The sequence below is a fragment of the Thiomonas sp. DCM-2 genome (assembly GCF_056820905.1).
Genome location: NZ_CM165962.1, coordinates 1,963,100 through 2,018,884, shown reverse-complemented (window position 1 = coordinate 2,018,884; position 55,785 = coordinate 1,963,100). Strand labels below are relative to the sequence as shown.

The following is a 55,785-nucleotide window of genomic DNA, read 5'->3' as shown; positions in this document are numbered from 1 at the left end:
AGGGTCTGCCGGGTTCGCAGGTGTGCTTCATTGCAGTGGGCACGCCGTCGCTGCCCAGCGGGCAGGCCGATCTGTCGCAGGTGGAGGGCGCTGCCGCCGAGATCGGTCGCGCGATGACCGGGCCGCTGGTGGTGGTGCAGAAATCCACCGCGCCGGTGGGCACCATCCCCAAGGTGCGCGCACTGGCCGAGGCCGAGCTTGCCAGGCGCGGCGTGGACCATCGTCTGGGCGTGGTGAGCAATCCGGAATTTCTCAAGGAAGGCTCGGCCATCGAGGACTTCACCCGCGGCGATCGCATCGTGCTCGGCAGCGACGATCCGCAGGCAATCGCCACCATGCGCGAGCTGTACCGCCCGTTCAACCGCAATCACGAAAAGATCATGGTGATGGACGCGGCCAGCGCCGAGCTGACCAAATATGCCGCCAACGCCATGCTGGCCACGCGCATCTCGTTCATGAACGAACTGGCGCGCATCGCCGAAGCCGTGGGGGCGGACATCGAACAGATCCGCAAGGGCATCGGCGTCGATCACCGCATCGGCAGCCACTTTCTCTACGCCGGCGCCGGGTATGGCGGCTCGTGCTTTCCCAAGGATGTGAAGGCGCTGGCGCACACGGCGCGCGAACTCGGGCTGCACGCCGAGCTGGTGGAAGCGGTGGACGCGGTCAACCAGCGGCAGAAGCTGCGGCTGTTCGAGAAGATTCACGACCATTACCAGGGCGCGCTGGCTGGCAAGACCTTCGCGGTCTGGGGCTTGGCGTTCAAGCCGAACACCGACGACATGCGCGACGCGCCCAGTCTGGACCTCATCACCGCGCTGCTGCAGGCGGGCGCGACAGTGCAGGCCTGGGACCCGGTGGCGGTGGACATGGCGCGGCGTCTGCTGCCCGCGCAGCCCGCGCTGGTGTTTTCCAAGGACGCGACTGCGGCGCTGCAGGGCGCCGATGCGCTGGCAGTGATTACCGAATGGCACGCCTTCCGCTCGCCCGATTTCGGCGCGCTGGCCGCCACGCTCAAGGACCAGGTGGTGTTCGACGGCCGCAATATCTGGGACCCGGAATTCGTCCGTGCCGCCGGGCTGCGGTACTACGGCATCGGCAGAGGCTGAAGCGCTGCCAGGCCGACCCCCTCCCAGCCTCCCCCCCAGTAAGGGAGGAGAGAACAGCGCTTCGCGCCTGCTTCGGATGCCCTCCCAGCCTCCCCCACGCGTGGGGGAGGTGGAAAGCGTTGAAGCCCTAAGGTGTGATCGGCACGATCTCTTTGCCGTAGGGAAAAAACGCCAGTCCGGCCAGCTTGATGTGCTGCAGGGCGAACGGAATGCCGATGATGGTGATGGCGCACAGCAGCGCCGACACCAGATGCCCCAAGGCCAGCCACCAGCCGAACAGAATCGCCCAGATCAGATTGCCCAGCGCACTGAACCCACTGCCCACCGCGCCACTGGGCTTGTCGGCCACCATGCGGCCGAATGGCCAGAAGCTGAACGCGCCGATGCGAAACGCCGCGATCGCCCACGGAATGCCGATGATGGTGATGGCGCACAGCAGCGCGGTGAACCACCACGCCAGCCCCATGACGAAGCCGCCGAGGATGAACCACAGGATGTTGCCGATCAGTCGCATGGGGTCTCCAGGTTGAAAGGGTCGAAACCGCATTCTGCGTGAAAGCGCAGGCTGGCCTGCGGATTGCAAAGACAGGGCAGGAGTCCTGCCGGAACCGGCTGAGGCGCTGATGCGAGAGCGGGTTTTGCCGTTCTTTGCGTCAAGCACCCGACGGCGGGACGCACAAACGTCAGGAAACCGTCGCCATCATGTCGCCCTCTGCCTTGCCCGATCCGCTCGCCTGGACCGAACTGCTGCGCGTGTTTGGCGGACTGGTTGCGGTGATCGCGGTGTTCGTTGCCGCGCTGTGGCTGCTCAAGCGCGTCCAGCCCGGCATGCGCGCCGCCAGCGGCCCGATGCGGGTGCTCGCCACGCTGCATCTGGCGCCGCGCGAAAAGCTGCTGCTGGTGCAGGTGGGTGGGCAGCAATTACTGCTCGCGTCGAGCGCGCAGGGGCTGACCTGTCTGCACGTGCTGGCCACGCCGGTCGATCTGCAGCCGCCCACCGCGGCGCCCGGGGTTGCTGCGGTCTTGCCCGCCAGCTTTTCCGACTGGTTGCGGCGCGCCGTGGAGCAACGCGCAAAGGCCAGGCCATGAGTCGTTCGACGTCACGCCTGCTCGTGCGCGCGCTGACCGCAGCGGCGCTGTGCATGCCGCTGTGGGCGAGCGCGCAGGCGCTGCCCGCGTTCACCGCCACACCGGCAGCCGGGGGCGGCACCGAATACAGCTTGAGCGTGCAAACGCTGCTGTTCATGACCGCGCTGGTGTTCCTGCCGGCGATGCTGCTGATGATGACCGCGTTCACCCGCATCGTCATCGTGCTGTCGCTGCTCAAGCAGGCGCTGGGCACGACCACGGTGCCGCCCAGCCAGGTGATCGTCGGGCTGTCGCTGTTTCTCACGTTTTTTGTCATGAGCCCGGTGCTGAACCAGGTCAACGACGTCGCGGTCAAGCCGCTGATGGACAACCAGATGTCGATGCAGCAGGCGCTGCAGGCAGGGGCGGCGCCGTTGCGCGATTTCATGCTGCGGCAGACGCGGCAGGAAGACCTTGCGCTGTTCGTCAAGCTCTCCGGCCACAAGGCGCTGGACAAGCCAGCGGACACGCCGATGACCCTGTTGATCCCGGCGTTCGTCACGTCCGAACTCAAGACCGCGTTCCAGATCGGCTTCGTGATCTTCATCCCGTTTCTGATCATCGACATGGTGGTCGCCGCGGTGCTGATGTCGATGGGGATGATGATGCTCTCACCGGTGACTGTGTCGTTTCCGCTCAAGCTCATGCTGTTCGTGCTGGTCGGCGGCTGGGACCTAGTGATCGGTTCGCTGGTGCAAAGCTTCGTGCACTGAGGAAAGGTAGACCCCATGACACCTGAATCCATCACCACCATCGCGCAGCAGGCGCTGTGGGTGACCTTCCTGGTGGCGCTGCCGCTGCTCGGCGTGGCGCTGGTCGTCGGTCTGCTGGTCAGCCTGATCCAGGCGGCCACGCAACTCAATGAAATGACCCTGAGCTTCGTGCCCAAGGTGCTCGCGATGGGGCTGGCCGCGGTGCTCGCCGGGCCGTGGATGCTGCATGTGATGATGGACTTCACCATCCGGCTGTTCGAGAGCATCCCGCATCTGATCAACGGCGGCTGAAGGCAGTGAGGCCATGATCCATTTCACCAGCACGCAGATCGAGACCTGGATCGGCGCGTTGTTCTGGCCCTTCCTGCGGGTGCTGGCCATGTTGTCGGCAGCTCCCGTGTTCGGCATGGGCAGTGTGCCGGTGTTGCTGCGCGTGGGGCTTGCGGTGCTGGTGGCCGTGGCCATCGCCCCGGCACTGCCTGCCATGCCTCCGGTGCAGTTCGGCACGGCTGCGGCATGGATGCTGGTGGTGCAGCAGCTGCTGGTGGGCGGGGCGATCGGCTTGTCGATGACCCTGATTCTCAGCGCGGTGCAGCTTGCCGGCGGGGTGATCGGGCTGCAGATGGGCATGGGTTTCGCCACCCTGTTCGACCCGGTGCAGGGCGTGCAGGTCACGAGCCTGGCGAGCTTTCTCAACATCCTCACACTGCTGCTGTTTCTTGCGGTCAACGGCCATCTGGTGCTGCTGGCGGTGATTGCGCGCAGCTTCAGCCTGCTGCCGGTCGCGCCCAATCTGGGGCTGGCAGCGCAGACCTGGCAGCTTCTCGCGCAGGCGGGGACGGCGATTTTCAGCTTGGGACTTGCGCTGTCCGCGCCGGTGCTGGGCGTGCTGCTGATCGCCAACCTCGGCCTGGGGGTGCTGACCAAGCTCGCGCCGCAGCTCAACCTGTTTGCCATCGGCTTTCCGATGTTTTTCATTCTGGGTTTTGTCGCGCTGTATCTGGTGATGCCAGTGATGCAGAACGTGGTGCAGCATCTGGTCGATGTCGGGCTGAATCTTTCCGGCCAGGTGTTGCAGCAGGGCGCAGCGCGCTAGGAGCAGGCAGATGGCCGAAGACAGCGCACAGGAAAAGGAATTACCCGCCTCGCAAAAGCGCAAGCAGCTGGCGCGTGAAAAGGGGCAGGTGGCGCGATCGCGTGACCTCACCTCCGCGCTGTTGCTGCTGGGCGTGGCGGTGCTGGTCACCAGCCTGGGCGGCTGGTTCTACGACACCGCCCGGTCGCTGCTGCACACCGGACTCACCTCCGCAGCGCTGGCTGCGCAGGACCCGACCGCGATGCTGCAGGCCGCAGGCAAGGTGGCGCTGATCGGCGTGCTGCTGGCTGCGCCGGTGCTGGCGCTGACCTTTGTCGCCGGTGCAGCAGGCGGGGTGGTGATGGGCGGCTGGGTGTTCAGCACTCAGGCGCTGGCGCCGGATTTCAGCCGCCTCGACCCGATCACCGGCATCAAGCGCATGTTCTCCATCACCGGTCTGGGCGAACTCGGCAAGGCGCTGCTCAAGGCCATCGTGATTGGCGTGATCGCGGGCCTGGTGCTGCTGAGCCAGCGCGGCGCGTTGCTCGGGCTGTTGCAGGTGGAGCCGAACCTCGCGCAGACCCAGCTCGGGTTGATCGCGGCCAAGGCGTTTTTGTGGATGGCTGCGGGCACGCTGCTGGTGGCTGCGGTGGATGTGCCGTGGCAGTTGTTCCAGATGAACAAGCAGCTCAAGATGAGCCGTCAGGACATGCAGGATGAAATGCGCGAAAGCGAGGGCAATCCGCAGATCAAGCAGAAGCTGCGCGCGCTGCAGCGTGAGCGCGCGCGCAAGCGCATGATGGCCGCCGTGCCCAGGGCGGACGTGGTGGTGACCAATCCGACGCATTACGCCGTGGCGCTGGCCTACAAGGAAGGCAAGAACCGCGCCCCGGTGGTGCTGGCGCTCGGGGCCGACCGGGTGGCAGCGCGCATCCGCGAGATTGCCGCCGAGCATGGCGTGCCGGTGATCGAGGCGCCGCCGCTGGCGCGCGCGCTGTTTCATCACGCCGAACTGGAGCAGGAAATTCCGGTGGCGCTCTACAACGCCGTGGCCCTGCTGCTGGCCTATGTCTTCCAGTTGCGCGCCGCACCGCAGATCGCCCAGGCGCCGGATGACTGGGCCATTCCTCCAGACTTTGCAGTGAACGCGTAAACCACCATGGCGACTTCCCCGACTTCGAGTTCCATCACCGTGCCGGCCTGGCGCACGCTGCTGCGGCGCGTGGACTGGCGCATGCTCACCGCGCCGGTTCTTGTGGTGCTCATCCTGATGATGCTGGTGGTGCCGCTGCCCACCGTGCTGCTCGACATGCTGTTCACCTTCAACATCGTGCTGTCGCTGATCATCATGCTGGTCACCCTGTACCTCACCCGGCCACTGGATTTCTCGGCATTTCCCACCGCGCTGCTGTTCACCACCCTGCTGCGGCTGTCGCTCAATGTGGCGGCGGCGCGGGTCATCCTGCTGCACGGGCAGAACGGGGAAGGCGCCGCAGGGGCCGTGATCGAGTCCTTCGGCAAGTTCGTGGTCGGGGGCAATTACGCGGTGGGCATCATCGTGTTTGCCATTCTGGTGGTGATCAACTTCGTGGTGATCACCAAGGGCGCGGGGCGCATCGCCGAGGTCAGCGCGCGCTTCACCCTGGACGCCATGCCGGGCAAGCAGATGGCGATCGACGCCGATCTCAACGCCGGGCTGATCGACCAGGAAGAGGCCCGCAAGCGCCGCGCCGAGGTGGCGCAGGAGGCCGACTTCTACGGCGCGATGGACGGCGCGAGCAAGTTCGTGCGCGGCGACGCGGTGGCCGCCATTCTCATTCTGTTCATCAACCTGATCGGCGGACTGGTGATCGGCGTGTTCATGCACGGCCTGAGCCTGCGCGACGCGGCGCAGAACTACACCCTGCTGTCCATCGGCGACGCGCTGGTGTCGCAGATCCCCGCGCTGGTCATCTCGATGGCTGCGGGCATCGTGATCAGCAATGTGTCCACCGGGCAGGACGTGGGGCGGCAACTGGTCAGCCAGTTGTTCACCCATCCGCGGGTGCTGGCGATCACGGCGGGCATCCTCGGACTGATCGGGCTGGTGCCGGGCATGCCGCACCTGGCCTTCCTCGGCGCTGCGGCGGTGCTGGGCGGCGTGCTGTGGTGGCAGCTCAAAAAACAGAAGCAGGCCGCAGCCCAGGCGCAGGCCGCCCCCGAAGCGGTGCCGCCCGCCGAGCCGGAGGAGGTGAGCTGGGAACAGATCGAGCCGGTGGACACCCTCTCGCTGGACGTGGGCTACCGGCTGATTCCGCTGGTGGACCGCAATCAGGGCGGCGAGCTGCTCGGGCGCATTCGCGGGGTGCGCAAGAAGTTCGCGCAGGAGATGGGCTTTCTGGTCGCCTCGGTGCACATCCGCGACAACCTGGAGCTGCGTCCCGGCGGCTATCGCATCGCCCTCAAGGGTGTGGATGTGGGCAGCGGCGACATCTTCCCCGACCTGCTCATGGCCATCAACCCGGGGCAGGTGATGGGCGAGGTGCAGGGCACCCCGACCAAGGACCCCGCGTTTGGCCTGCCTGCGGTGTGGATCAACAAGGAACAGCGCGACCGTGCGCAGGCGCTGGGCTACACCGTGGTCGATCCCAGCACCGTGCTCGCCACCCATCTGCACCACCTGCTGCAGACCCATGCGGCCGACCTGCTCGGGCGCGAGGAGGTCGAAGGTTTGCTGGCGCATCTGTCCAAGCGTTCGCCCAAGCTGGTGGAGGACCTGGTGCCCAAGCTCATGTCCGCCGACCGGCTGCGCAAGGTGCTGCAGAATCTGCTGACCGAGGGCGTGCCGATCCGCGACATGCGCACCATTGCCGAGGTGCTGGCCGAAAACGCCGCGCAGGTGACCGACACCGACGAACTCACCGCCCGGGTGCGGCTGGCGCTGGGCGCCTACATCGTGCAGAGTCTGTCGCCGAACGGGCAGGAGCTGTCGGCCGCGGTGCTCGACGGGCAGCTGGAACAGATTCTGCTTTCCAGCCTGCGCGCCGACCCGCAGCAGGCCGCAGTGGAACCCGGGCTGGCGCAGCGCCTGATGGACAAGGCGCGCGAGCTGATGCAACGCATGGAAGCGCAGGGCGCGACCGGCGTGCTGCTGGTCAGTGCGCCGCTGCGACAGTTCCTTGCCCGTCTGCTGGCGCGCAGCGCACCGCGGTTGCGGGTGCTGTCCTATGCTGAAATTCCCGACCAGAAACAGGTCAAGGTCACCGCCACGCTGGGCGCATGAACACTGGAGCCGCAATCGTGAAAATCAAACGCTACACCGGAACCAACACCCGCGAGGTGCTCACCCGCATCCGCAACGACCTCGGCGCCGACGCGGTGATCCTGTCGAATCGGGAAATCGTCGGCGGCGTCGAATTGATGGCGGCGGTGGACTTCGACGCCAGCCGGTTTCCGTCGGAGGAGCAGGAAGGGGAGGCGGCGGCGCCTGCTGCGGCTCCCCAACCCAACCCTCCCCACACGTGGAGAGGGAGTGAAGCGGCTGCGGGCGAGACGGCCAGCGCATCCGCTGCCGGAGGAGGCCGGGAGGGGCATCCGAAGGCAACGCCTGGCGCCGCTCTCTCCTCCCCCACGCGTGGGGGAGGTCGGGAGGGGGAAGGGCAAGACCGCCCCACTCCCAACCCCGCCGCCGACCTGCCCCTGCCCGCCGTGGCGCGGGTGCCCGCCCCAATGACGCTGGAGCAGAAGGACGCCGCTGCGCTGGCAGTTGCTCCCAAGCCGCCCGCACATTCGGCGGTCCGTCCCGATGCCCTCCAGCCGCGCCCCGATCGGCTTGTCGCGCCGCAGGACGAACTCGGTACCCTGCGCCATGAATTGCACGATCTGCGGCAGTGGATGCAGTCGCAGATGTCCGGTCTGGCCGACGCCGGGCCGCTCACTCCGCTGGGCGAGCAGCTGCAGGCGCTGGGCTTTTCCACCGCGCGGGCACGGCAGCTCGGCAGCGACGCGCTGAACCTGCGCGGGGCGCTGGCCGCGTATCTCGGCAAAGGGCTGCAGGTGGCGGCCGATCCGGTGTCGGCTGCGGGTATCTACGCCCTGGTCGGGCCGACCGGCGCGGGCAAGACCACGACCATCGCCAAGCTCGCTGCCCGGCTGGTGCTGCGCCACGGCACCGCGGCGGTGGCGCTGATCACCACCGACACCTACCGCATCGGCGGGGTCGAGCAACTCAAGATCTACGGCCGCATCCTTGGCGTTCCGGTGGCGGTGGCGCGCGACGGCGAGGAACTGCAGCAACATCTGCGCGAATTCGCCGACAGGCGCTACGTGCTGATCGACAGCATCGGCCTGAGCCCGCGGGATGCGCGCATGGCCGAGCAGATGCAATGGCTGCAGGCGCTGGGTGAGCGTGTCACCCGGCTGCTGGTGGTCGGCGCCGGGCTGGCTCCGGCGGCGTATGCCGAACTCTGGGCGCTGTACCGCCGCCTGCCGGTGGCCGCAGCCATTCTGACCAAGCTGGATGAAAGCCCGAGCTTCGGCGCGGCGCTGCAATGGCTGGTGGAGAGCAGCGTGCCGCTGTGGTTCTACACGGACGGCCAACGTGTGCCCGAAGACCTGCATGTGCCGTCGCTGGCTAAGATCACGGCTTTGCTCGAGCACGATCCCGTGACCCGCTTCGATTCCCCCGCCGTCCAGCCTCCCGCCGCCGCAACCGCCGTGGCGTCGGCGCGTTCGGCCTGATGCCATGACCCGGGACAACCTCATGGATCAAGCCGAAGGACTGCGCCGCCTGCAGCGCCCGCCGACCAAGGTCATCACCGTGGCCAGCGGCAAGGGCGGAGTGGGCAAGACCAATGTGGTCGCCAATCTGGCCATCACCCTGGGACGCGGCGGCCAGCGGGTGATGGTGTTCGATGCCGACCTCGGGCTGGGCAATATCGACATCCTGCTCGGGCTCACCCCGCGCCACAACATCTCGCATGTGCTCTCCGGCGAAAGGCAGCTCAGCGACGTGCTGGTGCGCGGCCCACAGGACATTCTGGTGCTGCCCGCCTCCAGCGGCGTGGCCAGCATGGCCTCGCTCGATATTGCCACGCAGGCGCGGCTGATCGATGCGGTGAGCTCCCTCGACATGCCGCTGGACTATCTGCTGGTCGATTGCGCCGCCGGCATTGCCGGTGACGTGCTCACCTTCAGCCGCGCGGCGCAGGACCTGATCGTGGTGCTGTCCAACGAGCCGGCCTCCGTGGCGGACGCCTACGCCCTCATCAAGGTCCTGAGCAAGCAATACGGGCTCAAGCGCTTTCACCTGCTGCCCAACATGGTGCGCGATGCGCGGGAAGGGCAGGCGCTGTTTGCCAAGATCACCGGCGTGGCCGACCGCTATCTCGATGTCTCGCTCGACCTGCTGGGCAGCATTCCGCTGGACGCCGCGCTGCGTGCTGCGGTGCGCAGCCAGCGCGCAGTGGTCGAATCGGCGCCACAGAGTGCGGCGGCTGCGGCCTTTGCCGCACTGGCTGCGCGGGTGCAAGCCTGGCCGTTGCCGCAAGGGCCGAGCGGGCGCATCGAATTCTTCATGCAGCAGTGGCTGCGCGCCGAGCAGGCCGCATGAGCGGCGCGGCATTCACGACAGTGCGATCCACGGCATGAAGCCCGGCCTCTATCCCGCCCCGGAATCCCGCGAGGAGCGGCTGACCAAGCATCTGCCCATGGTGCGGCGTATCGCCGGGCAGATGGCGGCGCAGTTGCCGGCCTCGGTCGATTTTTCCGATCTGGAGCAGGCCGGCATGATCGGCCTGTGGGACGCCCTCGACCGCGGCGAAATGCAGTCGCCAGCGCAGTTCGCCACCTATGCCGCCATCCGCATCCGCGGCGCCATTTATGACGAACTGCGCAAGCTCGACTGGCTGCCGCGCCGCAGCCGTGCCAAGGAACGGCAGATGGAGCGGGCCGAAGCGCTGCTCACCCAGCGCCTGGGCCGCCATCCCGACGATGCCGAGATTGCCGCGCATCTGGGCTGGGAACTGGCCGAGTATTACGACGCGCTGGCCGAGACCAGCATGCAGCTGGTCTACCTCGAAGACCTCACATCCGACAACGGCGGTGACTATGCCGACCGCACCGCCGACCTGGCCAGCCTGCTGCCCGAGGAACTGCTGCAGGACGCCGAGCTCGAGCGCGATCTGCAGGCCGCCATTCTCGATCTGCCCGAGCGCGAGAAACTGGTGCTGTCGCTCTATTACCAGGAGGATCTGCAGCTCAAGGACATCGGCCGGGTGCTCGAAGTGAGCGAATCGCGCGTGAGCCAGCTCATGAAACAGGCGGTGATGCGGCTGCGTGCCCGCCTGCAGAATCACCAGCAGACCGCCAAGCCATAGCAACAAGCCAGACAGGGACGGAACATTTCATGGATATCTTGACCATCATCGGCATCGTGGTTGCGCTCGGCTCCATTCTGCTGGGGCAGATGCTCGAAGGCGGGCACATCAGCTCCATCATCCAGGGCACGGCGTTTCTGATCGTGATCGGCGGCACCACCGGCGCGACCATGCTGCAGTTTCCGCTCAAGGTGTTCATCCGCTCGCTCAAGATGTTGCCGTGGATCGTGCTGCCGCCCAAGGGCGATCCGCAGGACAGCATCAAGCAGATCCTGGAGTGGAGCGATACCGCACGCAAGAACGGGCTGCTCGCGCTCGAGGCCGTGGTCGAGTCCGTGCCCGATCCCTTCGTGAAAAAGGGCCTGCAGATGCTGGTGGACGGCACCGATCCGGAAAAAATCCGCTCCACCCTCGAACAGGAAATCGGCGCGGTCGAGCATCACGACAGCCAGGCCGCGAAGGTGTATGAATCGTCCGGCGGCTACGCCCCGACCGTGGGCATTCTGGGCGCGGTGCTCGGTCTGATTCACGTGATGGAAAACCTGGCCGATCCGAGCAAGCTCGGCGGCGGCATCGCCGTGGCCTTCGTCGCCACGGTGTACGGCGTGGGCTCGGCCAATCTGTTTTTCCTGCCGGTGGCCAACAAGCTCAAGGCCCTTGTGCACAATCGCTCCAAGCTGCAGGAAATGCAGGTGGACGGACTGGTGGCCATCGCCGAGGGCGAAAACCCGCGCATCATCGAAGGCCGTCTGCAGAGCTATTTCGCGCATTGACGTTTTCGCATTGACGCTTCGAAGGGGGCCCCATGGATGACGCAACGATCAACCCGGTCGGCGCCTATGACCCGGTATCCCGCCTGCCCGAAGGCGGCGGGCGTGGCAGGCAGGAGCCTTCCGGAGGCAAGCCGCCCGCGAAGCGCCCGGCGCCGTCCGCGCCTGCCGCCCCTGCGGCAGACTCCGGCCCTGTCGATCTGCCCGACCCCGATACGCCCCGCGGCCGCCACATCGACGACCGCGCCTGACCGCCTTCTCCCCTTCTCCTCTCCGTCTGCCGCCGCCCGCATCATGACCCTGATCCTGCTGATCGCCGCCGCCCTGATCGTGGCGCTGCAAATCGCGCTGACCTTCACCCTCAAGCGCCTGCTCGACCTGCTCGCGGCCACGCGCGATCAGGTCGATGCCCTGCAGCGCCGCGTGCACAGCCTGGAACAGGAGCGCGACGCCAGGGTGCCTCCGCCCTCGGCGCTGTTCACCCTGGCTCCGCGTGCCGAACCCGCGCCCCCGCCCGAGCCGACGCCAATGGTGGAGCCGCCGTTTGCCGCTGCGCCCGAGCCCAGCGCGCCACAGATCGACCCGACCGGCTTTCCGGTGCTGCACGAGCCCGCGCCCATGCCCTCGGCAGAGTCCATCGGCGCGACGGTACGCGAACTCGCGCGCCAGGGGTTGCCGGTGCGCGACATCGCCGAGCGCTGCGGCCTCAGCGAGGCCGAGACGGAGCTGATGATCCGCCTGCGCCAGGAGCCGATCTGATTCTGTGATGCGGCGATGAACAGCCCGGTCACCCTGAACGGCGTGGCAGCCGCCACGCCCGCCGCGGCAGCAACAACCGGCACGCCGCAGACCGGCGCCTTCACCGCCACGCCGGGAGCGGCCTTCGACGCCGAAGTCGTGCAGGTGCTGGCGGCAAATCCGGCGTCCAGCGCCGCTGCAGAGTCGCGTTTGCAGACCCAGGTGATGCTGCGTCTGGGCAATGCCCTGGTTGCCGCGACCTTGCCCGGCCCGCCGCCTCAGGTCGGCGCGCGATTGCCGCTGGTCTACCTCGGCGCGCAGAACGGCCAGCCGCAATTTCTGCTCACCCCGCCCGGGTCGCAGCAGACGGCGGTGCAGGCGCTGCTGTCCGGGCCGGGGCAGTTGCTCGGCCTGCTGCAGCAGATGGACGCGGCTTCAGGCTCCACGAACACCAGCGTCGGCGGGCAAGGCACGCGGGCGGCGGCGGTGACGGCCCCGCCCGTCTGGACCAACCCGGCGCAACCCGCACAGCAGGCCGCGCAACTGCTGGCCAGTGCGCTCGGCAGCAGCGGCCTGTTTTACGAGAGCCAGCTCGGCGCCTGGGCGCAGGGGCAGCAACCGCTGTCGGCACTGCTCGCGCAGCCGCAGGGCAAGCTGTCGCCACTGCTGCAACAGCCTGCCTCGGCGCAGGCGCAGGCTGCGCCCACGGCCGGTCAGGCCCATGCTGTGCCTGCCGGTCAGACTGGGCAGCCGCCCCGGCCCGCCACGCTGCCTCAGGCCCCCGCATCCTCCGTGGGGCCATCTGCCGACGCCGCGCCAGCGCCGCGCCACGCGGGCCTGGCGGCCTACGGCGCGGTACAGGCAGCGCCACAGGCGGCCAGCGATCCGGTGCAACTGGCGGCGCGTCTGCCAGCGGAGTTGCACGGCATCGTGCAGCAGCAACTGCAGTCGCTGATGCAAGGCCAGGTGCTGTGGGAAGGGCTGCTATGGCCGGGCCAGACCGCACGCTGGAGTCTGCGGCCCGACCCGGACGGCAGCTCGGCGCAAGGCGGGGCTGCAGCGCAGCGCAACTGGAGCACCCAGATCGATCTGGATCTGCCGCAGCTCGGTGCGGTGCAGGCGCAGCTGCAGTTGCGCGGCAACCAGGTCGATGTGACCCTGCTGCGCAGCGAGACGGCGCAGCAGCGCATCGACCCGGCCCTGCCGCAGTTGCAGGCCGCGCTGCGCGCCGCCGGTCTGGAAGTCGGCGGGGTGCAACTGGGCGTGCTGCCGGGGAGTGAGCCGTCGTGAGTGCGCCGCAATCCAACCGCAATCCCGCCCTGCCGCTGGCCGTGGCGCTGCGCTACGACGCCGACGCCAGTGGGGCGCCGAAGGTCGTTGCCAAGGGGCAGGGCCTGGTGGCCGAGGCCATCGTGGCGCGTGCCAAGGAGGCCGGGGTGTATGTGCATGAGTCGCCGCAACTGGTGCAACTGCTCATGGCGGTCGATCTGGACACGCAGATTCCCCCGGCGCTCTATACCGCCGTGGCCGAACTGCTGGCCTGGCTGTGGCGGCTGGAAGCGGGTGCGGAGTCGCAGGCGCCGCCTTTACATTTGCCGTGAGGCGCTTGCAATACGATTTCGTTCAACCCACCACTTCGCCCCGCTGCTCTCATGCCCACCATTGCCGAACAGGCGCGCGCCACCCTCAAACGCCTGGTCGAACTCAAGCTGCAACCCACGCCCGAGAACTATCGTCAGGTGTTCGACAGTCTGCATCAGGGCGACGGGGCGCAGACCCCGGAACCCCTGCCGGGCGCCAGGGATTGGGGCGCGGCGCTGCGCCGCTTGCTGGAGCAATGGGAGCGCTCGCAGGCCGGGCTGTCGCAATTGCAGAAACGCCAGCAGATCGAGCGCCTGACGGCCTTGCCCACGGCGCAGGCGCTGTGGGCCGAACTCGGGCAGACGCTCGACCGCTGGAGCGCGCTGCAGGCGAGAAGCGGGAGTGCTGCGGCATCCACGCCGATCGAAACCCGCGAGGCGGAAGCGAGCCGGGATGGCAGTGCGTGGCGCGAACTCTGGCTGCACACCCTCAGGCATGGCGTGCAGCCGTTCTGCGCGCACGACACGGCGCAGCGCCTGCTGCGCGATCTCCTCGCGTCGGCAGACGGCGGTGCACAGCCCTCCGAGCTGAGTCCGCTTGCGCGGGAGGTCTGGCTGGCCATCGACCGCGAGCAGACCACCGAAGACGCCGTGCGCAACGGCCTGACCGAACTGGCGGAGCTGCTGCTGGGTCATCTCGGCGATCTGGTGCCGCAGCCCTGGGTGGGGGTGCAGGCGGCTGCGATTCGCGAGCAGTTGCATGCGCCGCTGGCGCCGGAGCGCATCGAGCAGGCGCAGAACGCCGTGCGCGATCTGCTGGTCCGCCACAGCGTGCTGCGCAAGAGCGAGGACGACGCCCACAGCACCGCCAAGGCGCTGATCGACTTGCTGGTGCGCAAGCTGGGCGACTACGCTGCCGAGGGCGGTGAATACAACCAGCGGCTCGAAGGGCGGCTGACCCAACTGCAGGCCAGCCGCGAATGGGACGAGATCCGCCGCCTGGTGCAGGAGGTGCTCGACGACAGCCGCAGCATGCAAAAGCGCAGCGGCGAACTTGGCGTGCATCTGGCCGAGGCGCAGCGGCAGGCGCAGGCTGCGCAAGAGCGCATCCGCTCGCTCGAAGGCGAGCTCGAGCAGGTCAGCCAGCAGTTGCAGGAAGACCCGCTGACCGGCGCGCTCAACCGCCGTGGGCTGGACGCCGAGTTTGCCCGCATGCAGTCGCGCGCCCTGCGCAACGGCCAGCCGCTCAGCCTGGCCCTGCTCGACCTCGATCATTTCAAGGTGGTGAACGACACCTATGGCCACGACACCGGCGACGCCGTGCTCAAGGCACTGGTGAGCCTGGCCACGCGCCTGGTGCGTCCCTCCGACCGGGTGGCGCGCATGGGCGGCGAGGAGTTCATGCTCATCCTGCCCGACACCCCGGTGCAGCAGTCGCAGGTCGTGGTGCAGCGCCTGCTCATGGCGTTCAGCGAGCAGACTCTGGTGCAGGACAGTGCCGGGCGTCGCATCGCCCTGAGCTTCAGCGCCGGGGTGGGCGAGTTGTGCCCGGGTGAGGATTTCGCCTCGGTGTATCAACGGGTGGACGCCGCGCTGCTGCAGGCCAAGCAGGCCGGACGCAAGCGGGTGGAATTCGCCACCCCCTGCGAGGGCGCCAAGGGCGGCGGCAGCCTGCCAAAAACCGCGCTGCGGTACTTCGATTTGCGGGGATGAGGACGGTTCGCACCGAGAAGACATCCCCACCCCAACCCGCCCCACCCGTGGGGCGGGAATCTGTTTTCTCCTCCCCCACGATGTGGGGGAGCTTGGAAGAGGGAACGAGCATTCCCCGCTACCGCCATCGGCTACTGCGCCATTGAACTCCGCTCCGCGAGGTTGCGTTGCGCCTCGTCCTGCACCCATTGCCGGGCGCGCTGGCCCAGGCCGGTGTGCGGGTCGGTCGGGTCGGTGGACCAGTGGAACAGCCGCAGCCAGGCCAGCACTTCGGCGGGCGGCATGGGTTTGGCCAGCGCGTAGCCCTGGCCGGCATCGGCCCCCAGCACCGCGGCCACCTCGACCAGCGCCGGGGTTTCCAGACCTTCCACCACCACCTGCAGGCCCAGGGCCTGGGTCATGCGCACCAGCGCGCCGATGAAGCCGATCATGCCGCCGGCCTCGGCCTCGGTTTCGCCGGGAATCTGTCGCACCAGCCCCTGGTCGATCTTGACGGTGTGGAAAGGCAGGGTGCGCAGGCGCAGCAGGCTGCTGTAGCCGCTGCCCAGATCGTCCATGACCAGCCGTGCGCCGGTGGCGGCCAGGCTGTGCACCGCGCGGTCACGTTCGGTGCCGTTCTGGAAGTCGGCGTCCTCCAGAACTTCGAGTCGCAGCCGGTCGGGGGCGATGTGGCGCGCGCGCAGCGCATCATGCACCCAGCGCGCGCATTCGGGCATGAGCAGCACCTCGGGCGGCAGGTTGACCGAGAGATCGAGGGACAGCCCGGCCGCGTCCCACTGCGCGAGCTGATCGAGCGCCTGCTCCAGCCCGAGGGTGAACAGGCGGGTGAGCTCGGAGGTGCCGAAGGATGGCAGGAACTGACCCGGCCCGATCAGCCTTCCATCTTCGAGCCGCAAGCGGGCCAGTGCCTCCATGGCCACGGGCTTGCCGCTGCGCAGATCGACCACGGGCTGGTAGTGCATTTCCAGGCCGCCGCTGAACAGGCGGTGGCGCCAGGCACGGCGGTCGCTGGCCGGCAGCAGGGTGTCTTCGCGGCGAGTCATCAGACCGTACAGGCCGCGCTCGAACAGTTGCTCCAGCCCGCGCAGGAAGCTGCGCATGGACTGGGTGTCGAACATGCCGGGGTAACGGCCATACAGGCCCATGACCGCCAGCATGCGCCCGCGGCTGTCCTTCACCGGGACGGCTGCGGAACTGCGGATGCCCACGCTGTGCGCCGCGGCGCGCCACGGAGCCATGCGCGGATCGGTGACATAGCTGACATTGGTTTCGATCTGCTCGCTGCGCCAGCAGCGCGGATGCGGTGTCTGGCCGAAGGGGCTCTGCGGGTCGAGTTGCAGCGGGGCGATCGCGGCTTGCTCGATGGCCTGCATGTACGCGTCGAAACTGCCTGCGGTGAATGCGGGCACGAATTGGCCTTGCGCGTCGGGCTTGTAGATGACCGTGGCCGCCACGCCTGGCAGTGCCGCCACGGACTGCAGCACGGTGCGCGCCAGATCGGCCCACTGGGTCAGGTCGGGCTGCATCTGCTCCAGGCCGAACAGCATCTGCAGGTATTGCTCGCGCAGCGCCTGCGCGCCCTCGCTCTGCCATTGCAGTTCACGCTGCAGCCGCGCGGTGACGACATGGGCAAGGGCCGCACGGTCGGGGCTGCGCACCGGCGCTTCGGCCAGCAGATCGTGCAGGCTTTGCAGATACCAGCCCATGCTGCTGACCAGCGCGCCGGTGCTCACGCCCACCAGGGTGTGGATGGCGCCCGTGTGTTGCGCCTCGTCCTGATGCGTCTCCTTGGTCAGATCGGGCCGCAGGATGTGCAACAGGCGGGCATGCTGTCGCTGGCGCAGTTGCACGTGTTCCTCGGCAGACAGGGTGGACAGCAGCGCCGCGGACTCCGGGTCCTGGCCCAGCGCGGTATAGAAGCGCTCGACAAAGGCCGTTGCGTTGCGCTCCAGCAAAGGGCCGATGAGACCGAGCAGACGAGACGTGGTCTCGCCGTACGGATCGACGTGAACGGGAAGCTCGGCCGCCTTGGTGGCTGCCTGCTCCAGCGCGTCGCCCCATTGCTGCCACCAAAGGGTGCGGTCCGCCTTGTGCGCCTTGCTGGCGTAGAGCGCGGCGTCGGCGTGGCGCAGCAGCACTTCGGGCTGCACGTCATCGGCGGGATACAGGGTGAGCCCCAGGCTCATGCCCACCTTGGCCAGCACGCCGTTGCCCAGGTCGAACGGCGTTTCGACCGCGCCATGAATGCGATCGAGCACGATGGGCAGATCGGCTGCCTGCGCCACCCCTTCGAGCACCAGCACGAACTCGTCGCCCCCCAGCCGGGCCACCAGATCGGTTTCGCGCACCGCGGCCTTCAGCCGTTCGCCCAGTTGCCGCAGCAGTTGATCGCCAGCGGCGTGGCCGTGGGTGTCGTTGACCGGCTTGAAGTCGTCCAGATCCATCACCCCGACGGCCAGCAGGGTCTTGTGGCGTCGGGCGCGGGCCATGGCCAGGGGCAGGTGATGCTCCAGCGCCAGGCGGTTGGGCAGGCCGGTGAGCGCATCGTGGCGGGCCAGGTGGCGCTGCTGCGCCTGCTCGGTTTCCAGCTCGGCCTTGAGATCGATCTCGCCCAGCGCGCGCTCGATCAGGCCGGCCACGCGGCGCAGCAGGGCGTGCAGGCCGTCATCCAGGTCGTTGCCGTTGAGCAGCACCAGCACCAGCACCGCCCAGCGCGCACCCGCACGGCGCAGGGGCAGGGCCAGCGCCAGCGGCTGCCATTCGGGCAGCGAAAAGTCGGCCCAGGGCTGCAGCAGCGGGGTGTCCGTGCGATGGTCCTGTGCTTCCATGCCGCTGCGCCAGGCGCGGGCGAGGGCATGTGTGGCCTCGTCGCTGACTCGCAGCGGCGCCTGGGCTGCCAGCACCTCGGCGCCGTTGCCGCCTGCAGCCAGCGGCTGGGCGACCGCGTGGGCATCCGGCCGGGCCACCCAGACAGCGGCGAACAAGCCGGTTTCGAGCAGGCGGGTGCAGGCGTTGTCCAGCACTTCCTGGTCATTGCGCGCACTCATCAGGACATCGATCTGCGCGAGCACCGAGCGCACCAGTTCCTGCTGGCGCGCGGTGCTTTCGCGCGCCTTCAGTTCGGCGGCGGCGAGGTCGAGGCGATCCAGGCCGCGTCCCAGGCTGCGGGCGAGTTCTTCGAGCAGCTCGCGCTGCTCGCGGTGGATGTGCCCCTTGCCCTCGCGGTAGATGCAGAAAATGGCGTCGAGCCGCCCGGAGCGCCAGACCGGCAGCGCGGCCATGCTGCGCAGGCCGTGGTGCTGCATGCGGTTCAGCCACGGCACGATCAGACCATCCGAGCCGTCGCCTTGCACGAACACCGGCTGCGCCTGCCGCCATGCGGTGCCGAAAGGTCCCTTGCCAGCGGGTTCCTCGGCCAGGACTGACAGTTGCAGGCCGCTCAGGTAGGCCGTGCGGCCCTCGGCGGCGAGCACCTGCGCCTGTCCACTGGCATCGGGGCGGCCCACCCAGGCCAGCGCCATGCCACCCGCCTGCACGCAGATCCGGCAGATGGCCTGCAGCAGCGACGCTTCGTCCTGCGCCTCGGCCACGGCCTGATTGGCCTGCGCCAGCGCGGCATTGATCTGCGCCAGACGCTGCTGGCGCTCGGCCGCGCGCAGAATCAGCCGACCGCCGATGACCTGCAGCACCAGCAGCAACCCCCAGGCCAGCAGCATCGGCCAGTTCTGCCGCCACCACAGCCCGGTGAGTGCCGAGACCGGCAGGCTGGTGAAGGCCACCACGCCGTGGCTGCCCAGCCGCTGCCAGGCGCCAATGAGTTCCGCGCCGCCCGCGGACTGCACCGGGCCCTGGAAAAACCCGCGTGTGCGGTCTGGGTGTGCGGCGATCTCGCGCGCCAGCACGCCGCGCGCCGGTGCCTTGGCCAGCGCGCTGCGGGTGTGCGGCAGCGGCGCGGGCAGGCGCGCCAGCAGATAGCCGTCGCTGCGCAACAAGCCGATCGCAGGGACCCAGCGGCCCTTGCCGTCGAACGCCGACAGGCTGTGCTGCAGCTGGGTCAGCGCAGCCTGCAGCCCGACGTTGAACACCAGCACCACCTTCGAGCCGGTGTGCGGCACGTGCAGCGCGCAGCGCGCCGGGGTGATGGTCTGTGCGGGGTCGAGCGGGTCGGGCTGCGGCCGGCCAATCTGCACCTTGCCGGGGTTGTTCAGCGCCTGCGCGAAGCCGTCTGACGAGGCGAAATCCGGCCGGGCCGGAATCGGGCGATCGACCTGCGCCTCGGTGGCCAGCAGCGTGCCGTCGGGCGCAACCAGCGAGATGCCGTCGATGGAGGGCACCAGCCTGTCCATGTCGCGCAGCCAGGAATCCGGGGTCAGCAGCAGGCCGACGTCCTGGTCGACCTGGTGCTGCGCCATGCGGCAGGTGGCCTGCATCTGGTCGTAGCGCTGTTTCATCGCGTCCGACCAGAACGCCGCCTCGCTTTGCAGGATTTGCTCGACGCCACCTCGGTTGCGGTCCCAGCTGGTGTAGAGCGCCAGCGCCACGCCCGCGGCCAGCACCAGATTGGCCAGCAGGACGAAGACGAGGATGCGGCGGCGGTCAGCCTGGAAACGGGCGTTGTGGGGCATACGAGGAAAGAGTCAGACAACGCCCGGAATTACAACAGCTTGCGCAGGGAGTCGAAGGTGTTTTGTCCCAAAAGTTGATTCAGTGTGGAAAAGTGGACGCATCAGGGCACATCGGCGCGCGGACAGGATCAGATGTAGGCCAGCCGTACCGCACCCCAGTGACGTTCGCCCACGCGCACCGGGCGCGACAGCTCCTGCATGATCTCGCCGGTGTCGCGGGCATAGACCTGCAGCAGGTACGGGTTGGTGTTGCGTGCTGCGGCCAGACCCACCGGGTCGTTGAACAGGCGCATCGAGCGGTTGCCCACCAGATCGGTGGCGTAGTCGCCGGTCAGCGGGCGGTCGAACACGCTGTTGTGCGCGGCGGCATAGCCGTTGCGGTCGACAAGCAGCACAAAGCGGTAGTGCTCGCTGCGCGCCAGCCAGGCGTCTTCGATCGGCTGGATGCGGGTCTTGATGAACTCGGTGAAGCGGGTGCGGAATTTCTGCGGATTGGTGCCGGCCACCGGCTCGTACTGCTCGTCGAACAGCGCCTGTTCGGTGAGCGCGCCGCTGGCCAGCGCCTGCGCGAGCGCGGCCTCGATTTCCTTGCAGACCCCATCGAGATCGCGCATCACCTGGCTGGTCTTGGAGGCGGTGACGAATTGCGTGGCCGCCTCGAACAGACTCTGACTGGCGTTGAGCGACTGCTGCACCTCGTCGGCGATGCGCTCGGACGTGGCGATGGTCTGGCGCGCGTTGTCCTGCACCGTGCTGGAGAGCGCGGCGAACTGGCCATTGATGGCACGCACCCTCTCCACCTCCTGCCCCAGTTGCGCGGACACCTTGTTCATGCCGCTGTGCATGGCGTCGATGCTGCGGGCGATGTCCTGGAAATTGCCCGACATCGCCGTGGCCAGTGCCTTGCCGCTTTCCATCCGCGCGGCGAACTCGGTGGTGGACTGCGTGACCACCTGCAGGCTGCGGCTGACTTCCGCGGCAAAGCTGGCGATGCTCTCCACCGATTTCTGCGTGTTCATCGCCAGCTTGCGGATTTCGTCGGCCACCACGGCAAAGCCGCGCCCGGCCTCGCCCACACGGGCAGCCTCGATATTGGCGTTGAGCGCCAGCAGGCTGGTCTTTTGCGCAATGTCCTTGATCACCTGCGTGACCGCGGTGACCTGCGCAAAGCTCTTGCCCAGGGTCTGGATCTCACTCTGGTTGTTGCTGGTGGTCTGCGCGAGCTGCTCGAACACCTCGCGCGCCTCGAAGGCCTCGCGGGCGCCGCGGCTGCTCAGCAGGTTGATGCTCTGCGACTCGGCGCGTAGTGCCTCGGTCTGTCCCTGCACGCCGACAATGCCACGGATGAACCGCTCCAGGCTGTCGCCCATTGCGGCGATGCGCTCGGTCTGCGCCTTGGCATGGGTCTGCGCGTCCTGCGTGGCGGTGCGCGCCTCGAAGCTGATGCGGGCAATGCCGTAGGCCACGCCGGTGGCGTTGTGCGTGGTGGTATCCACCAGATGCGTGACCAGGGCCAGAAAGCGGTCGAGATCCTCGCCGCAGCCCGGAGGCACCGGCTGGCGCAGATCCACGGGCCGCTCGGCAAGCAGGTGCCGCAGGAATTCGGCCGGAGAGCGGTTGCTGATGTCTTCTGGAAGCGTGGGCGTGGTATCCATCGGTCGATCCGCTTGAATGAAATGACGTGGCGCTCAGTTGTGCGCGGCAATGGCCTTGCGGATGGTCTGCGCCAGTTCGTCGGCGACGAACTTGGCCACATAGGCATCGGCGCCCACGCTGCGGGCGTGGTCTTCATTGGCCGAGCCCGACAGCGAGGAGTGGATGACCACGGGAATGTTCCTGAAGCGCTCGTCCTGCTTGATGTGGCGGGTGAGGGTGAAGCCGTCCATCTCGGGCATTTCCAGATCGGTCAGAACGAGCTGCACCTTGTCTTCCACCCGCTTGCCCTCGGCGCGTGCCTCGTTGGCAATGGTCTGCAGGCGTTCCCACGCTTCCTTGCCGGTCTTGGTGCTGATGAAGGGCGCCTGCAGGGCCTGCAGGGCCTTCTCGATTTGCGTGCGGGCGACGAAGGAGTCGTCTGCCGTGAGGATGACCGCGCCAGGCCTGAGCCCCAGCGCCGGGCCCATGTGGTGGGTGTCCTTCACCTCATGCACCCGCGAGGGCAGCACGTCGCGCAGCACTTTTTCCACGTCGAGCACCAGGGCCAGGCGGGTGGTGTCCTCGCCCTCCAGCCGGGCGATGCTGGTGACCATGCCACCCACGGCGTTGGCCTCGGCGGACAGCACCTTGCTCCATTCCAGCCGCACGATTTCTTCCACTTCCTCGACCGCAAAGCCCTGCACCGAGCGCTCGTACTCGGTGACCACCAGGATGTTCAGCCCGGTCTTGGGCGTGCAGCCCACCACACCGGGCAGGTCGATGACGGGAATGATCTGCCCGCGGATGTTCGCGACTCCGAGCACGTGCCTGGGCGCGCCGGGCATGACCGTGACCTGCGGCATCACCAGCGCCTCGCGCACCTTGAACACATTGATGCCGAACAGCTCGCGCCGCCCCGACTGCGGCTCGGCGCCGAGGCGAAACAGCAGCAGCTCGAATTTGTTGGTGCCGGCGAGGTTGGAGCGTTCGTCGACTTCTTGCAAGACATTGGTGTTCATGATGTGGTCCTGTGTGCGAAATGGGTTCAGGGAATCTGGCGCATCAGCGCCTCGAGCCGCCCGGTGATGGTGTCGCTCAGGCCTTCCAGGCGAGCGGCGAGTTCGGTGGTGCGGGCGGTGTTGTCGGTGCGGATGGCCTCGACCAGCGCCTGCCCGGTGCGGTGCACGTCCTGGTGCACGGAATCCACGCCGGCAAACCCGGCGTCGCTGCCGAAGTAGGCCGCGCCCGCGCCGAAGTACCACTTGCCGAAGAAGCAGCCGTGGAAGTTGGACACGTCCATGTCCACCTTTTCCTGTTTCTGTGCGGCGGTCAGCAGCTGGCCGATCCACTGGTAATGCATGGCCAGAGACACCCGCAGGGTGACTGCGGTGTCGGGCCATTTGGAGACTGCGGTCACGCCGGTCTTGAGCTGATCGCGGGCGGTGCGGATCAGGCCCATCATGGCCTCGAAGCGCTGCACCAGCACCTGCATCAATTCGGCGGCCTGCTCGGCGTCGAGGCGCTGGCGGTCGGCGTCGCTGACCAGTTGCCGCATCAGCCCGGTCTGCTCCACCGTGACCGTGCGCACCTGCGCCAGCATGGACTTGACCTGCGCAAGCGTCTCGCCGGTATTGGTGACCAGCGCGCCCACGCGCTGCACCCGCTGGACCGAGCGGGCCATGTCGGTGCCCACGTCGGACGACTGGTCGCGCAGGTTGTGGGTCAGTTCTTCGATCTCGTGGGTGATGCGCGCGGTCTTGCGCGCCAGGTTGCGCACCTCGTCGGCCACCACGGCGAAACCGCGGCCGTGCTCGCCGGCGCGGGCGGCTTCGATGGCGGCGTTGAGCGCCAGCAGATTGGTCTGCGAGGCGATCTCGCTGATGCCCGCAGTGAGTGCCTCGACCGAGCGTACCGCGTCGACAAAGCCGGTGAGCTTGGTCTCGGTATTGGCGATGAAGCGCGACACGTCGGCCACTTCATCCAGCGTGGTGGCAATCGCCTGGTCGCTGCGTTCGACCGATTCGGTGGTGGCATCCACCCGCTCGCGCAACGCGTCGAGCTGGGTCTGGGCGGTGTGGGTATGGGTGGCGGCGCTCTGCAGCCGCGCGGCCATGTCGCCCACGCGCTGCGACAGACCGTGGATGTCGTGGTCGAAACCCGCGGTGCGGCTTTCGGCAAACGCCAGTGACTGGGTGGTGGTGCGCAGCGCGTCCACGCCGTGCAGCAGCATGGTGCGCACCGCGCCGAGCTTGTCGGCCCAGTCGGCGGCGTCGATCAGGTCGATGTCGCGCAGCGCGCCGTCGCCCTTGCCGGTGAGGAGGTCGAGCACGGCCTGCAGCACGCGCTCGCGGTCCTCGCGCACGCGCTCCAGCAGGCCACCGGGGGGGATGTTTCTGGTCTGGCCCTCACCCCAACCCTCTCCCTGAGGGAGATGGGGCGGCACGCTGGTGTTGGTGCGCTGTCCCTCACCCCGGCCCTCTCCCAAAGGGCGAGGGGGCATTTCACTTCCCCCGTTGCTTGAGAGAGGGAGTTTTTCTCCTCCCCCATGCAGTGGCAGAGGTTGGGTGGGGGCCGACTCCTGCGCATCCACAAGAGCGGTCATGTCGGGGCTGGCGGTTTCCACGAGTGCCTCCTGGTGTCCATTGGTGCGGTGTCAGCCCGCGTTGCCCTTGGCCTCAATGGCATCGCTGAGCGCCTGCAGGCGGTCGATGATCAGATCTTCCTGCTCGCTGAGCGAGGCGGAGAGGCGGGCCACCTGGTCGCGCTGTCCGCCATGCACGGCTTCGAGCAGTTGCCGGGCGGTGGCGTGAATCTGCGCATGCGGGGCTTCGAGGGCGCGGAAGGCCGACAGGCCGCCAAACGTGGCCTGGCCCTGGCTGTCGTACCACTTGCCCAGGCGACAGTTGTGGTGGTCGCTGATCTCGGAGGGCAGCTTGGCCTGCTTGTCCTTGGACGCCTCGGCAAGGATGTGGTTGACGAAGTCCTTGTGGTCTTCCTGCGCCGACCGCAGCATCATCTGCGTGGCGCTGGACTGCATATTGCTCACCTGATTGTTCATGCGCACCACGACCGACTGCACCAGTTCGAGCTCCTTGCCCGAGCTGGCGCTGGTGACCGCGATGTCGTGCGCCTGCTGGCCGATGGAGGTGGTGTTGGCTTCGACCTCGGCGGTGGCGGCCTGCACCCGGCGGGCGAGGTTGCGCACTTCGTCGGCCACCACGGCAAAGCCGCGGCCATGCTCGCCGGCGCGGGCGGCTTCGATGGCGGCGTTGAGCGCCAGCAGGTTGGTCTGGTAGGAAATCTCGCGGATGTTGCGCACGATGGTGCTGATGGCGCCCACCTGCTCCTGCAGTTGCGCCACCGCCTTGCCATTGCCCTGGATGGCCCGCCCCACATTGCCGATGGCGGTATCGACCGAATTCATCGATTGGCCAATGTCGCCGGCTGCGCCGTTGAGGGTGCTGACCACTTCCTTGAGGCGGTCGCTGACGGCGCTGACGTCCTTGAGATGCGAGATGTCGCGCCAGCTGGCGTGAAAGGCAATGACCTGCCCGGCAGGGTCGCGCACCGCGACAAAGATGAGCGCAAAAGTCACCTTGCCCACGGGCATTTCCTGAACGTGCTTGTCCAGGCTGCCGTCGGCCAGACGGCGCAGGATGGCGCGGATGCGCTCGGGGTCCTTGTGGAATTGGTGAATGGAGCGGTGCAGGGCGTTGCGCACGTCGGCGCCGCGCAGGGACGTGTTGAGGGTGCTGTGGAACCGCTCCATGGTTTCGCGCGCGGTGCGGTTCATGTAGAACACGGCGTTTTCCATGGCGGCGTCGGCTTCGGCCAGCATTTCCAGGCTGTCGAGCGGCTCCAGGGCTTGTTGCAGGTAGTGCAGGGCGGTGGCATCCATGATGATGGGATGGGTTGAGTTGGGTTGAAGGGGGCTTACTCGACGGCCGAGCCGACCTTGAGCGCGTCAAACCAGTCGATGAAGCGCTTGACGTTCTCGCCTGTGTAGATTGCGCCGTGCTGCGGGGCGAGAAAGTCGATGTCCATCCGGGAAACGCGCTCGCACCAGTTGCGCTTGGCCGCCATCGACGGCATCCAGCGCTTGTGAAAGTACTCGGCAGACTTGATGTGCTCGTCGAACGCGGCCGGGCTCTCGATGTTGCGGCGATCGACGAACGGCGCATGCCCGGCAGGCAGGAGCGCGGCGCCGACGTCGCCGCAGAACAGCACCTTGGCAAACGCGTCGTACACATGGAAATTGGCCGAGGAATGCAGGTAGTGCGCGGGCACGAACTGCAGCCGGGCGGAGCCCAGGGTCATTTCGCCGCCTTCATCCGGAATGTCGCGCAGGTCGGCGTCGAGCGCGCCGTAATGGCGGATGAAGCCGCTCCACAGCTTGGGCACATACCAGGCGATGGTCGGGCTGCAGGCGTTCCACAGCGGCAGGCTGGAAGCGATGTCCGGGTCCTGGTGGCTGACGAACGCCGCCTTGAGCGAGCCGGGCGGCGCCACCTCGACCAGGGCGCTGAACACCTGCGGAAAGATCTCGAACCCGCCCGGATCGAGGATCAGGGTCTGGTCGTCCACGCTCAGGGCGTAGACATTCGAGTCGATCACGCGGCGCTCGCCCTGGTCGTAGATGATGTTCCAGTGGTGGTTGCCCTGGCTGAAGAATTGCAGCGACTTCATTCGATGATCCTTTCAATCTGTTCGCGATAGGTGCGCAGCAGGTCCTGCACTCCGGTGACGGAGCGGTCCATTTCCAGTGACACCTGGCTCAGGGGCGCATTGACCGCCCCCTTGAGCGCTGCCTCGATGCGGCCATTGACCACCACATAATCGAGCTCGGCGATCACGGCCTGGAAGCGGTCGAGTGCGGCATTCAGCGCCAGTCCAGCGCGGCGGCTGCCCGCAGCGTGGCGGATCTGCATGTCGGACTGGTGCCGCAGGCGCTCGGCAAGCGCCGGGCAATGCGCTGTCGAGGCGTTCTGGATATTGCGCAGGCTGCCCATCTGCTGCACGTCGCGCAGGGTTTCCATGAAATGCAGCATCAGCGGGTTGATGAGCTGCTGCACCTGGTCGGCAGCGGCCTGCATGGCCTGCGCGCCCTCGCGGAAGGCCTGCGCCACCACGCCGTAACCGGCGAGTTCCTTGCCGTGGCGTTTGACCAGCACCTGGGCGTTGAGCGCCTTGCGGTCGATTTCGCGCAGGCGCTTTTTCAGCGCGCCCTGGAAGGCGTAGGTGGCGTCGGCCACGGCGATGAAGTCGCGGCGCAGGGTTTCGATGGAATGGTCGTCCATGCCGGTTTCGCGCGGCCGTTCCGAAAGAACCGGCATCCCATCTGGAGGAGACGACTGCGGTGTGTCTGGTGGGAGTTTCATGTCAGCTCTTGCGTTGCACCCGGGCCAGCGCGGCGCCGTCGAGAATGAGCACCACTTCACCGTTGCCGGATATGGTGGCGCCCTGGTAGAGGGTGTCGTTGGTGGAGATGTCGAGTGGCTTGACCACCGAGTCTTCGGTGCCCATCGCCTCGGACACCACCAGCAGGCCCTGTTCGATCAGAATGCCCTCGCTGGGCTCCTTGTTCAGGTCGATCGGGCGGTCCTGCAACAACAGACCGAGGTCGATGTAGGGCACCACGCGGTTGCCATCCACCTGCACCATCAGCCGCCCGGAAATGGAATGCACCTGCGCCGGGTCGATGGCCAGCAGGTTTTCGATGGCCGCCACCGGCAGGGCGTAGGTTTCGCGCCGCAGGCGGAAATACAGCACCGGCAGCACGGCCATGGTCAGCGGCAGTTCCAGGGTGAGCGTGCTGCCCTTGCCCAATGTGGTGTCGATGTCGATGCGCCCGCGCAGTGCGGTGACGGTGGAGCGCACCACGTCCATGCCCACGCCGCGGCCGGAGAGTTCGCTGACCTGCTCCTTGGTGGAAAAGCCGGGCAGAAAGATGAGTTCGAGCATCTCGCGCTCGGACAGCCGTGCGGCCTCCTGCGCAGCGATGACGCCCTTGGAAATGGCGTGCTGCATGATTTTCTGCGCGTTCATGCCACGGCCGTCGTCGCCCACCTGGATCTGCACCTTGTCCCCCAGATGGCGCGCGGCCACATGCAACACGGCCTCTTCGGGCTTGCCGGCCTTGCGCCGTACATCGGGCTCTTCGATGCCGTGATCCAGCGCGTTGCGCACCAGGTGAATCAACGGGCCGGACAGGGCATCGACCACGGTCTTGTCGATTTCCACATCCTCGCCTTCGATGTCCAGCCGCACTTTCTTGCCCAGGCTGCGCGAGGCGTCGCGCACCACGCGCGGCAGGCTCTGGAACAGGCGCTTGCAGGGCTGCATGCGCAGCCGCATGACGGTGTTCTGCAGATCGTTGACGGCCAGATCGGTCTCGCGCGCCAGCCGGGCCAGGGTTTCGTCTTCCTGTGCCATGCGGCCCACGGCGGCGCTCAGGCGGTTGCGCAGCAGCACCAGTTCGCCCACCTGATTCATGGCCTGATCGAGACGGTTGGAATCGACGCGGATGGAGGTTTCTTCCGTTGGAGCGCCGTTGCCGCTGCGCGGGGCGGGTGCCGCAGGTTCCGCCTTCGGCGCAGCAACTGGTGTGGCACGGCTGACCATGCCGGGCGCCTGCCCGGCGCCGTGAAGCTGGTCGAGCACGCGCTCGAATTCGTCTTGCGTGATCGTGTCCTCAATGCGCGTGGTTGCTTGCTGACCCTTGGGGGGATTGCCGTCGCCTTGCTGCGCATCTGCGGCAGCAGAGGCCGGCGCCGCGAGGCCCGGCGCCTGCCCGATGCCGTAGAGGCTGTCGAGCACGCGTTCGAATTCGTCCTGGGTGATGGTGTCGGAATCTGTGGTGGGGGCGGCTTCCCCAGCAGCGGCGCGGCGTTCGACGTAAAGCCCGGTGCTGCCGCCTTCGCGTGGCTCCTGCGTGACCCACAGGCCTGCGGCGCTGGGCGCAGGGGGCGGGGCGCCTGGGGCGGGCGCAGGTGCGGGGACCGGCTCCGGCGCGTCGTGCGGCGCGTCGCCCCGGGCATAGGCCTGGATGTCGCGCCCCAGATCGGCCGGGCCGGGGGGTGGGTTCTCGCCGCGCGCCATGTCGTCGAGCATGGAGCCGATGACGTCTGTTGCGCGCAGGATGGCGTCGATCATCGGTGCGGTGGCGCGCAGCTTGCTGGCACGCATCTTGTCGAACAGGTCTTCGAGGTGGTGGCACCAGTCCACCATGTGCTGCGCTTCCAGAAACCCGGCGCCACCCTTGAGGGTGTGAAAGGCGCGGAAGATGGCGCTGAGCACATCGGGATCGTCGGGGTTGGATTCCAGGCGCAGCAACTGGTCCTGGGCCTGGCTCAGCAACTCGCGCGACTCGGCGAGGAATTCCTGCAGGATGTCGTTATCCATGATGGTGGGGCGCTCGGTTTACAGGCGGTCAGATGCCGAGGTCGCGCAGCAGGGCGTCCACGTCATCCTGGGCAAAGCTCGGTCCGGCATAGGCCGGGACACCGTTGAGCGGTGCGCTGCTGGCGGGCGCTGTGGCAGCGACGGCAGGTGCACGCGCGTCGAGCTGCGGGCCGAGCTGATCGACCGCGGCGCGGATGCGCTGCTCCACGGCCTGCAGCAGATGAATGGTCTTTTTCAGCCGCTGCCCGGCCAGATCCTGGCCTTGCTGGCTGGCGAGAATGGTGTGGAACTGCTGCTCGATGCGGTCGAGATTCGCATCGATGAAACCGCCATGCGTGGCGCGAATGGTGGCCACTTCCGCAAACCCGTTTTCCACCGCTTCGAGCGTGGCCATGGCCTGGGTTTCGGTCAGGCGCAGGGCTTCTTCGAGTGGATGGCTGGCTTCGGGCAGGTCGCTGGAGGCCGCCATGATGCGGCGCACGCCTTCATGCAACAGGGCGTCGGCCTCGGTGAGGCTGTGCAACGCATGATGGACCATGCCCACGTTGGCTGGCTCTGCCACGCTGGGGCTGACGCCGTCGATCTCGGGGCCCGTGCGCGTGCGACTCATTGCGCGACTCCTGCTGCGGCGCCCAGCCGCGCCATGATGGCGTCGAGCTTTTCCTTCAGGGTCTGTGCGGTGAAGGGCTTGACGATGTAGCCGTTCACCCCGGCTTGCGCCGCGGCGACAATGTTTTCCTTCTTGGCTTCGGCCGTGACCATCAGCACCGGCAGGCTGCGGATGGCCGGGTTGTCGCTGGCGCGGATGCGCTTGAGCAGGTCGATGCCCTGCATCACCGGCATGTTCCAGTCGGTGACGACGAACTCGATGCCTCCGGCCTGCAGTCTGCGCCAGGCTTCTTCGCCGTTTTCCGCTTCATCGATCGTGCCGGTGACGTAGCCGGTCTGCATCAGCAGGCCGCGCACAATGCGGCGCATGGTGGGAAAGTCGTCAACAACCAGGAATTTCAAGGTGGGCCTCGCGATGGTTCGTCTTGCGAAGCATGTAACGGCACGTCGCAGGCGAACTTGAATCGGGAACGAGCGCGCTGTGGCAATGGGCTGGCGCGCTTGTTGCAGGTCAACAGTCCTCAGACTTTTGCTTGCCGCGCCTTGGCATGGGTCAATAGCATGTCGCCCATGTATGAAAAGTTGAATATCGCGCAGGATGCAGCGCATCGGCCCGAGCAGCAGGCGGCCTTGCTCGCCCTGCTGCGTGCGGTGCAGCCCGAGCTGGATGCCGTGGTGAATGACTTCATCACGCGGTTCTACGACGAGCTGCTCAGCCAAACCCGGTTTTCGCGCGTGCTGGGCCTGTTGTCCGAATCCGAGTTCGCGCAGCTGCGCAAGAACCAGGAGCGCCATCTGCGCAGCCTGTTTGCGGGCCGCAGTGCGGCGTCGGCGCATGTGGCGCGGCATGTGGGCCGGGCGCATGCGCTGACCGGCATCGACGCGTCCTGGCTGGTCGATTCGTATGGGCTGTACACCCGGCTGCTGATTGCTCACTTTGCCGGGTGGGTCGACCCCACCGAGCGGGCAGATCTGCTGGGGTACTTCTTCTTGCGCCTGCAGGAAGAGCTGCAATGGCAGATCGAGGGCCATGAAGACATCGGTCGTCAGCTCGACGGGGCGCTGGCGCGCATCGATTCGGCCATCCTGACCGCGCACACCCTGAGCGATCTGTTGCGGTCGGTGCTTGGCGCGCTCGAGAACATCGAAGGTGTGGTGGCTGGCACGCTGGGCAGGCCCGATGCGGCGGGCGTGCTGCAGTTCGAGCATGCATTTGGCAGCCGCTTCAAGTCGCTCTATCTCGATCGCATCGGCGCCGACGGTGTGGCGCCGACCCTGGTGCGGGGCGATGTCGCCGAGGGTCTGGGCGCTTCGGGTCGGGCCTGGCGCAGTCGCCAGGTGCAATTCACCGCGTCCTACTCCAGCGACCCCGCCATCCTGCCGTGGAAGGCGCTGGCGCACGAACTCGGGGTGCCCAGCGCGGTGTCCATCCCCATCCTCGATGCGTTTGGCCAGCCCATTGCGCTGATGGATCTGTACAGCAGCTATCCCGGTTTTTTCACGAATGCGGCGCGCAAGGTGTTCATCGAGCATCTGCAAAAGATTCTCGGCCTGGCCTTCAGCCGCTATGCCACCAGCCCGTCGGGCGTGGTGCCCTATGCGCGGCGGCAGTTCTATGTCGATCTGCTCGATCACGACGGCCTGCAGATGCTCTATCAGCCGGTGGTCAGCCTGCGGACCGGGCGGCCCGTTAAGTTAGAGGCACTGGCCCGCCTGCGGCGGCAGGATGGCGCGGGCATGGTCGCCCCGGCCGAGTTTCTTCCCGTGCTGGGCGCGCAGGACATGTGGCGCCTGTTCAGCCTGGGGCTGGAGCAGGCGCTGCATGCGCGCCATCGCTGGGCGCAGCAGGGGGTCGACATGGATGTCTCTGTCAACATGCCGCCGGTGGCGCTGAGCGATCCGCGCTATGTCGAGCGGGTGGAACAACTGCTGCGCAGCCACGCGCTCGAGCCGCGCCGCCTCACCCTGGAACTGCTGGAAAGCGGCGATCTCGACGCCTCCGAGCGCCGCGACGCGCTGCTGGCGCGGTTTCGTGCCACCGGCGTGCGGCTGGCCGAGGACGACCTCGGTTCAGGCTACAGCTCGCTGCTGCGGCTCGACAGCTTTCCCTTCGACGAGGTCAAGATCGACCAGGGGCTGCTCGGCGGACTGGGCAAGGCCCCGCGCCGCGCGCTCGATTTCATTCAGCACCTCACCCGCCTGGCACACGATCTGGGTAGCCTGGTGGTGGTCGAGGGACTGGAGTCGCCCGGACTGGTGGAAGCCGCCGTCATCCTGCAGGCCGACGCCGGGCAGGGCTACGGTCTGGCGCGCCCCATGCCGGCTGAGGCCGTGGTGGACTGGGTGCGCAGCTTTCATCTGGAGATCGACCGCGACCATCCGCGCACCGCTCTGGGGGTTTACGCCGCGCATCTGCTGTGGGAAATGCGCCTGACCTACATGACGCCCTGGCCGGATGCCCTGCCGCTGGCCGCGCGTGCGGCCACCGCGCTGCACAACTATATTGCGGTGCAGGGGCTGGAAGGCGGTCTGCTGCATCAGGCGTACGGGCGACTCATCGCCGCCTTGACCGAGGGTTTGGAGACGACAGAGTTCCGGCAGGCGCAGGTGGAGATGCGGCGGCAGCTCGACCAGCTCGTGCGGGCGGAGCTGGGGTTGTAAAACCTGCACCAGACGCGGTGCCGCGGTTTTTGCCAAAAAAGTCACACTTGCCCTAAAGTTCGCCTTCAGCGTGCCGTTGAGCCTGGCAACAGGAGAGAATGCCACCATGATTCCCATCCAGAATTCAGCCGTATCCAGCGCGTCGGGCGCGAGCAGCGGGGTTGCGGCAGCCTCGTCCCGCCCCTCGGCAGCAAGCGCGCGCGGCGCCGGTGCGGGCGCTGCGCAAGGGCCACAATCTGCCGGTGCCGAGCAGGTGTCCATTTCCAGTGCAGGCCAGATGTTGCAGATGGCCAGCACGCAGGGTGCCACGCCGCCGGCCAGCGATGCGCGCATCGCCGCGCTGCAGGCGGCCATTCAAAGCGGCCAGTATGCGGTCGATCCGCAGCGCATCGCCAGCGGCTTGCTGCAGGACAGTCAGGCCTTGCTGGGCGCGGTCAAGCCCTGAAGCATCATGTCAACCCCGGCCGAGAGCATTCTTCGCCAGCAGCTGGACGCCTTGCAGGCCTTCGACCGCCTGCTGATTGCCGAACACGCTTGTCTGCTGCAGGCCGGTGTCGATCAACTCCCCGCGCTGACCGAGCAGAAAACCGCCCAACTCGCTGCGCTGGGGGCCATCGAGCAGCAGCGCCAGGCGGCGTTTCGTGAGGATGCAGCCGCAGGCGCTTCTGCGCTCTGGGCGCAGGTGCAGGCTCTGGCGAAGCAGGTGTCGCAGGCCAATCAGCGCAACGGTGCCATGATCATGGCGCTCATGCGCAATACCGAAGGCGCCTTGCACATCCTGCGCGGCACCGCGGATGGGCTTGGTCTGTATGGGGCGCAGGGGCTGGGACAGGCTGGCGGCGCCGCAGCGCGGCTGCTGGTCAGCGCCTGATCTGCGGTTGATTGCCCCTCGGTTTTTGCCCCGCACCGTCCCCCCTCACTCATGCTCATTCTCACCCGTCGCCCCGGAGAAGCCATCCGGATTGGCGACAACTTTCGCGTGGTGATCCTGCAGTCCGCGCCCGGCAAGGTCCGGCTGGGGATCGAAGGGCCGATCGACCTGCGCATCCTGCGCGAAGAACTCTATGCGCAGATCCGCCAGGACAACCAGGCAGCGGTTGCGCCGCAGGGTGTGTCGCTGGCGCACTGGATTTCCGCACCGGCGGAGGGAGATGCAAGGTGACGGCCACGGAGCAAATCGAACCCTCTACGACCGCCGCGCTGTCGGCCGCCCTGCTGCCCACCCGTTTCGGTCCACTGCCGTTTCAACCCGGGCAGATCTGGATTGCTGCAACGCCTCTGCCCGGGTTCGAATCCCTGCAGCGTTTCGGGCTCATCAGCCTGCAGGCCGAGCGGCCCTTTGTCTGGCTGCAGTCGCTGGATGACCCGGCTGTCAGTTTTCTGCTGGTTCAGGCTGTGCATTTTGGGTTGCGGTTTGCCCACCTGCCCGCAGGCACGCTGCCGATGGTGATGGTGTTGCTGCCCGGGCAGGGCGAGCGCACCTTGCGGGCGCACCGGCAGGCGCCCTTGCTGTTCGACGCGCAGGCGGGCACGCTGTCCCAGCATATTGTCGAAGCCGACGAGGTGGAGGGGGACGGCGTGTTTGCACCGCAGGCCGAGGCAGCCGAACCTGCAGGATTCGCCGAGCGCGTGCTGGCCCTGGCGTGAACAGCCCCTAGGAGTCTGTCGGGCTTGGGAATCGCGGGCTGCAAAAGGGCTGTGCGGCGCGCTGCGGCAGCGGCTTCTTGCCCCATGGCCCCCAACATGGGGCGGCAAATCCGCCGTCACATCGCATCCCCACAGCCCTCATTCGCCATCCGCGCCCCAAGCCCGACTGACTCCTAGCGTTTGGCCTCGCGCAGCAGTTCGCGGTCGCGCCGTTGCACATAGTTCTGCAGGCGCTGTTCGAAACCCGGTGCCATGTTCAAAAACTGAATGCCGAGCTGGCGCACCGGCTGGCGGGTCTTGGTGTCGCGCAGACTGCCCACGTAGCGCACCTCGGCTTCAACGGCGAGTTCCACATCTTCCAGACTGAAGCGCACCAGCGGAATGTATTCACCCGTGGTCAGGGCATAGTCGAGTGCGGAAGGCACCAGCAGGCGCATGCCGTTGACGCTGATGTCGTGGCACTGGCCATACAGCGGCTTGGCGCCGCGGCGCTGGATGTCCACGGTGCTGAGATCGCCCGGCGCCACGGACACGCGGAAAAAATTGCGTCGCTGCAGGTAATAGATCAGCTCGGGATAGGCGATGCGCAGCGCGCCATAGCCCTCAAAATCGATGCGCTCGATCAGCTTGGACTGAAAGCCGACGAACACGCCCTCGTAGCGGCCAATGGTGAAGAACGGTGCGTGATTTTCCAGCCGACGGTTGCCCGAGTCCGGGGTGAGTTCGTCGATGATCAGCCAGTGCTTCGGGCGATTGATCGCCAGCAGGGTGGAGGTGAATTCCTCCGCCCGGTCGTGCGGCAGAACGGCCAGCGGCTCGTGCCGCTCGATGATCTTGTGCAGCACATGGTCGGCCTTCTGCTCGGAATCGACCTGATATTCCTCGCGGAACAGCTTGGCGGTGACTTCTCTCATGGGCCTGGCCGATCAGATGCCGAGCTGCTCCACCCACGACAGCGCGGCCAGATGGACCGAGCTGACGCGCCAGCCCTGGATGCCCAGTGCGGAGGACAGGAAGTCGAGATTGTCGAAGTCGCGCTGCTCGACCGCGCGGGCGAGCTGCAGATAGCTGCCGAACACGCCGCTGTCATTCTTGAGCGCCATGACAACGGGCTCGGACAGGGTGATTTCTGCCAGTGCCTTGTCCATCGGCACGCCCAGCATCACGTCGAGCATGGAAAAGATGCCGACGACAAAGGCGTTGTCGGCATCTTCCGCCGAGAGGGTGTCTTTCGCCAGCAATTCCATCATGCGCCCGCGGGTGATCGCGGTGCGCGCAATGGCTGGAGACGCGGCGCTGCCCGGCACGGTGGCCAGCAGCAGCGCGAGCCAGCGGAACAGTTTCTTGTAGCCCAGGATGGCCGCAGCGTGGCGAAACGAAGTGACCTCGGACATCAGGCCGAAACCCGAGGAGTTGATGTAGCGCAGCAGCTTGAAGGACAGTGCCGGGTCACGCTTGAGCACCAGCTCGATTTCATTCAACTCAGCCTGGCGCATGACCAGATTCATCAGTTGCAGCACATTGGCATGTGCCGGGTTGATGACCTTGGCGCTGATGGTCTGCGGCCGCGCGAAGTAATAGCCCTGAAAGTAGTGGAAACCGGCGTCGAAATAGGTCTTGAACTGCTCCGGCGTTTCCACCCGCTCGGCCACCAGCCGCAGGTTGCGGTGGCCTTCGGCCTTGCGCTGCAGGGCGACGGCCACATTGGCCGAGATGCTCTGCACATCGGCCTTGATGAAGCCGAGGAACGGCAGCCAGGCGGCGTAAAGCGACGCGGCGGCAAACGGCCCCGCAGCGAGCTGAAAGCCGCGTTCGCGCAGCGGTTTGAGGGCGGCGGCCACTTCGGCAATGCCGATGGCGTCGTCACCATAGATGCGCGGCACTTCGAGCACGATGCGGTCGGGGAACACGATATCGAGATGCTCGGCCTTGAGGTCTTCGACCACGCAGTTGATGAAGGCCAGCTTTTCGCCGAACAGGTTTTCCGAGCCGATGTTCGACAGCGCGTTGAACAGCAGCACGCTGTCGGTCTCGGCGCTGTGCTGTGCGGGGGCCGTCTCGGCGGTGGCGCTTTCGCGCGCGAAGAGCTCATAGCCCACGATCTGCTGCTTGCGGTCGACGATGGGCTGCCGGGCGATGTGTGTTTGCATCACGGCGCTTGCCGTGTCGGGCAAGGCGGTTTCTGGCGGATTGGCTGTGCTGTTCATGAGGGCAGGGAAAAAGCCGCAGGCGTTGTCCTGATGCTAGCAGCGGCCCGCCAGTGCGGGCCTGCGATGTTGCGTAAAAGCAGCCAGACGCAAATCAGCGCAGCCACGCCTTCAGCCAGGTATCGAGATGGTCCTCCATCATCCAGTTCGCCAGCACCTTGGCGCGCAGCGCATCGCCCTGGGCGCGCAGCGCCGCACGGTCGGACACGGCTTCGCGCAGCGCGCGCGTCCATTCGCGGTAGCGATTGGTCACCCGGGTGACGGGAAAGTCGCCCTGGTAGGGCACGAGGTCCGAACAGATGACCGGATAGCCGAGGATGCCGTACTCCAGCAGGCGCAGATGGCTCTTGGCTTCGTTGAATGCGTTGTCTTCCAGCGGCGCCACGGCCAGATCGAGGTCGAGGGCAGCGAGCTTGGCGGGGTACTGGTCGAGCGGCACGCCGGGGTGAAATTCCTTGACCACGGGCTTGAGCGCCTCCGGGCACAGGCCGAAGAACACCCAGTCCACTTCCGCCGCGGTGTCGCGCACCATGTCGAGGATCAGCTCCAGATCGCCCGTGTGGCCGACGCCGCCGGCCCAGCCGACCCGCGGCTTGCTGCGCTCGGCCCGAGCCGGCTGCAGCTGCCCCCAGCGCGCGGCTTCGAGGTAGTTGGGCTGCACCACGACCTCGTCGGTGAAATGCGCATAGGCCTTGGCCAGCGGCTCGGTGGCCACCACCAGCCGGTTGCACAGCCCGGCGGCCTTGCGAAAGCGCTTGGCGATGTCCTTGTGGATACTGCTCTTGTGCACACTCTTGTGCGGCAGGTTGGTGATGAGGTCGTCGATCTCGAACACGCGGAACGCACGGCTGGTGCGGGCGTGGCGCTCCAGTGCCTCGATCTGCGGCCATTCCATCTGTCGTTGCACCACCAGGCTGTCGGGCTGCATGCGCTCCATTTCGGCTGGCTCGTACAGGCGCATGGTTTCCCAGCCTTGCGTGCGTCCCGCGCGATTGAGCGCGCGCATCGGCGCGATGATGCGGTACTCGCCGCAGCCGTCGCGGTCGGCCGGGTGCACCAGCACGCGCGGGCGCGGGCGCCAGGCCGGGTCCCAGGAAAGCGGCGGCTGGTCTTCCAGCAGAAAGTCGGTGCTGGCCAGACTGAGGTGGCGGTTGTAGGCCGGGTCGAAGGCAAGCTGCGGCAGCCACCTGGCGTACATCGCATCCTTCTCGGCGGCGAAGCGCTTGAGCTTGTCCTCGTTCGGCTTGGCTTCTGTCTTGCCCTTCTGACTGGCCGAGCCTTCGTGCATGACCAGCGCAAAGGGCGTGAACACGATGCGCAGACCGGCTTCGCGCACCTTCAGGCACAGATCGATGTCGTTGTAGGACACCTTGAAGGCCTGCTCGTCCAGCCCGCCCAGCTGCTGGTAAACGCTCTTGCGGATGAGCAGGCAGGCGCCTGTGACGGCAGACAAGTTCTGGGTGAGTTGGGCGCGGCCGAAGTAGCCACGGTCCTCCGGTGGTCGGCCAATGAAGGGATGTTCTGCCGGGCCGCGCATGCCCAGAATGACCCCGGCATGCTGGATCTTGCCGTCGGGGTAGAGCAGCTTGGCGCCGACGATGCCCACATCCGGCCGAACAGCATGGCCCATCATCTCGTCAAGCCAGTCGTCGTGCAGCGCGGCGGTGTCGTTGTTGAGCAGCAGCAGGTAGCCGCCGCGCGCCAGGGCGGCGGCAGCATTGTTCATCGCCGAAAAATTGAACGGCCCCGGCTGGCGTACCACGCGCAGACGGCCGCCAAGTTCGGCCTCCTTGGCCTCGATTGCAGCCAGATAGTTGCGCGCCTCGGGCGTCTGGCTGTCGTTGTCGATGATCAGGATTTCGTAGGCGGGGTACCTGGTCTTCTCGATCACCGACTCGATTGCCCGCTGCAGCAGCGGCAACTGATCGCGCGTGGGAATCAGGATGGACACCAGCGGTGGAACGTCCGGCACTGGCCAGCGCACGCGGAACGCCGGCGGAAACGGCCCAGCCTGCACCTGCGCGGCAATGCCCAGCCGCTCGAAGTGGCGCTGCAGCGCAAGCTGTCCGGCCTCCAGAATTTCGGGTACCGACTTCTGCGTGTGCCCCGAGCCCTGCAGCCGGTGATACAGCACCTCGGGCACGTGGCCGATGGCCGCATCGCCCGCGCCGCTGCGCTGCAGATGCTCCCAGGCGCGCAGCAGCAGGTCGTAGTCTTCCGCGCCTTCGGCCTGCGGATCGAAGCCGCCCAGCGCCGCGAACAGATCGTGCCGGATCAGCAGCAGTCCGCCCACATACGGCAGGCTGCGCAGATAGTCGAGGTTGAAGTCGGGCTTGCAATGCGGGTTGACATGCTGGCCGTCTGGCGTGAGGTTGTCCTCGTCGGTGTAGACGACCTGCCACTGCGGATGCTCGCGCACTGCGTGCGCAATGCGAAACAACGCGTCGGGCGCGAGCTGGTCTCCGGCGTCGATCAGGCCGAGCCAGTCGGCGGTGCTGGACAGTAGCGCGCGGTTTGCCGCGGTCAACATGCCGTCTGCGGCAGGGCGTGGTGATGGCTCGATCAGCGACTGCGGGGCGAACCATTGTGCAGCGATGCTGTCGTGGCTGGGCTGGGACGGGATTTGCGCGTTGGGCAGCAAGGCGAGCGCGATCTGCGGTGGCGGCGCTGCGTCGTTTTGCCAGTTGGCAATCGCCTGATCGGCCCAATCGCGCTCGTGCGGCAGCCAGCGGCCTTCGGGCAGCCAGGCGAGCGTGGGAACGGCTGGGTGCGTTCTGGTCTGTGCATTCTGAGCGGCGGGCACCGGATTGAGCGCAGAGGCGAAATCCAGCATGCGGCGGGTCATCTCGGCCAGGAGTTGATTCGAGGCCGCGATCTCTGCGATCTCCCCTTTACACACCATGCCCACTCCTGCCGCGAGAACCCGAAGATGCTCACGCAAAAAAGACGGACTACGGCGATTGCCCTGCGAGGTGATTTGGTCGGCATGGACACGGTAGCCACCTAGCGGCATGTCGATGAACCCGAAGACTGCATGGCGTTTGAACATCAACCGAATCCACAGCTCCCAATCCGAGACAAAGCGCAGAGTAGGATCGAAGGGCTCAGCAGCTACCAGGGTTCGCCGCACCAGGCTAAAGGTGTCGATGAAGTTGGACAACAGCAGCGACTCCGGCTGGGTAGAGTACCGCGAGGCGGGATGCGTCTTGATCCAGTCCGCGTAAAAGTCCCCCACGCGATTGCCAGCAGGATCGATCAGGTCTTGACCAGGTACCCAGACATCGACCTCGGGACGCGCCGCAATTTGCATGCTGAAGGTCCTGAGCGCTTCGGGGTAGAGGACATTGTCGGCATCGAGAAACAGCACCCAATCGCACACACTCTGTGCAATAGCCGTATTGCGCGCGGCTGCAGCTCCAGCGTTGGCGGTGTGCCTGAATGCTCTGATCTGCTCGTGCGCCTGCGTCCAGGCCGCCAGCAGCGTTGCTGTCGAGTCATCCGAGGCGTCATCGACGACCAAAGCCTCACAGTGCAGTTGGCTATCACCCGAAAGGGTGCGCATGGCATCAACCACGCTGCGCAAACAAGCGTCCAGATGTTTTTCTGCGTTGTAGGCGGGAATGATGATCGACAGTGAGGTCATGCGGATGTGGTGGGTGACGCCTGTGGCGACTCGTTGTGATCTCAGAGATACTGGAACAAGCTCAACCCCTGCACTTGCGTAAACGCCTTTTGCGCGGCTTGCAGGGCGGTGAGGCTGGCCTGATAGTCGGTGATGACTTGTGGGTAATTGATGCTGCTGAGCTGGGTCTGCTGGGTTTGCAGTTGCAGGGTCAGGCTGGCGTTTTGCGTCTGCACGGCCTGCACCTGCTGCAGGCGGCTGCCGATGCTGGCCTGTGTACTCAGCAGATTGGTCTGGCTCTGGTCGAGGCTGGCCAGGGCGTTGCTGATGGACTGGGCGCGCAGGGCGTTCGATCCCGAGGTCTGCGCCGAGGCGGAAAACGCCTGTGCCAGCGATTGAAAGGTCTGGAACAGGCTCTGCGGGGCGGATGCGCCGATGGTGAAACTGTCGCCTGCCGCAGGCGTGCCGACGATGGGCACGGTGATGGCTGGATTGCCGCCTGGGGGCAGGCCGATGCTCATGCCGGGGGTGAAGCTGCCGCTGCTGATCGCACCGGACGAGAACACACCGCCCGTGCCGCTGCTCACCGCATAGGTCATCGAGCCGCCGCTGCCGCTGAAAGAAATCTGGTACTGCGTGCCGTTGACCTGCAGGATTTGTTGGGCCGCCGCGGTGTTGTTGACCGTGCCAGGGCCTGCGGTGGCGCCGCCAGTGTTGCCGCTGGATGCCGCGACGCTGAAGGTGCCGTTGCCCGCACGGGCGTTCATGAACAGGGCGCTGCCGGGGTCTGAGATGGCGGTGTTCAGGCTGGGGCCGAGGGCAAGCTGGTTCTGGCTGCCGTCGCCCTGGTAGAGCACGCTGCCATTGGCCTGGATGATGAAGGGCTGGGTGCCGCTCTTGCTGCCAGCAAAGAGGTAGTTGCCCTGGCCGTCCTGGGTGTTGGCGTACTGCGCGAGTTGCTGCACATAGCCTTGCATGGTGGCGGCGGCGTTCTGCAGATCCTGGCTGCTGACCGTGCCGTTGTTCATCTGCACGGCAAGCTGCCGCACCTGATCGACCAGGGTGCCCACGCTCTGCAGTGTGGCGCTCTCGAGTTGCAGCGCGTTCTGCGCGTTCTGGCCGTTCTGGGTGTAGGTTGCCAGCCGGTTGATCTGGCCGGTGAGGGTGACGTTCTGCGCAGCGGCGACCGGCTGATCGGACGGGTTGACCAGGCTGCTGCCGGTGGAGAGTTGCTGGCTCAGGGTGTTGAGGGTGTTCTGCTGGTTGAGAATGCCCGTCAGGCTGGCGGCGTAGAACTGTGACATGCTGATGCGCATGCTGTGTCTCCTTACCCAACCGCCTGCAGCAGCGAGGTGAACAGGCTGTTGCCCACCTGAATCGCTTTGGCTGCGGCCTGGTAGGCCTGCTGATACTGGATGAGCCTGGTGGCCTCTTCGTCGAGGTTCACGCCCGAAACCGACTGCTGCGAGGACACAGCCTGCGCCGCCACTGCGGTTGCGGCATTGAGTGCGCTTTGCGCCTGGTTGCCCTGCGAGGCGACCTGGCTGACGAGTTGCGCATACGCGCCTTCCAGCGAGGTGCTGCCTCCGGCCAGGGTCTTGGCGGTCTGCAGCGCGGCCATCGCCTGCGCGTTGCCGCCGTTGCCGCCACTGGCCGGGCTGAGGGTGAACGCGTCGCCCGAAACCGCAACACTGCCAGCCAGGGTGACGTTCCAGTAACCGCCGGGTGGGTTGTTGTAGGGAATCGAGAGCACCTGCCCGCTGCCGCCGAGGGTGACGCTGCCGGTGGCAAGCACCCCGCCCGAGCCCGACGTGACCTGAAAGCCGACCGCGCCGCTGGTGCCGCCGCTGGTCAGCGTGATCTGCAAGCTCACCGGCGGGCTGCTCGCGCCGAGGTTGGCGCCAGCCACCACCAGGCTGCCGGCGCCGCTGGTGGCGCTGTATTGCCCCGCGGACAGGGTGAGGTTGCCGAGGTTGGTGTTGATCAGACTGCCCGACTGCATCTGCCCGGCGCTCGATACATACGGTGCGGCGGCGGCGATTTTTGTGGGGTCCGACAGCAGCGACTGAAAGTTGAGCGCGCCCAAGCGGGTGGGCAGCACCTCGAAGCTGTTGCCGGCCTGCGCGCCGCTGACGTTGACTTGCACCCCATCGAAACTCAGGGTGGTGGTGCTGCCGGACGTGGCCGAAGTCAGTGCGGCGGCTTGGCCAGTGGATAGATTGGTGGCCGTCCAGTTGCTGCCGTCGAAGCCCAGCCGATAGTCGGCGGTCGTCAACGCGCTGGCATCCACCACACTGCCGCTGATCACTGCGCTGCCGGTATTGGCCGAGCTGGCCAGCACCTGCACTGGCCCGGCCTGGAACATCGCGGCGCCGAACTGACCGTTGAGATCGAGCCCCTGCGCCTGCTGGCTGTTCATGGCCGAAGCCAGACCGTCGGCAATGCGGCCCAGCGCGTTTTGCGCCGGTTGCAGCACCTGGCTGCGGAACTGCAGCAGCCCGCCGAGCGTGCCGCCTTGCAAGCCCTGCGAGATGACCGCACCGTTGGCGGCGTAGGCCACTTCGGTCTGCGCGGGGTCGTAGGCATTGGGCACGGCCTGGAGATCGAAGGACTGCGCCCCGGCGACCAGCACCTGGCCGTTGCCGGTGAACACATTGACCTGATTGCCGTCCTGCGGCAGCACGCTCACCCCCACCTGGCTGGAGAGCTGGGTGATGAGCTGGTCGCGCTGGTCGAGCAGGGAATTGGGCGTGCTGCCGGTGCCCGACAGCGCGTTGATCTGCACATTGAGCTGGGCGATCTGCTGCGTCAGGCTGTTGATGCTGATGATGCTCTGGCCGATCTGCTGGTTGACGCCGGTGGAGGCGGCCTGCAGTTGCTGTGCGGCACTCTGAAAGGTCTGCGCCAGCCCTTGCGCCTGGCTGATGAGGTTCTGCCGCGACGGCATGTCCGACGGGTTGGCCGCCACCTGCGCCACGCCGCTGGCGAAGAACTGGTTGATCGCGGTGCTCAGCCCGGCGTTGGTGCCGGCCAGCAGGTTGACCACCGGTTGAAGCTGGGTGTTGAAAGTATTGGCGCCGCTGGCCGTGGCCGCGGTGCTCCAGACCTGCGATTGCAGGTAGGCGCTGTAGCTGCGGGTGACCGCGTCGATCTGCGTGCCGTTACCCAGATACTGCCCGCCATACAGGCTGGGCGTGAGGGTGGATTGCACCGCCGCCTCGCGGCTGTAGCCGGGCGTGTTGACGTTGGCGATGTTGTTGCCCGTGACCTGCAGCGCAGATTGCGCCGCCTGCAGGCCGGTGAGGGCATTGCTGACCAGACCACTGATGCCGGACATGTCAGCCTTTCGCCAGTGTTTGGCCCTGCGATCCGCCATAGCCCTTGGCGGCGCCGGTTGCCGGGCCGTAGGTGGGCTCGGGTGTCTGCTTGCGCGACTGGGCGATGGCCTGCTGCAGCGCAGCGCTCCACACCGTGAGGGTGTGCTGCAGCGCCAGGGTTTCGTCTCGCAGGGCATTGACTTCTGCGGTGAGTTCGGGCGTGCGCTCCAGCGCCGGGTCGCCGGATCGGCGGCGCGCGGTGTAGCCATCGAGCGCGTCGATCAATGGCTGCCAGATGGGCGCCACGGGCAGCGCGCCCTCGGCGCCTGTATTCACCAGCGCCTGACGCTGCTGGCGCAGCACCTCGGTCAGCGCGGCAACGAGCTGGCGTTCATCCGGAGGAGTCTGGGGCTGGGACATGGCGGTGCGGTCTGGACGCAGGATACACAAGCAATAACGTCACCGATCCACGGGACTTGAGGTCAGGCCAAGCTGATCGAGTGCCTGCTGCATGCGCGGGCTGCGGGCAATGGCCACCAGCTTGGCGGCATAGTGCGGGTCGGTGGCGTAGCCGCTGCGCTGCAGCGCGGTGGCAAAGGCCGAGATGTCGTTGCCCTGATCGCGTGCCGCCTGATAGCGCGGCCGGGCGAGCAGGGCGGCGTAGTTCTGCACGCTTTCACGCACGTTCTGGTAGGCGCGGAAGGCTGCCGTGCCGACCGAGGCCACGCCGTTGCGGAATTCCTGCGTGAGGGTCTGCACCGTGTCGCCGCTCCACCCGGATCCGGCCTTCACACCGAACACGTTGTTGCCCGGGGTGTGCTGCCCCCAGCCGGTTTCCAGCGCGGCCTGGGCCAGAATGGCCACCGGGGCGACGCCCAGCTGTTTTGCCGCGGCCTGCACACTGGGCAGGATGCTGGCGATGAACTGCCGGGCCTGATCGGCAGCACTGCTGCTGGCGCTGGGGGTTGCCGCAGGCGTTGCAGGCGCCGGTGTTGCCACCGCAGTGGGCGACGCGGCAGATTGCAATGTAGGAAGAACCGGCACGGCGTGTTGCCGGTAGGCGCTCAGGGGCTCGCGCGGCAGGGTGGCGTTCGCCGCGCCAGCCAGAGGCAGCATCGCGGCGTTGAGGGCCGCAGCGCGCGCGCCGGGGGTGGGCTGTGCGCCCTGGGCGGGCTGCGCCGCCGCAGCGGCTTCACTGGCGGCGGGCAGGGCTGAAGGTGCGTGCGCTGGGCTCGGTGGCGTGCCGTAGCGGCTGGACAGCTCGCGCGCGATGAAGCTCGCCAGACCGATGCCCTGGCCCTGACTGATGGTGGTGGCGAGCTGCTGGTCGAACATCGACTTGAACATGGGCCCGGCGGTATCGCCCAGCATGTCCGGCCCCAGGCTGGTGGCGTTCATTGCGGTGAGCATCTGCTGCATCAGCAGCGCCTCGAACTGCTGCGCCACAGCCTTGATGGCCTGCGGGCTGCGCGGGTCGGCATTGGCGGCAGCCTTGAGCTGGTTCAGTCCCTGGAACGACAGGCTGTTGTCGGCAGCCGCGCCGCTGGGCGGCAGCGGCGCAGACGGCAGGGTGGGCGGAATGGCCATGACGGGGCTCAGATGACGTCAAGCTGCGCGTGCAGCGCGCCTGCAGCCTTCATCGCCTGCAGGATGGCGATCAGGTCGCTGGGTGCGGCGCCCACGGCGTTGAGCGCCCGCACCACGGCTTCGAGGGTCACGCCTGGATTGAACATCAGCAGATTGGCCTTGTCCGCCTTGGCCTTCACGTCGGTCTTGGGTACCACGGCGGTCTGCCCCGCGCCCAGCGGGTTGGGCTGGCTCACCTCGTATTGCGTGCTGATGGTGACCGACAGATTGCCATGCGCCACGGCACAGGCACCCAGCGTGACGTTCTGGCCCAGCACCACGGTGCCGCTGCGGGCGTCGATCACCACCTTGGCGGGGGGCGACTCGGGCGTGACATCGAGCGCCTCGACCTGGCCAAGAAAGGCGGTGCGCGCGCCAGCGGTCAGCGGCGCCTGCACCTGAATGACCCCGGCGTTCAGTGCCGTGGCCGTGCCCGCGCCGAACTGCTGATTGATGCGGTCGGCCACGCGGCTGGCGGTGCCGAAGCTCGGGGTGTTGAGCGACAGCGAGATCGGGCCGGTCTGGTCGAAATGGCTCGCCACGGCCCTTTCTACCGTGGCGCCATTGGCGATCATGCCGGCTGTCAGAAAGTTGACCTGGGTGCTGTTGCCGCCGGACGACGCGCCAAACCCGCTGACCACCACATTGCCCTGCGCCACGGCGTAGGTCTGGCCGTCCGCGCCCTTGAGCGGGGTCATCAGCAAGGTGCCGCCCGCCAGGCTGGCGGCATTGCCCACGGCGGACACGGTGATGTTGATCTGCTGGCCGGGCTGGGCAAACGGCGGCAGATTGGCCGTGACCATGACTGCCGCCACATCCTTGGGCTGCAGGTTGGAGGCGACGCCCGGCGGCAGGTTGATGCCCAGGCGCTGGAACATCGACAGCAGCGACTGCGTGGTGTAGGGCACCTGCGTGGCCTGGTCGCCTGTGCCGCCGAGGCCGACCACCAGCCCGTAGCCCACGAGCTGATTGACGCGCACGCCCTGCACGCTCGCCAGATCGCGGATGGCAGCGGCCTGCGCGGGCAGCAGGGCGGCGAGAGCCAGCGTCAAGGCGCAAGTAGCGCGCAGCAATGTGCGCAGGATGGTTTGGTTCATGGCGAGGAGTGCTTGCATCAGAACGGCCACAGCGACAGGAAAAAGCTCGTCAGCCAGGGCACCTTCGCGGCGGCATACACGTCGCCGGTGCCGCTGTATTCCACGCGGGCGTTGGCGATCTGGGTGCTCAGCACGGTGTTCTGCGGGCTGACGTCGGCAGCGCGCACCACGCCGGCCACGCGGATGTATTCATGCCCGCCGTTGAGCATGACTTCCTTCTGCCCGGAGATTTCGAGATTGCCATTGCTCATCACCTGCACCACGGTGGCCTGCAGCGTGGTGGTGAAGGTGTTGCTCTGCGAGGTGGCGCCGTTGCCGCCGAACTTGCTCGACGACGTCAGCCCCATCGAGGGAGAGTAGCCGCCCACGGTCAAGGGTTTGCCGAAAAAGCTCGACAGACCGGCGCTCACGCTGTCGGCCTTGTTCACCGTGGTGTTGGTGGACTTGGTGGCGTTGGCGTTTTCCTGGATCAGCACGGTGATCAGGTCGCCCACGCGGTGCGCCCGGCTGTCCTCGAACAGCGACACATTGGTGCCCGGCTGCCAGATCGCGCCGTTGGGCGCGTGGGCGTTCATCGGCTCGGGCTGCGCCGGAATGGGCAACGGTTTGAGCGCTTCGTTGCCCAGGTGCTGCTGCGGCATGGCGCAGGCACCGAGCAGCAGCGCAAACACGGCGGCGAGCAGCGGGCGGGAGGAGCGCGGCGCAGACATGGCAGTCATCACAGGTTGTTGTTCACGTACTGCAGCATCTGGTCGGAGGCCTGCACCGCCTTGCTGTTGACCTCGTAGGCGCGCTGGGTGGAGATCATGTCCACCAGTTCGGCGACCACGTTGACATTGGACGACTCCAGATAGCCCTGCTGCACCGAGCCCAGGCCATTGAGCGTGGGCTGGCCGGTATTGGGCGCGCCGCTGGAGCCGGTCTGCAGATAGAGGTTGTCGCCGATGCTCTGCAAGCCGGTGGGGTTGACGAAGCTGGCGAGCTGCAACGCGCCGACCTGCTGCGGCGCGGCCTGCCCCGGCAGGGTGACGGACACGGTGCCGTCGTTGCCGATGGTCAGGGTCTGCGCGCTGGCCGGCACGGTGATCGTGGGCTGCACCAGATAGCCGCTGGCCGTGACCACCTGGCCCTGGTTGTTGAGCTGGAAGGTGCCGTCGCGGGTGTAGGCGATGGTGCCGTCGGGCTTGAGCACCTGGAAGAAGCCCTGACCGTTGATGGCGACGTCGAGCGAGTTGCCGGTCTGCGTGAGGTTGCCCTGCGTCATCAGCCGCTCGGTGGCCACCGGGCGCACGCCGGTGCCGAGCTGCAGGCCGCTGGGGTATTGGGTGCTTTGCGACGACTGCGCGCCCGGCTGGGTGAGGTTCTGGTAGAGCAGATCCTGAAACACGGCACGCGAGCCTTTGAAGCCGCTGGTGTTGACGTTGGCCAGGTTGTTGGCGATCACGTCCATGCGGGTCTGTTCGGCTTCGAGGCCGGTTTTTGCAACGTAGAGCGAGCGGATCATGGCGGGTCTGGGCGGAATCTGAAGCGGCAAAAAGGCGGAAGGGGGGATCGGTTCGATCAGCTCACGCTGAGCAATTGCGACGCGGCCTGATGGTTCTGGTCCACGGTCTGCATCAGCTTGGTCTGGATTTCGAAGGCGCGCGTGTTGTCGAGAATCTGGATCATGGCCTGCACCGGGTTGACATTGCTGCCTTCGAGCGCACCCACGGCAAGCTGTACATTGCCGTCGGCGGGTGCGGGGCCTTGGGTGTCGCGGAACAGGCCGTCGGCGCCGCGCTGCATCTGGCTCGGTGGCGGGCTGACCAGCTGGATGCGGTTGATCACCACCAGCGCATTGGGCTGGCTGCCCACCGGCACGCCGGAGATGGTGCCGTCCGCGCCGATCTGCACCGACTCCAGCGGCGGCAGTGAAATGGGCGCGCCGCCCTGGCCGAGCACCGGACGGCCGTCACTGGTGGACAGGATGCCGTTGCTGCTGACCTGCAGATCGCCGTTGCGGGTGTAGGCGGTGTCACCATTTGCTGCCTGCACCGCAATCCAGCCGGGGCCCTGAATGGCCACGTCGAGCGCGCGGCCCGTGTGATTGATCGGCCCCTCCTGCAGATTGGCGCTGTTGCCCTGCACCGTGGTGTAGACGCCGCTGGGCACTGCGTTGCCGTACACCGGCAACGCGCGGAACTGTGCCTGCTCGCCGCGATAGCCGGTGGTGTTGACGTTGGCGAGGTTGTTGGTCGTTGCCGCCTGCTGCTGCAGGATGGCGCGGGCGCCGGTGGCGGCAATCCAGAGGGTGTCCATGATGTCGGTTCAGATGGGCGGTTGGATCACAGGGTAAGCAAGGTCTGGACCACCTGGTTCTGCGTCTTGATGGTCTGTGCATTGGCCTGATACGCCTGCTGCGCGACGATCAGGTTGACCAGTTGCGACGACAAATCGACGTTCGACTCTTCCACCGCGCTGGACTGCAGCGAACCCAGCCCGCCGGACTGGGGACTGCCGGTCAGCGGCGGGCCAGACTGGTAGGTCGAGGCGTAGTAGTTGTTGCCCACCCGCTGCAGGCCCTGCGGTGCCTTGAAATTGGTCAATGTGATCTGCCCCAGCGTGGCCGATTGGCCATTGGTGTAGCGCCCGAAGATCACCCCGCTCGGATCGATGGAGAGGTTGCTCAACTGGCCGACGCCGTAGCCGTCGTTGACGATGTTGCTCACCGCTGAAGGCGCGTTGTAATTGGTCGATCCGGCGAAGTTCAGCGCAATGGTCGAGCCCGACGCGCCGTCGGACCAGGTCAGCCCGTTGATCGTTCCGCTGGCCGCGCCGCTGACCGCACCGGTGGACGTGAACTGGATGGACAGCGGCCCGCCGCTGGTGATGCCGCCGCTGCTGGTGGTGCCGTCGACGCTGTAATACACATTCCACTGTTGCCCCGAGGTTGAACCTGAGGTGAGCACGTAATAGGTGCTCAGCAGATGCGAGGTGCCCAGACTGTCGTACACCGTGCTGGTGGTGGAATAGTTGTAGGTGGTCGGATCGTTGATGTTGAACGGCGTGCCGCTGGCTGGCGGGGTCACGGAGGCGTTGAGATTGAGCGCCACGGTCGCGCTGGTCGTGGCCTTGGGCGCCAGGCTGGTGGCCGTGATCTGCAGCGGCCCGCTGCCGCCGGTGAGCGCGCCGCTGACCGCCGGGGTGCCGATGAGCTGCCCGCCTGCGGCATCGACGATGTAGCCGTTCTTGTCGAGCTGGAACTGGCCGTTGCGGCCATAGACCGTGGCGCCGTTGTAGTTGAACTGGAAGAAGCCGCTGCCGTTGATGGCAATGTCCAGCGGATTGCTGGTGGCGCTGATATTGCCCTGCGAAAACTGCTGCGCCACGGTCTGCACCGAGGTGCCGATGCCCACCTGTCCGTACTGCGGCGCGGTGCCCGCAATGGCCGTGGCGTAGGCGTCGGCGAACTGCGCGTTGCTCTGCTTGAACCCCACGGTGTTGGCGTTGGCGATGTTGTTGCCCATCACCTGCAGGTCGGTCGAGGCGGCTTTCAGGCCAGAGAGTGCGGTTTGGAAGGTGCTCATGGAATTCCCCGAAAAAAGACGTTGTGCGTTGTGGGCGGTACGGTCAGGCGCTTACATCACGCCCTGGATGCTGGACAGCGGCACCGTGCCGCTCTGCCCCTGAAGCTGGAGTGACGGGCCGTTGCTGCCACTCAGGTAAACCGACTGCACCTTGCCCGTGCCGAAGGGCACGGCGGCCACCGCCTGACCGCTGCTGTCCGTGGCGGTGACATTGAAGGTGTAGCTGCCGGAGGGTGCCTTCTGTCCTCCGCTGGTCGTGCCGTCCCAGCTGAAGGTCTGCACCCCGGTGGGTAGCGCGCCGAGCTGCAGGGTGCTGACGGTCTGTCCGGCGCTGTTCTGCACCTGTACCTGCACGTTCTGCGCGGCCGAGGCCAGCGTGAACCCGCCGGCGGTGCTGCCGCTGGCCGGCAGGCTGATGCTGTTGTTGTCGAACACCACGGTCTGCCCCACCAGATTGGCCGCCTGCAGGCCCTGAGTCTGGGCCAGTTGCGCGGTGAGCGTGGCCATGCTCTGCTGCAGCCCCTGCACCCCGCTGGCGGTGCTGAACTGCGCGAGCTGGGCCGACAGATCCTGATTGCTCAGGGGGTTCATCGGGTCCTGGTTGGTGAGCTGGGTGACCAACAGCTTGTAGAAGGTGTTGACGTCGGCCAGGCCACCCAGGCCACCGAGGCCGCTGGTGCTGCTGCCGGAGGTGCCGCTGCTGCTGGACTGCAGCGAGGAGAGAAAGGCGTTGGAGCCGATGGGGGAGGTGCTCATGGCAGTCGTCCTTCAGGGTCACTGACCCAGGGTGAGGGTTTTCAACAACAGGTTCTTGGTGGTGTTCATGACGTTCACGTCGGCCTGATAGGCGCGCGAAGCGGAAATCATGTTGACCATTTCATCGACCGGATTGACGTTGGGATAGCTGACATAGCCGTCCTTGTTCGCCAGCGGGTTGCCGGGGTCATACACCAGCTTGAGCGGGCCGGGCTTTTCCACCACGCCGGCCACCTGGACGCCGTTGACCCCGGCAGGCATGCCGGGGCCGGTGAGCGGCTGCGCGGCAAACACCACTTCGCGGGCGCGGTAGGGCTGGCCGTTGGAACTGACCGCAGAATTGGCGTTGGCCAGATTGCTGGCCACCACATTGAGGCGATAGCTCTCGGCATTCAGGCCGGAGTTGGCAACGTCGAGGGCGGAGAACAGGGACATGGCGGGGCTCGCAACAATCGGGACGACGCATCAATTGCCGGTGATGGCCGAGGTCAGGGTCTTGATCTTGCCGGTGAGAAAGGTCAGATCGGCTTCGTACTGAATGCTGTTTTTCTGGAATGCGGCTTGCTCGCGGTTCATGTCCACCGAGTTGCCGTCGAGCCGCACGGTGTTGCCGGCCTGGTAGGCGACAAACTCGGCGCCAACGGGAGCAATACGGCCCGCGAACTGGCGGGGCTGTTCGGTGTTGAGCGGCAGCCCGCCGGTTTGCTGGCCGGACAGGGCCGCCTTGTAGGCCGCAGAAAAATCGAGATCGACCGCCTTGTAGCCCGGCGTGTTCGCATTGGCGATGTTGGCCGACAGCAGTTGCTGGCGCTGCGCCCGCAGGTTGAGGGCGGTTTGCAGCGGGGCGAATTCACGGTCGAGGGCGGAGAGCATGGCGGTTGGTCGGGTGGGTCTGTGGCGTCTTCACTGCAGATTCCATGCCAAGGCCTGCTCATCGGTGTGCGCCGGGAGCCGCCCGCGCAAAGCGGCAATCCGCCCTGTTCCAAGCGGCAAAACCTTGCCGGTCTGCCGCCGCTGGCGGCGCCAGCCCGTTGCGCAGCCAGAACGGACCGGACGGTCGCTGGCTGGTACGGACCTTGCACTGAACGGACATCCAACATGCGTGTTCCTGTCTCTTGCCCTGTTCCATGCCTTCTGTGCATTCCCCCTTCTGTCCGCGGCGTGGCGTGCCATGGTCTGCGTTGCGCGCCGCAGTCGCTCTCGGCCTGGGCCTGATCTGGGCAACTGCGGTGTGGGCCCTGCCCGCCGTGCAAAGCCCCGCCAGCATCCGCGCGGCGGCCGAGGCGTTCGTGCGCGCGGGTCTGCCTGCTGGGGCCGCCAGGGCGAAGATCGAAGTCCAGGGACCGGCGCCGGATTTGCGCTTTCCGCTGTGCACGGACCTGCGCACCGCCTATTTCGGCAATCCCAATCCCTACGGCGCACAAACCGTGGAGGTGCGCTGCGCCGCGCCGCAGGTCTGGTCGCTCTATCTGCCGGTCCGGGTGGATCAGCAGCAGGGCGTCGTGGTGGTGGCGCGGGCCCTGCAGGCCGGGCATGTGCTGAGCGCGGCCGATCTCACCACGGTCGAGCGCGATTCCGCCCACCTGCCGCCGGGCGCGGTGAGCGACGCGCAGACGCTGGTTGGGCAGGTGCTGCGGTACAGCGTGGCTGCGGGCCAGCCGCTGGTGCAAAGCATGCTCACCGGGCCGCAACTGGTCCACTACGGCCAGCCGGTCAGCCTGGTGGCGCAGGGCATGGGGGTGCGGCTGGTGGCGCTGGGGCAGGCGATGGCCGACGGCCGCGTCGGCCAGTCGGTGCTGGTGCGCAATCTGCAGTCGGGCCGGGTGGTCAGCGGGGTGGTGGACGCGCAGGGGCAGGTGGTGGTGCCGCTGAATTGATCGGGTGCAGCCTGCGTCAAAAAACCGTCTTCTTGGCCAGGTTTGCATCCGGCAAGTCCGATTGCAGGTGTTTTGACCTTGTCAATCAGCAGGTTGGCTGTCGGATTCCTGTCTTTTTTGATGGAAATCGCGTGGCACCGGGTTTGCTATGCAGGGGATATCTCCCAAGGAGGACCCCATGCGCGCCATTGCCTTGATGCCCAATGCCGACATTTCCGAATCATCCGACGCCCCGGCCCCCGCGCTTGCGCTTGTCGAGGGCGGCCAGGCTGCTGCGGCGCTCGACGCCACGCTGGAGGCCGAGACCTCGGCGCTGCGTCTGGCGCGGCAAATCTACGCTGCCTGGCTGCAGCGCTGTCTGCGGCAAGGCGCGTACCGCCACAACCCCGGAGCGATGGCGGCCCTGCCGCGTGCCGCCATCGACCATCAGCTCGACCGCGCGCTGCAGTTGGCCGGGGCCGAGGCGGCGGAACTGCTGCCCCTGGGTGCGTTGCAGCGCAGTCGGCTGACCACGCTGTGCGGCCTGATCGCCACCCTGGCCGGAACCGACAAGCAGCATACCCGCGCCGTGCAGACCTGGGATCGGCTGATCGATCTCGGTCTGGAGGTGCTGCAGGGCTTTGCCGACATGGAAATCGTGTTTGCTGCCCAGCGCGCCGCGCACGATCCCCTCACCGGCCTGCCCGGGCGGGCGGCGCTGCAGCAGCGCCTCCAGGCCGAGCAGTCTCTGGCCCTGCGCCACGGCCGCAACTGCGCGGTGGTCATGGTCGACATCGACCACTTCAAGGACGTGAACGACCAGCACGGCCACCAGACCGGCGACCGCGTGCTGGCGGCATTCGCTCGCGTGCTGCGCGGCGCGCTGCGGCCGTATGACGGGGTGTACCGCTATGGCGGCGAGGAATTCGTGCTCGTGCTGCCGGGCGCCACGGCGGCACAGGCGGTGCGCATCGTCGACCGCATCCGCCAGTCCGTCGTCGCCAAGCCACTGGTGCAGACCCAGGCCGGCGGATTGCACCTGAGCTTCTCTGCCGGTGTGGCGGCGCTGACCGAGCGCGCCGTCGCCTCGACCCTGCGCTGCGCTGATCAGGCGCTCTACAGCGCCAAGGCCGAGGGGCGCGACCAGGTTCACCTCGAATCCTGCGCATGAACAGGGTGCCTCTTGCTGCGTGGCGCTGCACGCACGGCGGTCTGGCGCGGGGCATGCCTGCGGGCTGACCGGCCATGGCTGCAGATTCCCTCCATCGCCCGCTCAGCGGCCTGCGCCACGCCAGCGCGCAGGATCTGCAGGCGGCGTTTCGCGTGGACGCGGAGGAATTTCTGCGGCTGTTCATCCTGGGCCTGCAGCCACAGGCGCAGCGCGACGACACCCTGCAAGCGTTGGGCAATGCCGCCGAAGCGCTGCGCGGCATCCGCATCGGCGCAGATTTCTTGCAGCTCGGCGCGATCAGCGCGTTGTGCCGCCAGGGCGAGCAGGACCTGCTGCGCCAACTGCCGTTGATTGCTGCAGGCGCCGCCTTGCAGTGGGATGCCCTGCGCGGCGTGATCGACGGCCTGCGCCAGCAGCTTGCGATCTGGAGCGGGCAGCCGCTTGCAGCCCAGGCGCCCGCACCGCCCGTTGAGCCCGCGCCTGCACCCGCCGCAACGCGCCCTTCGCCCGAGCCCGAGCCAGAGCCAGAGCCAGAGCCAGAGCCAGAGCCAGAGCCAGAGCCAGAGCCAGAGCCAGAGCCAGAGCCAGAGCCAGAGCCAGAGCCAGAGCCAGAGCCAGAGCCAGAGCCAGAGCCAGAGCCGACGACGGGTCAGACCGACAGCCTGCCAGAGCCACGCCAGATCGCGGTGCAGACCGCAACGGTCGGCCCTTGGGTCGTTGCCGTTCCGGCAGACGGTGTGCAAGCTGACCTCGGGCCCGACGCGCCACAGTGGATCGGCCCCGGCGGTGAGTTGCTCGTGCTGCACGACGACCGCGCCTGGCCGGCGCTCGATCTGCCCACCCGCTGGCATGCCGCAAACGCCACACCCGCGCCGGGCAGCGCGGTGCTGATGCTGCGGGCAAGTCCGGACGCGTCGCCGTTCGGCTTGCAGGTGGATGCGATCGGCAGTCAGCATGCGCTGGTGTTCTGGCCGCTGCCCCCTGCGCTGCAAGCGCTGTGCGGCGTGCAGGCCGCCGCGTTGACCGGGGTTCCGTGGCAGCCGGAAAGCGAACAGCCGGTGTTGCTGCTCGATCTGAATTGGCTGCAGGCCGGGGTGGGCGGATGAACGGGGCGTCCTCCTGGCTGCAGTTCCGGCTCGGCGACCAGACGCACGCCCTGGACGCCTCGGCGGTGCGGCAAATCCTGCGCGCGCCCCGGCTGATGCCGCTGCCCATGACCACCGCGCTTGCGCAGAGTCCGGGGCTGATGGCCTGGCAGGGCAGGCCCTTGCTGGTGCTCGATCTCGGCGCGTGCCTCTTGCGGCGCTCCAGCCTGACGGGGCCGGATGCCCGCTTTCTGGTGTGGACGCAGGCGCAGCAGGCCGGCGTGCTGGTGGTCGACGGCGTCGGCACCTTGCTGCGGTTGTCCACCACGACGCTCACCCGCCACTGGGCGCCGACCCAGCCCGGTCTGCCGCCACCGTGGAACGCGATCCGCGGTGTGCTGCATGCGGGCGACACACCGGACATCGCCCCGGCAGGCCTCGATCGTTCCCCTGCCATGCCGATTGCCGTGTTCGACGTGGCCGCGCTGTGGAAGGCCTGCTGGGACCGGCTGCACCCGGCAGACCGGGAGGGGGTGCGATGAAACGCACGCCGCAACGCAGCCTGCTGCTGTTCTGGCTCATCGCCCTGGCCTGGGGCGGCGGCATGGCCGCAATCGCCTGGGTGTCTCCTGCGCAGCCTGCGCTGCTGCTCACGGCCTGGGGCGCAGGCGCTGCCTTGCTCCTGCTGCTGGCGCTGTATCTCGGCCTGTCGTTCCGGCTCGATTTGCTGCAGGTGCAGCAGGTGCTGCGCGAGGCCCGCGCAGATTCGCAGGCTGGGGAGGCAGGCAAGTCGGCCCTGGCGCCCCTGTGGTGGCCGTTGATCGAGGCCGCAGCGCAGCAACCTGCGCCCCAAGCCCAGCCTGCGCCGGAGCAAGACTGTATCAACGCCCAGAGCAAGGCGCAGATCGACACGTTGCAACAGGCCCTTGCCGCAGAACGTGCGCACGCCAGTGCCTGGCAGCAGCAAACCGCACAGGCGCAGGCCGAACTGCGGCTGCTGCAGCGCCAGGTGCAGGAGGCCGCGCAGGCGCTGCTGCCGCTGGAATCTGCCCTGGCAGCGGCCAACCGGCTTGCGCGCGCCACGGTCGAGGCTGTGGCGCCCGAACAAGATCAGGGCGAAGTTCTCGGCACTCTTGCAGTCACCCTGGACCGCTTGACCGAGGAATTTGCCACGCAGGCCCGCGCTGCAGACCAACAGGAAGCCGCAGCCGCAGCGCACATCCAGGCCCGCGGCGCGCAGCATGTGCAGGCGGTTGCGATGCTGCGCCAGCGAGCCGGGCAATTGCGGCAGGTGGTCGACGATCTGCAATTGTTCGGCCTGAATCTGCGGCTGCAACTCGCGCATCTGGCCAGCACGCCCGGGGTCGAGGTGCAGTTGTTCAGGCAGACCGAGGCCGATCTGGACGCGCTGCTCGCGGGGCTGAAGACTCTCGGTGCGGATGATCTTCCGTTGCGCCCCGCAACGGACACGGCGGATGCGCCAGCGCCGCTTTCGCAAGCGCGTGCGCAGTTGCTCGCGCATCTTCAGCTTGCCACCGCACAAATCACCGCCGCTGGTCAAGACCTCGCCACGCGCAGCGCACGTGCGGCGCAGGCAGGCGCCCAGTGGCACACGGCGGCAGAACAACAGGCGCAGCAGCTCGCCCCGTTGCCGCAGCAGTTGCAGAACCTGCGCAAAGCACTGCAGCAGGCGGCGCAAAAGAATTCCTAAAGTTTCATTTC

General features: G+C 67.1%; 52 protein-coding genes and 1 pseudogene (1 of these 53 running past the window's edge). 26 read left to right on the top strand and 27 right to left on the bottom strand.

Annotation, left to right across the window (positions count from 1 at the left end; all coding sequences use genetic code 11):
* Positions 1-1,109, top strand: partial view of a UDP-glucose dehydrogenase family protein gene (locus AC1ZQA_RS09670; RefSeq protein ID WP_482676762.1) — the 3' portion only. Its footprint begins 217 nt before the window's first position; the window shows 1,109 of its 1,326 coding nt (coding positions 218-1,326); its start codon lies off the left edge, out of view; it ends in the stop codon at positions 1,107-1,109.
* 127 nt (positions 1,110-1,236) lie between these two features.
* Here the strand turns inward: AC1ZQA_RS09670 and AC1ZQA_RS09665 are convergent, their stop codons facing one another.
* Positions 1,237-1,623: a YccF domain-containing protein gene (locus AC1ZQA_RS09665; protein ID WP_482676761.1), complete on the bottom strand. Its 387-nt coding sequence runs from the start codon at positions 1,621-1,623 to the stop codon at positions 1,237-1,239.
* Positions 1,624-1,811: 188 nt separating this feature from the next.
* On the opposite strand from AC1ZQA_RS09665, the gene fliO reads away from it, so the two are divergent.
* The 15 genes from fliO to AC1ZQA_RS09590 are packed head-to-tail and all read left to right on the top strand — an operon-like array spanning position 1,812 to position 15,182.
* Complete coding sequence (gene fliO, locus AC1ZQA_RS09660) at positions 1,812-2,198, top strand: flagellar biosynthetic protein FliO (protein ID WP_482676760.1); 387 nt, start codon at positions 1,812-1,814, stop codon at positions 2,196-2,198.
* Positions 2,195-2,950 carry a flagellar type III secretion system pore protein FliP gene (gene fliP / locus AC1ZQA_RS09655; RefSeq protein ID WP_482676759.1) on the top strand — a complete coding sequence of 252 codons (756 nt, stop codon included), beginning with the start codon at positions 2,195-2,197 and terminating at the stop codon, positions 2,948-2,950. The genes fliO and fliP overlap by 4 nt, the downstream gene beginning before the upstream one ends.
* A 15-nt stretch (positions 2,951-2,965) precedes the next feature.
* Entirely contained in the window at positions 2,966-3,241 is a 276-nt protein-coding gene (fliQ, locus tag AC1ZQA_RS09650; RefSeq protein ID WP_482676758.1) for a flagellar biosynthesis protein FliQ, read from the top strand.
* A gap of 13 nt (positions 3,242-3,254) precedes the next feature.
* Positions 3,255-4,046: a flagellar biosynthetic protein FliR gene (fliR, locus tag AC1ZQA_RS09645; protein WP_482676757.1), complete on the top strand. Its 792-nt coding sequence runs from the start codon at positions 3,255-3,257 to the stop codon at positions 4,044-4,046.
* 10 nt (positions 4,047-4,056) lie between these two features.
* Positions 4,057-5,178: a flagellar biosynthesis protein FlhB gene (gene flhB, locus AC1ZQA_RS09640; protein ID WP_482676756.1), complete on the top strand. Its 1,122-nt coding sequence runs from the start codon at positions 4,057-4,059 to the stop codon at positions 5,176-5,178.
* Between the two features lie 6 nt (positions 5,179-5,184).
* Positions 5,185-7,287, top strand: a complete 2,103-nt coding sequence (gene flhA / locus AC1ZQA_RS09635; protein WP_482676755.1) for a flagellar biosynthesis protein FlhA — start codon at positions 5,185-5,187, stop codon at positions 7,285-7,287.
* Between the two features lie 17 nt (positions 7,288-7,304).
* Positions 7,305-8,744: a flagellar biosynthesis GTPase FlhF gene (flhF, locus tag AC1ZQA_RS09630; RefSeq protein ID WP_482676754.1), complete on the top strand. Its 1,440-nt coding sequence runs from the start codon at positions 7,305-7,307 to the stop codon at positions 8,742-8,744.
* 22 nt (positions 8,745-8,766) lie between these two features.
* Positions 8,767-9,615 (top strand): MinD/ParA family protein, encoded by an 849-nt coding sequence (locus AC1ZQA_RS09625; protein WP_482676753.1) that lies wholly within the window; start codon positions 8,767-8,769, stop codon positions 9,613-9,615.
* A 34-nt stretch (positions 9,616-9,649) separates the two neighbouring features.
* Complete coding sequence (locus AC1ZQA_RS09620; RefSeq protein ID WP_482676752.1) at positions 9,650-10,381, top strand: FliA/WhiG family RNA polymerase sigma factor; 732 nt, start codon at positions 9,650-9,652, stop codon at positions 10,379-10,381.
* Positions 10,382-10,410: 29 nt separating this feature from the next.
* On the top strand, positions 10,411-11,154 hold the full coding sequence (locus tag AC1ZQA_RS09615; protein ID WP_482676751.1) for a flagellar motor protein: 744 nt from the start codon (positions 10,411-10,413) through the stop codon (positions 11,152-11,154).
* Between the two features lie 32 nt (positions 11,155-11,186).
* Complete coding sequence (locus AC1ZQA_RS09610; RefSeq protein ID WP_482676750.1) at positions 11,187-11,402, top strand: hypothetical protein; 216 nt, start codon at positions 11,187-11,189, stop codon at positions 11,400-11,402.
* Positions 11,403-11,445: 43 nt separating this feature from the next.
* Positions 11,446-11,910 (top strand): DUF2802 domain-containing protein, encoded by a 465-nt coding sequence (locus AC1ZQA_RS09605; RefSeq protein WP_482676749.1) that lies wholly within the window; start codon positions 11,446-11,448, stop codon positions 11,908-11,910.
* A 15-nt stretch (positions 11,911-11,925) separates the two neighbouring features.
* Entirely contained in the window at positions 11,926-13,179 is a 1,254-nt protein-coding gene (fliK, locus tag AC1ZQA_RS09600; RefSeq protein WP_482676748.1) for a flagellar hook-length control protein FliK, read from the top strand.
* Complete coding sequence (locus AC1ZQA_RS09595; protein WP_482676747.1) at positions 13,176-13,490, top strand: EscU/YscU/HrcU family type III secretion system export apparatus switch protein; 315 nt, start codon at positions 13,176-13,178, stop codon at positions 13,488-13,490. Before fliK ends, AC1ZQA_RS09595 begins: the two co-directional genes overlap by 4 nt.
* A 51-nt stretch (positions 13,491-13,541) precedes the next feature.
* Positions 13,542-15,182, top strand: coding sequence for a GGDEF domain-containing protein (locus tag AC1ZQA_RS09590; RefSeq protein WP_482676746.1), 1,641 nt, complete (start codon positions 13,542-13,544; stop codon positions 15,180-15,182).
* A 131-nt stretch (positions 15,183-15,313) separates the two neighbouring features.
* Here AC1ZQA_RS09590 and AC1ZQA_RS09585 read toward each other — a convergent pair whose 3' ends face one another.
* From AC1ZQA_RS09585 to AC1ZQA_RS09535, 11 genes and pseudogenes are all read right to left on the bottom strand, one after another.
* Positions 15,314-19,807, bottom strand: a complete 4,494-nt coding sequence (locus AC1ZQA_RS09585) for an EAL domain-containing protein (RefSeq protein ID WP_482676745.1) — start codon at positions 19,805-19,807, stop codon at positions 15,314-15,316.
* A 128-nt stretch (positions 19,808-19,935) separates the two neighbouring features.
* Positions 19,936-21,462, bottom strand: a complete 1,527-nt coding sequence (locus AC1ZQA_RS09580; protein WP_482676744.1) for a methyl-accepting chemotaxis protein — start codon at positions 21,460-21,462, stop codon at positions 19,936-19,938.
* Positions 21,463-21,495: 33 nt separating this feature from the next.
* On the bottom strand, positions 21,496-22,461 hold the full coding sequence (locus AC1ZQA_RS09575) for a chemotaxis protein (RefSeq protein WP_482676743.1): 966 nt from the start codon (positions 22,459-22,461) through the stop codon (positions 21,496-21,498).
* Positions 22,462-22,487: 26 nt separating this feature from the next.
* The gene (locus tag AC1ZQA_RS09570; protein ID WP_482676742.1) at positions 22,488-23,942 is read right to left on the bottom strand and encodes a methyl-accepting chemotaxis protein; all 1,455 of its coding nucleotides are present in this window, start codon (positions 23,940-23,942) and stop codon (positions 22,488-22,490) included.
* A 153-nt stretch (positions 23,943-24,095) separates the two neighbouring features.
* Positions 24,096-24,455: a CZB domain-containing protein gene (locus tag AC1ZQA_RS09565; RefSeq protein WP_482679310.1), complete on the bottom strand. Its 360-nt coding sequence runs from the start codon at positions 24,453-24,455 to the stop codon at positions 24,096-24,098.
* Between the two features lie 66 nt (positions 24,456-24,521).
* A pseudogene (locus AC1ZQA_RS09560) lies at positions 24,522-24,866 on the bottom strand (methyl-accepting chemotaxis protein); the annotation flags it as partial.
* Positions 24,867-25,375: 509 nt separating this feature from the next.
* Positions 25,376-26,128: an oxygen-binding di-iron domain-containing protein gene (locus tag AC1ZQA_RS09555; protein ID WP_482676741.1), complete on the bottom strand. Its 753-nt coding sequence runs from the start codon at positions 26,126-26,128 to the stop codon at positions 25,376-25,378.
* The gene (locus tag AC1ZQA_RS09550) at positions 26,125-26,820 is read right to left on the bottom strand and encodes a chemotaxis protein (protein WP_482676740.1); all 696 of its coding nucleotides are present in this window, start codon (positions 26,818-26,820) and stop codon (positions 26,125-26,127) included. The genes AC1ZQA_RS09555 and AC1ZQA_RS09550 overlap by 4 nt, the downstream gene beginning before the upstream one ends.
* 1 nt (position 26,821) lies before the next feature.
* A complete protein-coding gene (locus tag AC1ZQA_RS09545) occupies positions 26,822-28,843 on the bottom strand; it encodes a chemotaxis protein CheA (protein WP_482676739.1) in 2,022 nt (673 codons plus the stop codon).
* A gap of 28 nt (positions 28,844-28,871) precedes the next feature.
* A complete protein-coding gene (locus tag AC1ZQA_RS09540) occupies positions 28,872-29,453 on the bottom strand; it encodes a protein phosphatase CheZ (protein WP_482676738.1) in 582 nt (193 codons plus the stop codon).
* On the bottom strand, positions 29,450-29,869 hold the full coding sequence (locus AC1ZQA_RS09535) for a response regulator (protein WP_482679309.1): 420 nt from the start codon (positions 29,867-29,869) through the stop codon (positions 29,450-29,452). The genes AC1ZQA_RS09540 and AC1ZQA_RS09535 overlap by 4 nt, the downstream gene beginning before the upstream one ends.
* 153 nt (positions 29,870-30,022) lie before the next feature.
* Between AC1ZQA_RS09535 and AC1ZQA_RS09530 the strand changes: the two genes are divergently transcribed.
* The 5 genes from AC1ZQA_RS09530 to fliW all read left to right on the top strand — a co-directional run bounded on the left by AC1ZQA_RS09530 (position 30,023) and on the right by fliW (position 33,760).
* Complete coding sequence (locus AC1ZQA_RS09530; RefSeq protein WP_482676737.1) at positions 30,023-32,113, top strand: EAL domain-containing protein; 2,091 nt, start codon at positions 30,023-30,025, stop codon at positions 32,111-32,113.
* A gap of 106 nt (positions 32,114-32,219) precedes the next feature.
* The gene (gene flgM / locus AC1ZQA_RS09525) at positions 32,220-32,558 is read left to right on the top strand and encodes a flagellar biosynthesis anti-sigma factor FlgM (protein WP_482676736.1); all 339 of its coding nucleotides are present in this window, start codon (positions 32,220-32,222) and stop codon (positions 32,556-32,558) included.
* Positions 32,559-32,564: 6 nt separating this feature from the next.
* Positions 32,565-32,984, top strand: coding sequence for a flagellar export chaperone FlgN (flgN, locus tag AC1ZQA_RS09520; protein ID WP_482676735.1), 420 nt, complete (start codon positions 32,565-32,567; stop codon positions 32,982-32,984).
* A gap of 51 nt (positions 32,985-33,035) precedes the next feature.
* Positions 33,036-33,275, top strand: a complete 240-nt coding sequence (locus AC1ZQA_RS09515; RefSeq protein ID WP_482676734.1) for a carbon storage regulator — start codon at positions 33,036-33,038, stop codon at positions 33,273-33,275.
* The gene (gene fliW, locus AC1ZQA_RS09510) at positions 33,272-33,760 is read left to right on the top strand and encodes a flagellar assembly protein FliW (protein ID WP_482676733.1); all 489 of its coding nucleotides are present in this window, start codon (positions 33,272-33,274) and stop codon (positions 33,758-33,760) included. The genes AC1ZQA_RS09515 and fliW overlap by 4 nt, the downstream gene beginning before the upstream one ends.
* A 173-nt stretch (positions 33,761-33,933) precedes the next feature.
* On the opposite strand, the gene AC1ZQA_RS09505 is transcribed toward fliW, so the two are convergent.
* The 15 genes from AC1ZQA_RS09505 to flgB form a co-directional block, all read right to left on the bottom strand.
* A complete protein-coding gene (locus AC1ZQA_RS09505) occupies positions 33,934-34,674 on the bottom strand; it encodes a flagellar brake protein (RefSeq protein ID WP_482676732.1) in 741 nt (246 codons plus the stop codon).
* Between the two features lie 12 nt (positions 34,675-34,686).
* Entirely contained in the window at positions 34,687-35,967 is a 1,281-nt protein-coding gene (locus tag AC1ZQA_RS09500) for an EAL and HDOD domain-containing protein (protein ID WP_482676731.1), read from the bottom strand.
* A gap of 94 nt (positions 35,968-36,061) precedes the next feature.
* Positions 36,062-39,610 (bottom strand): glycosyltransferase, encoded by a 3,549-nt coding sequence (locus AC1ZQA_RS09495; protein WP_482676730.1) that lies wholly within the window; start codon positions 39,608-39,610, stop codon positions 36,062-36,064.
* A 41-nt stretch (positions 39,611-39,651) separates the two neighbouring features.
* Positions 39,652-40,905, bottom strand: a complete 1,254-nt coding sequence (gene flgL / locus AC1ZQA_RS09490) for a flagellar hook-associated protein FlgL (RefSeq protein WP_482676729.1) — start codon at positions 40,903-40,905, stop codon at positions 39,652-39,654.
* 11 nt (positions 40,906-40,916) lie between these two features.
* Entirely contained in the window at positions 40,917-42,926 is a 2,010-nt protein-coding gene (gene flgK, locus AC1ZQA_RS09485; protein ID WP_482676728.1) for a flagellar hook-associated protein FlgK, read from the bottom strand.
* 1 nt (position 42,927) lies between these two features.
* Complete coding sequence (locus AC1ZQA_RS09480) at positions 42,928-43,326, bottom strand: hypothetical protein (protein ID WP_482676727.1); 399 nt, start codon at positions 43,324-43,326, stop codon at positions 42,928-42,930.
* Between the two features lie 39 nt (positions 43,327-43,365).
* Complete coding sequence (flgJ, locus tag AC1ZQA_RS09475; protein WP_482676726.1) at positions 43,366-44,493, bottom strand: flagellar assembly peptidoglycan hydrolase FlgJ; 1,128 nt, start codon at positions 44,491-44,493, stop codon at positions 43,366-43,368.
* 8 nt (positions 44,494-44,501) lie between these two features.
* Positions 44,502-45,629 (bottom strand): flagellar basal body P-ring protein FlgI, encoded by a 1,128-nt coding sequence (locus AC1ZQA_RS09470; protein WP_482676725.1) that lies wholly within the window; start codon positions 45,627-45,629, stop codon positions 44,502-44,504.
* A 17-nt stretch (positions 45,630-45,646) separates the two neighbouring features.
* A complete protein-coding gene (locus tag AC1ZQA_RS09465) occupies positions 45,647-46,348 on the bottom strand; it encodes a flagellar basal body L-ring protein FlgH (RefSeq protein ID WP_482676724.1) in 702 nt (233 codons plus the stop codon).
* The gene (flgG, locus tag AC1ZQA_RS09460; RefSeq protein WP_482676723.1) at positions 46,348-47,133 is read right to left on the bottom strand and encodes a flagellar basal-body rod protein FlgG; all 786 of its coding nucleotides are present in this window, start codon (positions 47,131-47,133) and stop codon (positions 46,348-46,350) included. The genes AC1ZQA_RS09465 and flgG overlap by 1 nt, the downstream gene beginning before the upstream one ends.
* A 56-nt stretch (positions 47,134-47,189) precedes the next feature.
* Entirely contained in the window at positions 47,190-47,927 is a 738-nt protein-coding gene (gene flgF, locus AC1ZQA_RS09455) for a flagellar basal-body rod protein FlgF (RefSeq protein ID WP_482676722.1), read from the bottom strand.
* A 26-nt stretch (positions 47,928-47,953) separates the two neighbouring features.
* The gene (gene flgE, locus AC1ZQA_RS09450; protein ID WP_482676721.1) at positions 47,954-49,195 is read right to left on the bottom strand and encodes a flagellar hook protein FlgE; all 1,242 of its coding nucleotides are present in this window, start codon (positions 49,193-49,195) and stop codon (positions 47,954-47,956) included.
* A 51-nt stretch (positions 49,196-49,246) separates the two neighbouring features.
* A complete protein-coding gene (locus AC1ZQA_RS09445; protein ID WP_482676720.1) occupies positions 49,247-49,951 on the bottom strand; it encodes a flagellar hook assembly protein FlgD in 705 nt (234 codons plus the stop codon).
* Positions 49,952-49,969: 18 nt separating this feature from the next.
* The gene (flgC, locus tag AC1ZQA_RS09440) at positions 49,970-50,386 is read right to left on the bottom strand and encodes a flagellar basal body rod protein FlgC (protein ID WP_482676719.1); all 417 of its coding nucleotides are present in this window, start codon (positions 50,384-50,386) and stop codon (positions 49,970-49,972) included.
* 30 nt (positions 50,387-50,416) lie between these two features.
* On the bottom strand, positions 50,417-50,824 hold the full coding sequence (flgB, locus tag AC1ZQA_RS09435) for a flagellar basal body rod protein FlgB (protein WP_482676718.1): 408 nt from the start codon (positions 50,822-50,824) through the stop codon (positions 50,417-50,419).
* A gap of 254 nt (positions 50,825-51,078) precedes the next feature.
* On the opposite strand from flgB, the gene flgA reads away from it, so the two are divergent.
* From flgA to AC1ZQA_RS09410, 5 genes are all read left to right on the top strand, one after another.
* Complete coding sequence (gene flgA / locus AC1ZQA_RS09430) at positions 51,079-51,828, top strand: flagellar basal body P-ring formation chaperone FlgA (RefSeq protein ID WP_482676717.1); 750 nt, start codon at positions 51,079-51,081, stop codon at positions 51,826-51,828.
* Positions 51,829-52,006: 178 nt separating this feature from the next.
* Positions 52,007-52,978 (top strand): GGDEF domain-containing protein, encoded by a 972-nt coding sequence (locus AC1ZQA_RS09425; protein ID WP_482676716.1) that lies wholly within the window; start codon positions 52,007-52,009, stop codon positions 52,976-52,978.
* 74 nt (positions 52,979-53,052) lie between these two features.
* Entirely contained in the window at positions 53,053-54,084 is a 1,032-nt protein-coding gene (locus AC1ZQA_RS09420) for a histidine kinase (RefSeq protein WP_482676715.1), read from the top strand.
* Positions 54,081-54,605 carry a chemotaxis protein CheW gene (locus AC1ZQA_RS09415; protein ID WP_482676714.1) on the top strand — a complete coding sequence of 175 codons (525 nt, stop codon included), beginning with the start codon at positions 54,081-54,083 and terminating at the stop codon, positions 54,603-54,605. The genes AC1ZQA_RS09420 and AC1ZQA_RS09415 overlap by 4 nt, the downstream gene beginning before the upstream one ends.
* Positions 54,602-55,774: a chemotaxis protein gene (locus AC1ZQA_RS09410; protein ID WP_482676713.1), complete on the top strand. Its 1,173-nt coding sequence runs from the start codon at positions 54,602-54,604 to the stop codon at positions 55,772-55,774. Before AC1ZQA_RS09415 ends, AC1ZQA_RS09410 begins: the two co-directional genes overlap by 4 nt.
* Positions 55,775-55,785 lie beyond the last annotated feature (11 nt).

Excerpts from the sequence above, each read along its gene's own strand:
- AC1ZQA_RS09665 (WP_482676761.1), bottom strand. The coding sequence starts at position 1,623 with ATGCGACTGATCGGCAACATCCTGTGGTTCATCCTCGGCGGCTTCGTC.
- fliO (WP_482676760.1), top strand. The coding sequence starts at position 1,812 with ATGTCGCCCTCTGCCTTGCCCGATCCGCTCGCCTGGACCGAACTGCTG.
- fliP (WP_482676759.1), top strand. The coding sequence starts at position 2,195 with ATGAGTCGTTCGACGTCACGCCTGCTCGTGCGCGCGCTGACCGCAGCG.
- fliQ (WP_482676758.1), top strand. The coding sequence starts at position 2,966 with ATGACACCTGAATCCATCACCACCATCGCGCAGCAGGCGCTGTGGGTG.
- fliR (WP_482676757.1), top strand. The coding sequence starts at position 3,255 with ATGATCCATTTCACCAGCACGCAGATCGAGACCTGGATCGGCGCGTTG.
- flhB (WP_482676756.1), top strand. The coding sequence starts at position 4,057 with ATGGCCGAAGACAGCGCACAGGAAAAGGAATTACCCGCCTCGCAAAAG.
- flhA (WP_482676755.1), top strand. The coding sequence starts at position 5,185 with ATGGCGACTTCCCCGACTTCGAGTTCCATCACCGTGCCGGCCTGGCGC.
- AC1ZQA_RS09625 (WP_482676753.1), top strand. The coding sequence starts at position 8,767 with ATGGATCAAGCCGAAGGACTGCGCCGCCTGCAGCGCCCGCCGACCAAG.
- AC1ZQA_RS09620 (WP_482676752.1), top strand. The coding sequence starts at position 9,650 with ATGAAGCCCGGCCTCTATCCCGCCCCGGAATCCCGCGAGGAGCGGCTG.
- AC1ZQA_RS09615 (WP_482676751.1), top strand. The coding sequence starts at position 10,411 with ATGGATATCTTGACCATCATCGGCATCGTGGTTGCGCTCGGCTCCATT.
- AC1ZQA_RS09610 (WP_482676750.1), top strand. The coding sequence starts at position 11,187 with ATGGATGACGCAACGATCAACCCGGTCGGCGCCTATGACCCGGTATCC.
- AC1ZQA_RS09605 (WP_482676749.1), top strand. The coding sequence starts at position 11,446 with ATGACCCTGATCCTGCTGATCGCCGCCGCCCTGATCGTGGCGCTGCAA.
- fliK (WP_482676748.1), top strand. The coding sequence starts at position 11,926 with ATGAACAGCCCGGTCACCCTGAACGGCGTGGCAGCCGCCACGCCCGCC.
- AC1ZQA_RS09590 (WP_482676746.1), top strand. The coding sequence starts at position 13,542 with ATGCCCACCATTGCCGAACAGGCGCGCGCCACCCTCAAACGCCTGGTC.
- AC1ZQA_RS09585 (WP_482676745.1), bottom strand. The coding sequence starts at position 19,807 with ATGCCCCACAACGCCCGTTTCCAGGCTGACCGCCGCCGCATCCTCGTC.
- AC1ZQA_RS09580 (WP_482676744.1), bottom strand. The coding sequence starts at position 21,462 with ATGGATACCACGCCCACGCTTCCAGAAGACATCAGCAACCGCTCTCCG.
- AC1ZQA_RS09575 (WP_482676743.1), bottom strand. The coding sequence starts at position 22,461 with ATGAACACCAATGTCTTGCAAGAAGTCGACGAACGCTCCAACCTCGCC.
- AC1ZQA_RS09570 (WP_482676742.1), bottom strand. The coding sequence starts at position 23,942 with ATGCCCCCTCGCCCTTTGGGAGAGGGCCGGGGTGAGGGACAGCGCACC.
- AC1ZQA_RS09565 (WP_482679310.1), bottom strand. The coding sequence starts at position 24,455 with ATGCTGCGGTCGGCGCAGGAAGACCACAAGGACTTCGTCAACCACATC.
- AC1ZQA_RS09555 (WP_482676741.1), bottom strand. The coding sequence starts at position 26,128 with ATGAAGTCGCTGCAATTCTTCAGCCAGGGCAACCACCACTGGAACATC.
- AC1ZQA_RS09550 (WP_482676740.1), bottom strand. The coding sequence starts at position 26,820 with ATGAAACTCCCACCAGACACACCGCAGTCGTCTCCTCCAGATGGGATG.
- AC1ZQA_RS09545 (WP_482676739.1), bottom strand. The coding sequence starts at position 28,843 with ATGGATAACGACATCCTGCAGGAATTCCTCGCCGAGTCGCGCGAGTTG.
- AC1ZQA_RS09540 (WP_482676738.1), bottom strand. The coding sequence starts at position 29,453 with ATGAGTCGCACGCGCACGGGCCCCGAGATCGACGGCGTCAGCCCCAGC.
- AC1ZQA_RS09530 (WP_482676737.1), top strand. The coding sequence starts at position 30,023 with ATGTATGAAAAGTTGAATATCGCGCAGGATGCAGCGCATCGGCCCGAG.
- flgM (WP_482676736.1), top strand. The coding sequence starts at position 32,220 with ATGATTCCCATCCAGAATTCAGCCGTATCCAGCGCGTCGGGCGCGAGC.
- flgN (WP_482676735.1), top strand. The coding sequence starts at position 32,565 with ATGTCAACCCCGGCCGAGAGCATTCTTCGCCAGCAGCTGGACGCCTTG.
- AC1ZQA_RS09515 (WP_482676734.1), top strand. The coding sequence starts at position 33,036 with ATGCTCATTCTCACCCGTCGCCCCGGAGAAGCCATCCGGATTGGCGAC.
- AC1ZQA_RS09505 (WP_482676732.1), bottom strand. The coding sequence starts at position 34,674 with ATGAGAGAAGTCACCGCCAAGCTGTTCCGCGAGGAATATCAGGTCGAT.
- AC1ZQA_RS09500 (WP_482676731.1), bottom strand. The coding sequence starts at position 35,967 with ATGAACAGCACAGCCAATCCGCCAGAAACCGCCTTGCCCGACACGGCA.
- AC1ZQA_RS09495 (WP_482676730.1), bottom strand. The coding sequence starts at position 39,610 with ATGACCTCACTGTCGATCATCATTCCCGCCTACAACGCAGAAAAACAT.
- flgL (WP_482676729.1), bottom strand. The coding sequence starts at position 40,905 with ATGCGCATCAGCATGTCACAGTTCTACGCCGCCAGCCTGACGGGCATT.
- flgK (WP_482676728.1), bottom strand. The coding sequence starts at position 42,926 with ATGTCCGGCATCAGTGGTCTGGTCAGCAATGCCCTCACCGGCCTGCAG.
- AC1ZQA_RS09480 (WP_482676727.1), bottom strand. The coding sequence starts at position 43,326 with ATGTCCCAGCCCCAGACTCCTCCGGATGAACGCCAGCTCGTTGCCGCG.
- flgJ (WP_482676726.1), bottom strand. The coding sequence starts at position 44,493 with ATGGCCATTCCGCCCACCCTGCCGTCTGCGCCGCTGCCGCCCAGCGGC.
- AC1ZQA_RS09470 (WP_482676725.1), bottom strand. The coding sequence starts at position 45,629 with ATGAACCAAACCATCCTGCGCACATTGCTGCGCGCTACTTGCGCCTTG.
- AC1ZQA_RS09465 (WP_482676724.1), bottom strand. The coding sequence starts at position 46,348 with ATGACTGCCATGTCTGCGCCGCGCTCCTCCCGCCCGCTGCTCGCCGCC.
- flgG (WP_482676723.1), bottom strand. The coding sequence starts at position 47,133 with ATGATCCGCTCGCTCTACGTTGCAAAAACCGGCCTCGAAGCCGAACAG.
- flgF (WP_482676722.1), bottom strand. The coding sequence starts at position 47,927 with ATGGACACCCTCTGGATTGCCGCCACCGGCGCCCGCGCCATCCTGCAG.
- flgE (WP_482676721.1), bottom strand. The coding sequence starts at position 49,195 with ATGAGCACCTTCCAAACCGCACTCTCTGGCCTGAAAGCCGCCTCGACC.
- AC1ZQA_RS09445 (WP_482676720.1), bottom strand. The coding sequence starts at position 49,951 with ATGAGCACCTCCCCCATCGGCTCCAACGCCTTTCTCTCCTCGCTGCAG.
- flgC (WP_482676719.1), bottom strand. The coding sequence starts at position 50,386 with ATGTCCCTGTTCTCCGCCCTCGACGTTGCCAACTCCGGCCTGAATGCC.
- flgB (WP_482676718.1), bottom strand. The coding sequence starts at position 50,824 with ATGCTCTCCGCCCTCGACCGTGAATTCGCCCCGCTGCAAACCGCCCTC.
- flgA (WP_482676717.1), top strand. The coding sequence starts at position 51,079 with ATGCCTTCTGTGCATTCCCCCTTCTGTCCGCGGCGTGGCGTGCCATGG.
- AC1ZQA_RS09425 (WP_482676716.1), top strand. The coding sequence starts at position 52,007 with ATGCGCGCCATTGCCTTGATGCCCAATGCCGACATTTCCGAATCATCC.
- AC1ZQA_RS09420 (WP_482676715.1), top strand. The coding sequence starts at position 53,053 with ATGGCTGCAGATTCCCTCCATCGCCCGCTCAGCGGCCTGCGCCACGCC.
- AC1ZQA_RS09415 (WP_482676714.1), top strand. The coding sequence starts at position 54,081 with ATGAACGGGGCGTCCTCCTGGCTGCAGTTCCGGCTCGGCGACCAGACG.
- AC1ZQA_RS09410 (WP_482676713.1), top strand. The coding sequence starts at position 54,602 with ATGAAACGCACGCCGCAACGCAGCCTGCTGCTGTTCTGGCTCATCGCC.